Below are 56,106 nucleotides of genomic sequence, written 5' to 3' on the forward strand. Positions count from 1 at the left end.
CACCGCGTCGATGGTCACCTCGCCGTCGATCAGCATGGACACCAGCTCCTGCTGCAGCCGGTCGGACCAGGTGGTGATGCGCGGAGGCGCCGTCATCTCGGCCTGCTGCACCAGGATTCGGTTCAGGACCGGGTCGGCGCGGAGCAGCGGCAGGGCCAGATCGGTGTTCCGGAAGGTGACGCGGTTGGTGGCCGCCCCGAAATCGATTCGGGGCGTACCGAACAGCTCGGTGAGCGCCGTCAGCTCCGCCCGGCACCTGGGCGCCCGCTGCCGCAGTCGCACGTCCACCGGCACCACGTGCTGCCCGGTGGCCGTGCGCATCTTCACGATCATCCCGCACAGACCGGTGTGCATGGCCAGCTCGCTGCCGCGGCCCTCACCCCGGGCCAGGCCGGTGTACACCGTTGTCACACCGTCCGGATCCTCGTCGGCGACCGCCCGGAACTCCCGGTTGGTCGAGCACGCGTCCATGAACCGATCGGTGAGCGCGAGTCCCGCACCCAGGGTGGGCGCGGTCAGCAGCAGGTAGTCGATGATGCCGAGCTGTCCCGGCGTGTACTCGAGTGCGGTGCGGACGGCGATGGCGGGATCACGGGTTTCGTGTTCGACGAGTTCCCACAGCCGCAGATACCGCTCGCTGGGCACCATGGATTCGGGCGAGGTCAACAGCCAGCCCGGCAGGTCCGCGGCGAGGGCCAGGCGATGCCGCGTGTCCTCGCACACTCCGATCGTGCTCAGCACATACCCCGGTAGCAGCACGGTGTCCACCACCTGTGCGTCGGGGTCGAGCCCCGCCCCGCCGCTCATCGGGTCCGCCATCGATACTGGGCGCGGCGCAGCGACCGCGCGCCGATAGAGCAGACGCGGTGAATACCGGTGGGGGGATGAGTACCGGTGGCGTGGGTCGTCATTGGGGATCCCGGGGGTGAGGCGTCATCGACGGCCGTCGGCCCGGAGTCCCCATGGACCGGGCCTCTCGAATCAACCGTGGGTGACGTCGGAGTGCAGGGGTTGCATCGCGTTGCACTCACGGTGCAACACACGCGGATCCAAAATAGACTGTGCGGTGCGGTTTTTGAAACAGGACGGACGACATAGGTGACTTCAGCCCAACCCGGCCCGAATCCGGTTGGGAGTGTGGCCTACCCAAGCCTCACTCGTAGGCCGGGGTCGGTGGGATGGGGCGGCCCGCGCGGACTGCTGCCACGACGCCCTCGGCGTCCGCTCGGCGGTACTCCTCGCCGTAGACCGCTCCCGGGCGGCGCGGTGATTCCATGACCGCGCAGTCCGCGAGGCCGCCCAGGTCGATCGGCAGGTAGCCGAGGCTGTCGACGAAGTCCGCCACCACCGCCTTGGCCGCCGGGTCGTCGCCGCAGATCCATTGCACGACACGGGTTTCCAGCGGGCGATCCGCCACCTGCGCCTGGAATCCGGCGGTCAGCGTGTTGAAGGATTTGGTGTAGCGTGCGCCGGGCAGGCGCGCGGCATTGAAGGCCGCGGCGGTCTGCCCGGCTTCGGGTCCCGGACCGGGTCCGAACTGATTGGTGGTATCCACCACCAGTGCTCCGTCCAATGTCCCGGCCTGCTCCAGGGCCGCGTCGATCACGCCCCACGGCACCGACAGCACCGTCAGCTCGGCCCCGGTCACCGCCTCGCGCGGTGTCCCCGCCACGGCCCGCTCGCCCAGGTCGGCGGCGAAGGCGCGCAGCGTTTCCGGATCGCGCGAAAAGCTCACGACCACTTCATGTCCCGCCCGCACCGCCTGCCGCGCGACATTGCCCCCGATGTGTCCCGCCCCGATGATTCCGATCTTCACCATCCCAGCCTGCCCCGAACGGTCCGCCCCGCGTGAGGACCGTCGGCGCCAATTGCGGAACCGGACAGGACAATTCGCCGGATGCGGTGGCGGCCGGGGCCGGTCGGCGGTCGGGCAGCTACGGTCGGTCCGGGTGGAGATCGGCTGGTCCTGATCGTCCCGTTCAGAAGTAATCGGTGGTCGCTAAGCTGCGGCGATGATCGGCAATACCATTTCGTCTCGGCTGGCGGACCTGGTCCGGGTGGCGGCGCTGCGGGCGGGAGCGTCGGCGTCGCAACTCCTCAGCGCGCTGGAGCTGGGGGCCGATCAGCTCGGCGACGATCTGGTGCGGGTTCCGACCGGCTCGGCGTGGCGGGTCTGGGAGCTGATCTATGCGGCCGCGGGGCCGACCGGAGGTCTGTGTGCGGCGGCCACGGCCACGCGGGGGAGCCTTTCGGTGTGGGATTACCTCTTCTCGAGCGGGCCGACGCTGGCCGAAAGCCTGCGCAGCGTGGTCGAATTGCGCGCCGTCGTCGCGGATCCGCTCGGTGGCGGCGAGGTGCTGGAGAGCGGCGGGTTGCTCATCCTCCGGGATACCGCGACCGTTGAACCCGGTCCGATCCTGGGGCTGGTCGAGGAGTTCACGCTCGCGGTGATGCTGCAGCGGGCCCGCGAGGCGACCGGGCATCCGCTGCTTCCGGTTCGGGTGGCGTTCCGGCACCGCGCGCCACGCAATCACCGGCACCTCGTCGAGGCGTTCGGTACCAACCGGATCTGCTTCGAGGCCCCGCACTCCGAGCTGACCTTCCTCGACGCGGCCGCCCTGCCCACCGGGGGTGACCCGAATCTGGGCCGGATCCATCGCGGCTACGCGGAACTGCTGCTCGCCAGTGCGCGTCCCGCGCCCAGTCCGATCGGCAGGATCCGCACGGTGCTGCGCGAGGCGATGGCGTGCGGCGAACTCGAACTCGAACAGGTCGCCGCCCGGCTCGCCATCAGCCCGCGCACTCTGCAACGTCGTCTGCAGGCGCTGGGCACCAGCTGGCGCGCCGAGGTCGACACGGTCCGCTACGAACACGCGTCGGATCTGTTGCGCGGCACCGATCTCCCCATGTACGCGATCGCGGCCCGGCTCGGCTACACCGACCCGAGGGCCCTGCGGCGGGCGTTCCGCCGTCAGGCGGGGCAATCCCCGGACGAGTTCCGCCGGTGGGCGGCCACCGCTTCGATATCCGGGTAGCCGGCGCCGGTCAGGAGCGGTCGGTGGTGAGGTGGAGGTAGGCGGTGTCGAGGGGGATGTCGACCGCGAACCAGGCCGCGGGCCGGTCGTCGTCGCGGGGACACCAGGCGGTCGCTATGCACAGCCGGGCCACCTCCATGGTGGCGAGACCGGGTAGCCGCCACTGGATTCCGGCCGGATCCAGGTAGCGCACACCGTATTCGGAATCGTCGTCATTGCCGTCGGCGGGCAGTTGGTCCGCCCAGTCGGCGGGCATGAGCCGGCCGTCCGCGGCCTGCATGGCCAGCAGTTCGGAATCCGGACCGCCGATCGACACCGAGAAGTGGTCGTTCTCGGCGGTCACGGCCGCGAGGCATTCACCGGAGTCGGGACCACAGAACGTGTCCGCGGACAGATCGGTCAGTTCGGCCGAGAAGGACAGGGCGGGCACCGCCGAATGCGCCTGCACCTGCCAGATTCCCGCCCACATGGGTACGGCCGCGCCGCCGTCCCAGGCAGGCATCTCGATGCGGCCGAGGAGCAGATCGACCGTGGCGTCCCGGTGCCGCCAGCGGTGCAGGTGCGAGCCGTTCGCCAAGCGCCACACGGTATCCGGACCGGTCGGTACCTGTTCCGAGCCGAGCGCGACGGCGAACACGACGGTGCCGAGCGGCGTATCGATCACGGCGGGGTGCCGGTCGACCTGGTGCAGGCGGTCGGTGGGAAGCATGCGCCCCATCATGCACCCGGCGGGCGGGCGCCCGATCGCCGGTGCGGGCGGGGCCTGCGGATGCTCGACGATGGTGTCGCAGGCCCGCGCGAGGTTGCGTCTGGATCGTGTTGCGTGTCCGCCGAGTGTGGAAGGGTGGGGATATGAACCGATTGGGCAGCGCGACATCGCCTTACTTGCGTCAGCATGCCGGGAATCCGGTGCACTGGCGGGAGTGGGATGCCGAGGCGCTGGCCGAGGCTGCGTCGGAAGACTCAACTCCACCGAGCGGATCCAGATTCGGGATGAAAATGGGTTCTTGATATGGAGGTAGACGGTGAAATCAGTGCCCGAGTAGACGTCCGGTATCGACAGGTCGACGCTGAGGTCGAGAAGGCCGAACTGGCCCCCGCTAGCGCCATCTCCGGTGTGCACCAGGGCATTTTAGATCGCATAGTACGGTGAGCGGTATGTACTGCGAACCTGGTTGGCTCGAAATGTGCACTGGTCAAATAGTTTTGGGTAGGGGGCTCTTCATTCAAGATAGTGCCGACTGATCGGTTTCAACCTACTGAACGGATGCTTTCCTTGCTATGGCCGTCAGTTTCGAGTACGAGACCGGACTCGCCGTTTCGGGTCCGCTCGGTGAGGCGGCGGAGCTGTACGTCCATCCTGGCGGAGCGGGCTTACCGTCGAGTATGTGGGCGGCCGACCGTTCTTGGATCACGTGGTCGGATTGGGACCTCTGTGGCACCAAGGTGGCAGGTCCCACCGAGCTGATGGACGTAGTTCTGACTGCACCCGATCCGGAGGCAGTGCGTCTGTCGTGGTGCTGAGAACCAGAGGCGCTCTCGTGCCGTCGGCTCGCGACCCACCTGCTTGCTCTGCACGGAAGGCCGGGTTCATCGGGCATCCTGCTGCGTGGTGCGCTATGCCGAAGCGCCGCGCCAAATGACGAGATCGATCGCCGCGTACGTACCACTATCGCGTTTGATCTCGCGGATCGCGATCGATGCGATCACGCTGTGCCCGTGGAAGCAGAGGGTGGTCCCGGTCGCGACATTGAGAGGGCTTGCGTATCGGGTGTTCTTCTTGCAGCTATCGTAAGTCGGCTCGTCGTCGGTCGCGACGGCCATCGTGCCGCCAGAGGCATAGGCGTTACTACCGTTGAACATAAAGCCGGACACATATTTTGAAGGTCCTGGACAGGTGCTGGTTCGTTCGATGGGAACGGTGTACCCGTCTGCGACATCGACGCTGCATCGGACGAGCTCGACGCCCTCCGCAACCTGTTGCGTGGTGGCTCCACTCGCGGCCGAAGTGGCTGCCCCACCGTCCATGGGAGTCTGGCCAGAAGGCTGCGCAGCGATGGTTGTAACCGCGCTGCCAACAGCTGTGACGGTAATGGTTTGCGGGGTCGCAACCTGTGAGGCCGACTCCCGTCCGACAACGACGCCCATGCCGGTCAGCGCTACGAGCAGACCTAGGATCGTGGTTATCCAGGCCGGACCAATTTCATGAATCTTTGCCCGGCGCCGCTTCGATGGTAATTGCTGAATATGTTGCGGCTGAACAGGATTAGGCTGTGCCGTGGGGGTTTGCGGCGAGCCGACCCCGGTTCTATTCAGCGAGGACTGAGAAGGCGATACGTAGATGTCGCCGTAGTTGTCACCCGAGACGTTGACCTGCCGAGATTCGTCGTCAGACCGAGGTGTGAACGAGGGCATGGTGGTCAGATACTGATCGGTCCGGAGTTACCGCCGTAGATGTTGAGCTGTCTTGAGCTGTCGAAGGCCTGGGCAATGAAAACATCAACGGCGTGGTCTCTGCGTGCCGCGGAGAGCGCACGGTGCAGCTCGGCGGCAAACGCCGGATCAGCCTCAGCCGCTTTGGAAATCGCGGCTGCGAGCATCGACTGATTCTCTTTGGTCGGCACGGTCACCACGGTGGCAGCTGCCTCACCGAGGCCGGGGTCATGTTCTGCCCTCGAAGCGATGAGTTCGCGGATTCGCTTGACCGTACTCCATGCACTTTCGCCGGCGTTCTTCGCAAAGCCTTCCCCGAACTTGGAAGCAAGCAGCGCCGCAGCGGCTACTCCAAGGCTTATCGGTTCCACAACACACCCCCACGGTCCAGGGCCGTAGATCTGGGCGACTCTGAAATCGCTTGCAACCTGCGGCATCTCGAATCTAATCGAACTCGACTGAATTGAACCGAGCCAGAATAGCGCCCGTTTGTGGACGCCGTCCACAGTGAGCCCTTTTCATCTTGTGTGAATGGCCTTGTCGGGCAGCGGAGTTGGTTGCGGTGTGTCGCCGCTGGATGTGACGAAGCCCCTGGTAGGGCAGTTGTCGACGAAAACGACTGCATACCAAGGGCTTCTGTTGTTGTTCTACCGTGCCGCACTGCCGTTGTCACGCCAGACCCTCACCTGAGTCGCCGGCGTGATCCGCCGCCACCGAACCGGGATCGGGTCGGTATGGCGCAAGCTCGACCCCGGCCGTCAAGCCCTGCTCGTCCTGGCCTACCTGCGCAAGGCCGAAACCTACGCCGACCTCGCCGCGGGCTTCGCGATCTCGACGACGACCGCGTGGCGCTACGCCGAAGAGACCGTGGAGCTGCTGGCCGCCCACGCGCCGAAGCTGAGGTCGGCGCTGCGGAAAGCACGCGAGGGCGGACACGCCTATCTGATCCTCGACGGCACGCTCATCCCGATCGACGCAGGTGGCCGCCGATCGGCCCTACTACTCGGGCAAGCACCGTAAGCACGGGATGAACGTGCAGGTCATCGCCATACCTGACGGCGATATCGTGTGGGTCTCGGGTGCGTTGCCTGGCAGCGTGCACGATGCGAAGGCCGCCTGGATCTGGCAGATCGTGTCCGAGCTCGAACGCGGCGGGCTGATCGTGTTGGCGGACAAGGGGTATCAGGGCACCGAGGGCCTGCTCACCCCGTACAAGGGACGGAACGAGCCGGAATCGCAGAGGCGGGCCAATCGTGCTCACGCGCGGCTGCGTAGCCCCGGCGAACGCGCGAACGCGCAGCTCAAGAGCTGGAAGGTGCTGCAAAAACTGCGCTGCTGCCCGCACAAGGCCGGGCCGTTGGTCAAGACCATCCACGTGCTACAGGACCGCGAACTTCACGCCGCACGAGGATGAAAAAGGCTCAGTGCCCACAGCTCTTGTGGGCAAGATCGGGCGCACGCATCGCGCACGCCGCCAGGGTGGATGCTGGCGCGGGTGAGCTCGGATCGGCGGTTGAGGATTCGACCGGGCACTCAGTCCGACCGCACGGACGCTCGATCATGCTGATGATCGCGCCATGCCACCCCGATGGGTAGTGCCATACACTTTGGCCACCGGCCTGCGGATGCAGTGCGGGTGGGTTCGCGGCCACCAATACTTTCTCTATGGAACCGCGGTCACAGTCGCCCTGCTCGGAGAAGTCATGATCAGCGTTCTCGTTGCAGCAGTTGGTGTTCTAGGAACGGCCATCGGTGCATGCCTAACCGCCATCATCGGGGCAAGTGCCGAGAAACGTCGCCAAGCCGCTCTCGAGCATGAGCAGGTGCGGAAGGAGTTGGCGCAGAAGGAGAATCAGCTTCTCGATCTACGGGTTGAGCACTTCCGTGGCGGCGCGAACACCGCCAAGCCGCCTATCTCGACTTCCTGCAAGCCCTGGCTGCTGCTGACCGAGCAAATCTGCACGAGTATCGCTTCCTCAAAGCCGCGACTCGGCCGGAACCGTTCGCTGAAGAGCGGTTTGCCGAAATCCGAAGGCTGTTCAAGCATGCCGAGCAGGTTGGAGACTCGGTCCTGCTCGAGGGGCCGGAACAGGTTGCCGCGGCGGCACAACAGCTGATCTTGCAGTTCAGCGCGCTCGTGCAGGCGGTTCGCGATCTTGCTGAGGCCCACCCTGGCTCCGCTGGTGACCTGCACGAACGTCAGCAAGCGATCGAAGAAATCGGTGAGCGCTATCTTGCCGATCGACTGAAACTCCTCAGCGTCGCCCGCACTGCGCTCGACGAGATCATCGACATTCGTTGACCAGCTCAAGGTCGGATGGGTGAGATAGCAGCTTTAGCCCATTCGCTGAGGCCGGACCGCTGACCGCGCTGACCGAACTGGCCCGGCGCTGGGCTAGGAATCAGACAAATCATCGTTCGGACGAGCGTGACCTCATTACGGCCAAGGCGAACCAGGCCACAAGAGCGACCATCGTCCGCGCCCAGCCGATGATGCCGGTGGGCTCCACCGTAGTCAGCCTGGGCAGCACGACCCCGACGATAACAAAGACCAGGCAAATTCCACTGGCCAGCAATAGAGCTCGTCGCGAAATCAAACGCTGGTCCTCTCTGCCTGTGGGCACAGCGCATCTCGGATTTCTCGATCCTGCCTGAATAATTTCCGTTTACCGCGCATGCGCCAGCGGCACGGCGCGCCCGGTGGGCCTCGTTCCGAAACGGCTGCGCGACGGTTTGGGAATCCCAGTGTCAGGTCGGAGGTCGAACCAGGCCGTGCTGGTCCAGTTCGGGGTCTCACCGGAGGTGAGTCGGAGGTGAGTCGGAGGTGAGTCGGAGGTGGAGGTCGGGGCCGTCGTGCATCCTGCGGAGTTCGGGTTCTGTGAGCTGGCTGATGGTGCACACGTAGTCGCCGTTGGGCAGATCGATGCCGGAGCCGTACCAGTCCTTTTCTCGGTCGATGCGTTCGTCCTCGAATTGGGCGGCCATTGTGAGGATTTCGTAGTTCACGACGATCAGTTCCCCCTTGGTGACGGTGATGGGACCGGTGGCTTGCCGGGCGACCGGGAACTGCGGTTCTACCGGTGAGGCGGACACGTCGATCCGCCAACTGCCCTCACTGCTTGTACCCAGAGCAGCATTGTTCGCCGCCCCATTTCGGACGCGAAGTGCCCGAACAGGGACTCCAGGGTCCAGTTCTCGCTCACGAATGTCTTGTAGGCATGTAGGTCCATGATGCCGAGGAAACCCGAGTCGTCCGGCATGTTTTCGATTCGTATCGGAAGCTGGGCCATGCACTACTCCTTCCAGAGACGATCAAGGATCACGACTGGTTCGGCGGAAGCGGCGGGTATCCGATCGCGAGCCGGGTTTGTTCGAGCAGTTCTCGCGGTACGTCGAGCGGATCGTCGACGAGGCGGATCAGGACGCCTCGGTGGAATGGTTCAACCTGTGCCGCTTCCGGCAGCAGGGTGGGGTCGACGGCGGGAATGTCGGTGTGGAAGTAGGTTTCCCACCCTAGCGGCTCTGGTGGTTTGGGGATCTCACGGCGTATCGCGCGGTTCCAGTTCAGACGTTCGCCAGGATCGCTGAAGCGCGATTAGTTAGCGACCGCCGCTTTGAACCAGCCCCGGCTTCGGTGAGATTGTTCTTTTCCTCGTGATTTAGAGGTCTTCACTTCCAGTTGGTGGCCAGTCGCTTCTCCGCAGGTAGGGGAGTACAACAGGAGGCAGTCCAACCTCGACGGCAAGTCTGTGGATCGCGGAACGGGCGTAGGGGTGAATCATAAAGATCGTATTATTTCTGAATAGATCATCGATTTCCCCGGGATCGGGAGCGTCGCCGCGGAGCTTGAGGTCCGCTACGTGGGCTACTTTAATAGTCGCGAGTTCCGCGTTCTTCTCGGTTGATTCGCTATCCGGGGTTTTAGCTTCATAGAAGGTCACAGTATGTGTAACGCGAACCAGGAGGCGATTCTCCTGAAGCACGTACTGCGGGTCGCTGACGTTCACTGAGATTTCGATCTCATCGGGCAGGTCAATAACATGCACGCTTGCCAGAAGTCGAACTGCTCGCACGTCACGCATTGCAGTACGAGCGATTAGGGATGTTCGGGGAGAGTCAACGGAGTCAGGCACGGGCAGCTTCATCGTGCTCACGGATGGTCCCTTCGGGCTCCAGGTTGCAAGTACGGATACGCAGTTCAGCCGTTCGCAGGGAGAAGTTCATGAGTTCGATGCGGCCGAGAACCTTCGTCCCAATCATGGAGCCAGTCTGGATTATTCGCCACTCCTGTGCGGCATAATCTGGCACATTCGCGAGACGGGCGTCGATATGAGCGATTACGGATTCGCTCGGCCAGTCTCTTTCGATTGGGAAATCGTAAGCCGCAATCAGCCACTCTGCGATGTCTGACCACAGCCAGATCTTGGATGTACGCGACTCTTCGCCGATGGCGCCAAACGGTACCGGAAATGAGCGATCATTGGATTCATTCGCCCACTTGCGTACTGCTTCGCGAGAAAAGCCCGTCCGATGTGCGATATCGCTGGCGGTGACCAGATCTCGGTGGACCCTTCTTACCCTCGCGGAGGGAAATGTGCAGGTTAACTGCCGTGCAAACCTGACAACATCACTTGTGATATCGGCCGATTCGGGAAAAACCGTGGCGGTCACTGTGCCATCAACAGTGGACCAGAGTGCTGAGGCTAAGGCGGACGTACCGATCGCCTCAAGTGTCGCTTCCTGCGACAAGTCCACACCCTCAACTTGGACCCGGACGGACACAGACATGCAGCTCACGCCCTCCCTGCAGTCGATCTGTCAGGTTGACAATCGTCAACTTCGTCAATCATTGCACGTCTAGCAGCCTGGGCTACAGGTTTAGGGAGTTTCTCACATCCTCAATTCGGCGTGTCAGCTCCCTGCACTGGATGCGTCGTGTCTTGACTACATCGGCCAGGGGCGGGGCGTTGTCCAGCTCTGTCTTGGCCTCGGCTACCTGTGCCGTTGCTGTTTCTGTGGCTTGACGCACCGTCGTGGATGGATCTGCGCCAACTCCTGTCAGTGCGTTGGCGATTGTGGCGCTCTGGGTTTCGATCTCATGGACGAGGCGGCCGAACTCATCCCAGGCCGCTAGCTGCTCGACCAGGCCACCTGCTTCATCGAGCAGGAGCGCGGCGTCCTCGGCTTGTTGCTTGGCCAACATTGCCTCTGCGGCCTCCACCATCGCGTTGGCTTTCCGCAGCAGGTCGTCAACCACTGCAAGCGCGCTGGTTGTAGTGGCACTGTGCACGCACTTGTCAATGTCCTTACGCGCCTGGCGGGCAACGTTCTCCGCGCCTCTGCCAGTGGAGAAGATCTTGAACTCACAGCTACCGGATTCGCACTTAAGCGTGCCGAACGTGTGACCAGAGTGGGGAACGAGTCGCCAGCCGTGTTCCCTCGCGTAGTCAAGCGTCTCGCGCCAGCATTGCGACGGATGTCTCGGCCATACATCCTCCGGCCCCAACTCCACTGCGGCCTCCCTGCGCCGACTCCCGCTCCCAACCTGTAACAGTGTGGCAGAAGTCAATGCTCGGAGAGCGTGATGCAGGAACAAACCACTAGTCTCATTGCGGCGGAGGTGTCTGAAGTCCAGCTGCGCGGTGCGATCTCTTGCGATCGCCTGCTGTCCGATGACCATGCGCTCCGGATGGTGTATCGAGGGTGGTCGGTGTGGGAGGCCGACAGGCTTGCTCGATGTGCAAGGCTGGGGTCATGAACCGATTGGCCGGTGCGACTTCGCCATACCTGCGTCAACATGCGGATAACCCGGTGGCTTGGCGGGAGTGGGATGCCGAGGCATTGGCCGAGGCGGCGGAGCGGGACGTGCCGATCCTCTTGTCCATCGGGTACGCCAGTTGCCACTGGTGTCATGTGATGGCGCACGAGTCGTTCGAGGACGAGGCCACGGCGGCGGTCATGAACGAGAACTTCGTGTGCATCAAGGTGGATCGGGAGGAGCGGCCGGATCTGGACGCGGTGTACATGAATGCCACCGTGGCCATGACGGGGCAGGGTGGGTGGCCGATGACCTGCTTCCTGACGCCGGAAGGGGAGCCGTTCTATTGCGGGACGTATTACCCGAAGACGCCGCGGCACGGGATGCCGTCGTTCACGCAGGTGCTGACGGCGGTGAGCGAGACGTGGCGGAACCGGCGCGACGAGGTGAACGCGGCGGCGGCGCAGGTGGCCGATGCGCTGCGGCAACAGACCGCGGGGTTGCCGGATGCGGAGATCGGGGTCGGGCCGGAGCTGCTCGAGCATGCGGTTGGTGCGGTGTCGAAGGATGTGGACGGGCGGCACGGGGGGTTCGGGGGCGCGCCCAAGTTTCCGCCGTCGGCTTTGCTGGAGGGACTGCTCCGGCATTACGAGCGGACCGGTAATCCGACTGTGCTGCAGGCTGTTTCGTTCACCTGTGAGTCGATGGCGCGCGGCGGCATCTACGACCAGCTGCGTGGTGGCTTCGCGCGGTACTCGGTGGATGCGGCGTGGGTGGTGCCGCACTTCGAGAAGATGCTCTACGACAATGCGCAGCTGCTGCGCGTGTACGCGCATCTGGCTCGGCGGGGGTATGACGAGTCGGCCGGTGAGCGTGTGACCGATGCGTGGGAACCGCTGGCGCTGCGGGTGACTCGCGAGACCGTGCAATTCCTGCTGAACGACCTCGGTACCGAGCAGGGGGCCTTCGCCTCGGCGCTGGACGCGGATACCCACCTGGAACCGGGCGGGCCGGGGGTGGAGGGAGCCACGTACGTGTGGACGCCCGCCGAACTCAACGGTGTGCTCGGTGCGCTCGACGGCGCCTGGGCGGCCGAGGTTTTCAATGTCACCACGGCGGGCACCTTCGAGCACGGCACCTCGGTGCTGACCCGATACAGCGATCCGAAACCGGCCGATTACGAGCGGTTCGAGGCGATCCGGGCGAATCTGTCGACCGCCCGTTCCCACCGCCCGCAGCCGGAGCGGGACGACAAGGTGGTCACCGCCTGGAACGGCATGGCCATTGTCGCGCTCGCGGAAGCCGGTGCGGCACACGGACATCCGGAGTGGATCACGGCCGCCGTCCGGTGCGCCCGCTTCCTGCTCGACACCCACGTGACCGGCGGCCGGGTCTGCCGTGCCTCACTGGGTGGTGTGGCCGGCGCGGCGCCGGGTGTGCTGGAGGATTACGCGTGGCTGGCGCTGGGGTTGCTCGCGCTGCACCAGACTGCTGAGGGTGACTGGCTGGACGCGGCGCAGGATCTGCTGGACGCCGCCATCACCCACTTCGCCGATCCGGTAACCTCCGGCAGCTGGTTCGACACCGCCGACGACGCCGAGACCCTGCTGACCCGGCCGCGTGACCCGCTGGACGGCGCAACCCCCTCCGGCACTTCGGTTCTGGCGGAGGCACTGCTCACCGCAGCCGCCCTCACCGACCCCGTGCGAGCCGACCGCTACCGGCAGTTGGCCGATCACACTGTGACCCGGGGCGCGGTGCTGCTGGCTCGCGCACCCCGCTCGGCCGGCCATTGGCTCGCCGTCGCCGAGGCCGCCCTGCGCGGTCCGATCCAGGTGGCCGTGGTGGACGGACCGGACGGTGAATCCGGCTGGGCCGCAACGCTGGTGGCGGCCGCCCGCGCCGCCGCCCCGGGCGGGTCGGTGATCGTCTCCGGCCCTGTCGGCTCCCAGCCGCTGCTGGCCGACCGGCCCCCGGTGCGTGACACCTCTGCCGCCTACATCTGCCGCGGCTCGGTCTGCGATCTCCCGGTCACCACGGTCGAGGATGTGCGCGCCGGACTGCGGCCCCCGCCCACCGCCTGATCGCCGCTGCCCGGCACGGCCGGCGTTCAGGTCGCGCTGTCGATGCGGTGCCCGGCCATGACCGCGGCGGGCACCGCGACCAACACCGCGATGATGTGGGCGGTGCGAAACAGTCCGAGGATCACCGCATTCGGGGTCCAGTGCGTGAAGAGGTCACCGGGGTGCTCGGCCGTCAGTACTGCCCGCAGCGGTTCTACCGCCAGTGAAGCGAGGCCGAGGGTGCCCAACCCCACCACGAGAACCCGCCGCGCCCACAGGTTTCCGGCCAGCATGCGGGCCGCGAGCGCGAAGACCGTCAGGTAGATCGCCGCCCGCATCAGCAGCCCGAATGCGATGCCCTGCACGTGGACCCCGGGCTCATCGAGGGCGAGCGCGACGCGTCCCAACGCCTCGGCCACGCCCGCGATCAGCGCGACCACGATCGCTCGATAAGCCAGAACCGCCCGGTCCGGCCGCGCCCACGCCGCCGCCGAAGTCCGCTCGAACGCGCCGATCTCATTCATAGCGTTACTGTCCGGTGCCCCGGTCCGCACCGAATCCCCCGTGAGTACGACATGCGCCCAGTCCTCAGGTACGACACCGCGATTCGACGGGCCGAGCCCGGGTGCTGCCGGTGCTTAATCCGTTGCCGCCCGACCCGGGCGGTCATACAGTCCCGGAGATGTTCGGTTCATGTTTTTCACCGGAGTATTGCCAGGTCCCGCCAAGTGCAGGGTCGACCCTTGCGCGGGTTGATGATTAGCGATCCGCGGCCCGGTCGACGGACTCCGAAGATGGGGGTGCGGCCGGTCGGGGGCCGGCCTTCGGGGCGCTGCCGTTGCGGTGGGGCGCTGCGGGGGACACCACGTCGGTCCAGCCCGGAGTGGGTTCCCTGCGGCCGCGGAGGTGGAGAGTGTCGTGCAGGATCCACTGCGTGCGCTCGGCGTCGCAGGCGGCGTCTATGACCGCCTGACTGGCCAGAATGCGGCGCGGCACCAGCTTGGCCTCGGTGGTGAGGCGGGCGGCCTCGTTGACGGCGTCGCCGATGACGGTGAACTCCAACCGGGTGTCGGTGCCGACATCGCCGGCGAACACCAGCCCGCGCGCGATGCCGATGCCCACATCGAGCTCGCCCAGCGCGGCCACCTCGTCGCGGATGCGGCGGGCGGCCCGCAGCGCGGGGGTGGCATTGTCGTCGAGCGCCATGGGCGCGCCGAAAATGCACAGCGCCGCATCGCCTTCGAACTTGTTGACCAGGCCCTGATTGTCCTCGGTCGCCGCCACCACGATCGACAGCAGCCGATTCAGCTTGGCCACGAAATCGTGCGGGGCGAGCTCGGTGGCCATGGCGACCGAGCCGGTCACGTCCACGAACAGCGCGGTCGCCACCCGCATGTCGCCGGTCAGACTGGGGCTGCCCGACAGCGCCCGCTCGGCCACCTCGGTGCCCACGTGCCGGTCGAAGACGGTCCGCAGGCGTTCGCGCTCACTGAGATTGGCGGCCAGCTCGTTCACCGAGTGTTCGAGCCGCCCGATCTCGCTGGTGCTGTTGATCGTCACCCGGGCCTCGAGGTCGCCGTGTGTGATCCGATCCAGCGCGGCGCGCAATGTGTGCATCGGCGTGGCGACCGCGCGCGCCAGCGCGGCCGTCGCCACCACGCCCGCGGACAGCCCGACGATGGCCATGTAGATGCCGGTTCGAATGCGGTCCTGGGCATCGGTGGACGGGTCCGCCAGCACGGTGATCACCATGCCCAACGGCACCGCGCCCGCGACCGCGAAGGTGACCAGCACCCGGGCCAGCACGGTATTGCTCCAGTGCGAGGTCTCGTCCAGCACCTCGGCCACCACCGGAATGGTCGGCCGGATGAGCCGGTCCACGATCAGGTAGGTCAGCGCCGCGGACTCCAGTCCGCCCAGTGTGAACATGGACAGCACCACCGGAAAGCTGCGGTCCTCGGTGGCATGCGCGAAAACGGCGGCCGCCACGAACACGCCCGGCAGCCAGATGGCCAGCGCCCGTCCCGTGATCGCGATCGGGAGGCGAAGCAGCCGTCTCGCCTCGAGCTCGGTCGGCGGCCGGCGCTGGTCCAGCCAGCTGAAGTAGTGGTGACGGTCCCGCACCGCGAGCATGATGCCGACCAGCGCGCCGAGGGCCGGATAGATCGACACCTGAATGAAGGCGGTCATCCAATCCGGTCCGAGCCGGCTCAGGAAACCGCTCAGGAACAGCTCGGTGGTGACCACCGCGAGACCGCCGAGATTGCACGCCATGACGACCGCAGACAGACCACCCGGCGCACGCAGCGCCCACAGGATGAGTCTGCTGGTCACGTCGCAGACTTTAGAGACCTTTCGCCCCAGATTGCACGTTTGTGAGTTATTGCTCGGATCAGCGCAACAGCACGAACCAGACGGCAACGTAGTGGCAGAGCGCCGCGACCACCGTTGCGGCATGGAAGAACTCGTGATGCCCGAAGACCTCCGGCCACGGGTCCGGCCAGCGCGACGCGTACAGGATCCCGCCCACGCTGTAGGCGATACCGCCCGCGAGCAGCAAGATCACCGGCGTCCAGCCGGCATGGTGGATGAGCGTCCCGGCCACCGGGACGATGGCCCACCCGAGCAGCAGATACAGCGGCACCCCCACCCATCGAGGGGCCGTGGGCCACAGCATCTTCAGCGCTACCCCGGCCAGCGCCCCCGCCCACACGATGGCCAGCAGGACAGTGCCCGCGCTGCCGCGTACGCCGAGCAGAGCGAACGGTGTGTAGCTGCCCGCGATGAACAGGAAGATCATCGAGTGATCCGCCCGCTTCATCCACATGCGGGCCCGCGCCGTCTTCCAGTTCACCCGGTGATAGGTCGCACTGATGCCGAAGACCCCGCACACCGTGATCCCGTAGACCAGCGTCGACCAGGCGGCCTTCGCCGTCACCGAGCTCGCCACCGACACCAGGACGATCACGGCGATGGCGGCCACACCCACGGCCCAGGCGTGGATCCACCCGCGCATGCGTGGCTTGATCAGCGCCAGCTCTTCCCGAACGGTTTCGAGGACGTCCGCCACCGGGGCGGAGTGCGGCACAGTGTCGGACATAAGTTCCTCCTCGGTAACCTACGGTAGCGTAGGTTAGTGGATGGGTGCCCGTACAGTGGGTGTCGTCACGAAGGGCCTCCGGTGTTTCGCTCATGTGTCCCGGTCGCTCCGCCATCCGTTCCGGGGGCGTAGGGTTGCGGCCGTGAAGGTTGCGAGTCAGGTGCGTGGACTCCCATATCGCATATACGAGGCACGGCTGGCCAAGCAGCTGGCAGGCAAACAACATCCGCGGCATGTGGCCGTGATGTGTGACGGCAACCGACGGTGGGCCCGGGAGAACGGGTTCAGCGATATCTCGCACGGTCACCGCGTCGGCGCGTTGAAGATCGCCGAGCTCGTCGGCTGGTGCGGCGAGGCCGGCATCGAGATGGTCACCCTGTACCTGCTCTCGACCGAGAACCTGCGGCGCGACTCCGACGAGCTGGAGACCCTCTTCGAGGTCATCACCGACGTCGTCGACGAACTGTCTGCGCCGGAACAGAATTGGAGCGTCCGCATCGTGGGCGCCCTGGACCAGCTGCCCGCCGAGATGGCCCGCCACCTGAGCGAGGCGGCCAAGAGCACCGAGGGCCGCACCGGCGTGCACGTGAATGTCGCGATCGGTTACGGCGGCCGCCAGGAGATCGCCGACGCGGTGCGCTCGCTGGTCCGCCAGGAGATGGACGCGGGCGAGACCGGCGAGGATCTGGTCCAGTCCATCACCGTCGACGCCATCGGCCAGCACCTCTACACCTCCGGCCAGCCCGACCCCGATCTCGTCATCCGCACCTCCGGTGAGCAGCGGCTGTCGGGATTCCTGTTGTGGCAGAGCGCGTATTCGGAGATCTGGTTCACCGAGGCGTACTGGCCGGAATTCCGGCGCGTGGATTTCCTGCGCGCCCTGCGCGATTACGCGGCGCGGCACCGCCGCTTCGGGGTGTAGAACACGGCGAATCAACGGTTCCATTGCAGTGCAATGGCTTCCGTGTTCGCGGGACGGTCGCTACCGTACCGTCGGGGAGTATGAGCGAGCTGCGTGAAGGGCTGAGTGGCCCGGCCGAGAGCCAGGTCGTGGCGGTGCCGTACATCAGCTACGAGGACTTCGGCCGCCGATTCCTGGAATACGCCGCCTCCGCCGAGCGGATAGCCGGGGCGTTCGAGAAGCTCACGGGGGAGGCGTTCGAGTTCGGGCCGATCGGGGCGGGCCCCGGCAAGCTCGCGAAACTCTCGGCCACCGTGCGGCTCGGGCGGCCACGGCTGAATCGCGAAGTGGACGACCTGATTTCGTTCGACCTGGTGATCCCGCTGAAGGTCGACCTGCTCATCGACCTGGCGGTGGATCGGTATCCGTTCCGGGTGGACGGCACCGTTCACCTGCACCTGACCGTCCGCACCGCGGAGCCGCTGCGGGTGCTCATCGAAATCGCCGAGCCGCAGCCCAGCAATGTCCGCATCAATGTCGCCAGCGCGACCCGCCGCGGGGAATTGCTACGCATTCTCGCCAGCGTCGATCACGAGATCCGCCGCTTCGTCGCGCGCTACATCACCACGGAAATCTGCAAACCGCACATCCAGGCAGCCACCGATATCGACGTCGGCGCCAGACTCGATGCCGCCTGGAAGTTATGAGCCAACGTGACGACTGATTTCGTGACGCGAGGGTAACTCGCCGGGTACCGCCAAAATAGGTTCGGCTCCCAACCGCCGGCACGGATACGAAACTGCCGACGGCACCGCGCCGTCCGCTGAAGTCTCGGGGAGGCGGGGGAGCCCGCTGAAGTCTCGGGGAGGCGTGGGAGCCGAGCTCAGAGTTTCCGGAGCCGCAAACGGTTGATGGAGTGGTCGGAGTCCTTGCGCAGCACCAGCGTTGCGCGCGGCCGCGTCGGCAGGATGTTCTCCACCAGATTCGGGCGGTTGGTGTTGTGCCAGATTTCCTTGGCCTGGTTGGTGGCTTCCTGGTCGTTGAAGTTCGCGTAGTGGTGGAAGTGCGAATTCGGATCCTGGAAGGCGGTCTTGCGCAGCGACAGGAAGCGCTGCACGTACCAGTTCTCGATGTCCTCGATGCGGGCGTCGACATAGACCGAGAAGTCGAACAGGTCCGACACCATCAGCCGTGGCCCGGTCTGCAGCACGTTCAGGCCCTCGACGATGAGAATGTCGGGCTGGCGCACGCAGTGGTATTCGCCGGGCACGATGTCGTAGGCGATGTGTGAGTAGACGGGCGCGCACACCTCGTGCGCACCGGATTTCACCTCGGTGACGAAGCGCAGCAGCTTGCGCCGGTCGTAGGACTCCGGGAAGCCCTTGCGATGCATGATGCCGCGCCGGGTGAGTTCGGCTGTCGGGTACAGGAATCCGTCGGTGGTGACCAGATCCACCCGCGGATGGTGGTCCCAGCGCGCCAGCAGCGCCTGCAGCACACGCGCGGTGGTGGACTTGCCGACGGCCACCGAGCCTGCCACACCGATGACGAACGGCACCTGACGATCCGGGTGGGTCTCGCCGAGGAAGGTGGCGGTGGCGGCGAACAGGCGTTGCCGGGCCGCGACCTGGAGGTGGATGAGACGGGCCAGGGGGAGGTAGACCTCGGCCACCTCCTCGAGGTCGATCTGCTCACCCAGACCGCGCAGGCCGATCAGTTCTTCCTCGGTGAGCACCAGGGGAGTCGACTTGCGCAGGGTGCGCCACTGCTTGCGGTCGAATTCCACATAGGGGCTGGGCTCGCTCATCCGCGCCATTATTCGTGTCCCCGCACTCGAGACTCGTGTCCCCGCATTCGGGCCGGTCGGCAACAACAGCTCTCGGGAAGCCGCATCGTCGCCGTGCCCGGCGATCCGGCCAACACTCCACGCATAGCCGAATTGTGCTCGGCTCCAACATCCGGGTGAACACCAGGTATTGCTACTCGTCGGTAACCCGAGTGAGATGGGCAACATCTCAGTCCCTGGGCGTGTCCGGTGAGGTTGCACGACAGGCTGATACGGCCGGCTGAAGGACATAATGGTTCGCGGCCCGTCTCGATTCTGGACCGCGGCTTGATAGACCTCCGCCTTGGAGCGGGGGAGCGAAGCGGACGAGCGGCGGGAGGGAAGAATCGAGACCTCCAGGGCCGCGAACCCGCCCGGAGCGAAGCGGAGGGCAAATTGAACAGAGCGCATCCACTGGTCACTGAATATCTGCGGCTGGGTCTGGCATTCGACCGGCTCGAAGAGGGTTTCGTGGACGCCTATACCGGCGATCCCGCCCTGCGCCGCGAGGTGGAGAACGCGCCCGCGCCGGAGCCGCGCGACATCGCGCACCGGGCCGCCGCGCTGCGCAAGGAGTTGCCCGAGGCGGGCCTCCCCGCGGAACGCGTCGAATTCCTGGAGGCGCACCTGCGGGCGATGGAATGCTCGGGTCGCAAATTCGCCGGCGAGGACATCAACTTCGTCGACGAGGTCCGCGCTTACTTCGACGTCGATATCACCCCCGCCGATACCGAGAACTACCGCGAGGCGCACCGGCGACTGGACGAGGTGCTGCCCGGTGACGGCGAACTGCTCGACCGCATTACCGTGCACCGCCGCCAGGACGAGATTCCGCCCGAACGCCTGAAGGAATGCGTGGCCGCGTTCTCCGGTGCGCTGCGGGAACTCGTCCGCGACCGCTATCCGCTGCCGGACAACGAGCACGTGGAATACGAAGTGGTGGGCGACAAGCCGTGGTCGGGCTTCAACTATTACCTGGGCAACTACCAATCCCGGGTGGCCATCAATTCCGATCTCAAGCAGCACATGTCGCAGTTGCCGCAGCTGATCGCGCACGAGGCCTACCCGGGTCATCACACCGAGCACTGCCGGAAAGAAGCCGGACTGGTGGGTGCGGGGCAGGCCGAGCAGACGCTGTTCCTGGTGAACACCCCGCAGTGCCTGATGGCAGAGGGGCTGGCCGATCTGGCCCTGAAGTCGATCGTCGGCCCGGGCTGGGGCCGCTGGGCGCAGGAGATCTACGCGGACCTGGGGTTGCGCTTCGATGGCGAACGCGCCGAAAGGATTTCGAACGCGTCCGCGAATCTGCTGAGCGTGCGCCAGGATGCCGCGCTGCTGCTGCACGATCGCCGGCGTGACGCCGGCGAGGTGTCGGAATTTCTGCAGCGCTGGAGTCTGGTCACCCCGGAGCGGGCCGCGCAATCGCTGCGATTCCTGTCATCGCCGCTGTGGCGGGCCTATATCTCCACGTATGTGGAGGGGTATCGATTGCTGGGAGGGTGGCTGGACCGGGCAACCGATCCGGAAGACCGGTCCGAGCGTTTCCGCCGTCTCTTGGACGAACCCCTCACACCCGGCGCGATCCGCCGGCTGTGAGGGGTACTCCCCGACGTCGTGACCGCGGTTTACGCGCCCCAGGTGGCGCAGGAGGCGCCGCCGCTCGACATGGTGCACAGGGTCTTCAGGATGGTGAAGAGGAAGTCGGTGGGGCTGCCGGCGATGTTGAACAGCGTCATGGTGATGAATACCTCGAAAGCTGGGATGGGCCAAGGACACTGGCCCAAAGAGGCCAGCGTTGCGTCACCTTACCGAGATTTGTTGCTCCGCCATAGCCTGATTCCGTAGTGATGTCCACCGCAACCCGCAATTAGGTCGTCTCCCCTGCGCCGATGATTCCCCTGCCCCCAATTTCCGGGGCGGGATCGATCTCGGCACGGCAGGCGGCGGATCATTCCGGCGGACCGGCGGATAGGATGGGCGGACCGCGACTGGCGCACTCGAGGTGGAAGCAACCACCGGGAAGCACCGAAGTCCGGCACCGCGCGCCTGGGTGCCTGGCGATCCCCGAACCGTATTCGGGGTACCCGGACAACGGAGGTGCGCGATGAACGACACAGAGAACCCCCGGATCGGCTCGGCGGCAGCGGCCAATAGACTCGGCGGCGTGACCCAGACGAGCGCCTCTGTCAACAGCCAGTCCCTCGCCGAACTCGATCCCGAGGTCGCGTCCGCGATGGGCGGCGAACTCGCTCGCCAGCGCGACACCCTCGAGATGATCGCCTCGGAGAACTTCGTGCCGCGCGCGGTGCTGCAGGCGCAGGGCAGCGTGCTCACCAACAAGTACGCCGAGGGCTACCCGGGTCGCCGCTACTACGGCGGCTGCGAGAACGTCGACATCGTCGAGGATCTGGCCCGCGCCCGCGTCAAGGAGCTGTTCGGCGCGGAATTCGCCAATGTCCAGCCGCATTCGGGCGCGCAGGCCAATGCCGCGGTGCTGATGGCGCTGATGAACCCGGGCGAGAAGCTGCTGGGCCTGGATCTGGCGCACGGCGGTCACCTCACCCACGGCATGCGCCTGAACTTCTCCGGCAAGCTGTACGAGGTGCACGCCTACGGCGTCGCCAAGGAAGATCACCGCGTCGACATGGACGAGGTGCGCAAGATCGCCCGCGACACCCGCCCGAAGGTGATCGTGGCCGGCTGGTCGGCGTACCCCCGGCACCTGGACTTCGCCGCCTTCCGTGAGATCGCGGACGAGGTCGGCGCCTACCTGTGGGTCGACATGGCGCACTTCGCCGGTCTGGTCGCGGCCGGGCTGCACCCGTCGCCGGTACCGCACGCGGACGTGGTGTCCTCGACCGTGCACAAGACCCTGGGCGGCCCCCGCTCCGGCCTGATCCTGGCCAAGCAGGAGTTCGCCAAGAAGCTGAACTCCGCGGTCTTCCCGGGTCAGCAGGGCGGCCCGCTCATGCACGCCATCGCCGCCAAGGCCGTGGCCTTCAAGATCGCCGGCAGCGCGGAGTTCAAGGAGCGCCAGGAGCGCACCATCTCCGGCGCCAAGATCCTCGCCGAGCGCCTGACCGCGCCCGACGCCAAGGCCAAGGGCATCACCGTGCTCACCGGCGGCACCGACGTGCACCTGGTGCTGGTGGACCTGCGCAACTCGCAGCTGGACGGCCAGCAGGGCGAGGATCTGCTGCACGAAATCGGAATCACCGTGAACCGCAACGCCGTTCCGTTCGACCCGCGCCCGCCGATGGTCACCTCCGGTCTGCGCATCGGCACCCCGGCGCTGGCCACCCGCGGCTTCGGCGACGAGCAGTTCACCGAGGTCGCCGACATCATCGCCGCCGCCCTCACCGGCTCCGCAGACCTGGACGCGCTGCGTCAGCGCGTTTCCACGCTGGCGCAGGAATTCCCGCTGTACGACGGCCTGGAGGACTGGCGCCTGCTGGGCTGACGCCCGCCGAGACAACCGAGAGCCCGCTGCGGTCCGATGATCGCGGCGGGCCTTCTGCGTCGCGGCGCGACTCTATGTCGCGGTGAGACTCGTTGCCCGCCAATGCTTCCTAGAACGACCAGAACTTGCGCGGGCCGCCCGTGAGGCTCGGAGCGTCCGCGGTCACGGTGGCGATCAGCTGCTTGGGATGCGGGTTCACCCAGTTCCGTTCGGAGTCGCCGTCCCGCAGGACGACCGTGGGGACGGTCTCGTTGCCGTCGGCCACCGAGCGGACGAAGGCGGCCGCCTCCGGGTCCTGCCAGATGTCGATCTCGCGGTGGACGATGCCGTGGCGATTGAGCACTCGGCGCATGCGGGAGCAGTAGGGGCAACCCGGGCGGCGGTAGACGACCAGTTCCGGGGTGGCGTCGGTGGTCATGATCGGAGTCTAGGTCCGCGCGGCCGCCACCGCCACGCCGGCGGGGGCGTGACGCCGGGGTTGTGAGTGGGTGCCTCGGAATCGAGAATTGCCAAGCGGCGCAGGTGATTCGGCTTCGAGTCCGTCGTGCCTGCCGTGCCGACGGGAGTGCCCGGCACGCACGACGGTTCCTGATTCAGGCGTGTTTGCTCAGGTAGTCCAGATACATCGGGCGCAGCGCCTCGCCGACCTTGCCCTCGCCGGCGTGGAAGTAGTCGTCGAGCAGGGCGGCGGTGTTCCAGATGTCGACCTCGCCCTCGCCTTGATTGCCGGCCGCGACCTCGGCGCCGGGAATCGCTTTGAGCAGTTGCCACAGGAACTTGATGTCGCCGCGCCGGGCTGCCAGCTTCACGGCGCGGTCGTGCAATTCCTTGGTGGGCAGCGTTGCCAGATCCGCAGTTTCGGCCATGACATCGACTGTAATGGAGGGCATGACACAGCAACCCAGGTACCGGGTCAAGCGGGTGTACGACGATCCCGATGCGGCCGACGGCCGCCGGGTGCTGGTGGACCGGCTCTGGCCGCGCGGCATCAGCAAACAGCAAGCGGCCATAGACGAATGGGCCAAGGACGTGACGCCGTCGAACGAGCTGCGGAGGTGGTATCACGCCGCACCAGAGACACGCCGCGCCGAGTTCGAGCGCAGGTATCGGATCGAGCTCTGCGCGGACGCGGCGCAGGAGGGGCTGGCGCGCCTGCGGTCGGAGGCCGCAACCGCCCCGTTGACGCTGGTCACGGCCACCAAAGAGCCGGAGCGCAGCCATGTTCCCGTGCTGCTGGATGAATTGGACGAAACACACAGAGCGGACTCGCGTTAACGCGATCTTCACCAATGCGCCCCGCAGTCCGGAAGCCGGATCGCGATTTCGGCGGTAGCGTCGGGAGTGCGGGCCGCGTAGGTGTGGCTCGTACGGGAGGTCCTGATCGTGACTGAGCAACTCAGTGCGAGGGGGCCGGCACCCGGCCCTCGGGTCGTACGACCCCAAGGCTGACCGGCCCAGCGAGAACGCTCGCGCGGTGTCGCGCGAGTGGCAAAGGAGCCCACCGTGACTGATGCACGCTCCGTCAACGCTCCCAGCAGGGACGCCGGCTCTGACCAGAGCCCGCTGACCACGACACGGGGAGTTCACGCCTCGCAGTCGGCCGATTCCGGACCGGCGAAAACATTCGTAGTCGACACGTCGGTGTTGCTGTCCGACCCCTGGGCGCTGACCCGCTTCGGCGAGCACCATGTGGTGCTGCCGCTGGTGGTGATCAGTGAGCTCGAGGCCAAACGTCATCACCACGAACTCGGCTGGTTCGCTCGCGAGGCACTGCGCATGCTGGACGACATGCGTCTGGCACACGGTCGGCTCGATCAGCGGGTGTCGGTCGGCACCCAGGGCGGGACACTCCAGGTGGAGTTGAACCACACCGACCCAACCGTATTGCCCGTCGGATTCCGCACGGACACCAACGATTCCCGCATCCTGGCCTGCGCGCTCAACCTGGCCGCCGAAGGGCAGCGAGTCGTGCTGGTGTCCAAGGACATTCCGCTGCGCGTCAAGGCCGGCGCGGTCGGCCTGCGGGCCGACGAGTACCACGCGCAGGACGTCGTCACCTCCGGCTGGACCGGCATGGTGGAACTGGAGGTCGCCACCGGCACCGTCGACAAGCTCTACTCCGAAAGCGTCATCGATCTCGACGAGGCTCGGGACATGCCCTGCCACACCGGAATTCGGATGCTCAGCCCGCGCGGCAGCGCGTTGGCGCGGGTGACGCCGGACAAGCGGGTGCAACTGGTGCGGGGTGATCGCGAGGCCTTCGGGCTGCACGGGCGCTCGGCCGAACAGCGCATCGCGCTGGATCTGCTGCTCGACGAGAGCGTCGGCATCGTCTCCCTCGGCGGGCGGGCCGGCACCGGCAAATCCGCGCTGGCGCTGACCGCCGGGCTCGAAGCGGTGCTGGAGCGCCGCTCGCATCGGAAGGTGGTGGTGTTCCGGCCGCTCTACGCGGTGGGCGGACAGGAGCTCGGCTATCTGCCGGGCTCCGAGAGCGAGAAGATGGGGCCGTGGGCGCAGGCCGTCTTCGACACCCTCGATGGGCTGGCCAGCCCGGAGGTGATGGAGGAGGTGCAGGCGCGCGGCATGCTGGAGGTGCTGCCGCTCACCCACATTCGCGGTCGCTCGCTGCACGACTCCTTCGTGATCGTGGACGAGGCGCAGTCGCTGGAACGCAATGTGCTGCTCACGGTGCTGAGCCGGTTGGGCAGCGGGTCGCGGGTGGTGCTCACCCACGACGTCGCACAGCGCGACAACCTGCGCGTGGGCCGGCACGACGGCGTGGCCGCCGTGATCGAAAAGCTCAAGGGGCACCCGTTGTTCGCGCACGTCACCCTGACCCGCAGTGAGCGGTCGCCGATCGCGGCGCTGGTCACCGAGATGCTGGAGGAATTCGGGCCCAATTCCTGACGCCCGGTAGTTAGGACCTGCCCGGTCGGAGAGCGACGCGCCTCCGTCCGGGCAATTCTTTGGCAAGTGTGTGAACTCACATGTTCTGGGGTACGTTTCGCTGTAATTCCAGCTCGGATCCCCATTTGGTGAGTGCTGTCCGATTCGCCGGATCGTAACCGAGTTGTCGGCCAGGATTCGCGGGAGGATGGAAAATGCACCACTTCGTACGACGCACGGCTGGCATCATCGCGGCGCTTGCGGTCGTCACCGCACTCGGCGCGGGCTGCGGCAAGGACGACGACAAGGACTCGGCGTCGTCGACGACCTCGACCACCACCGCGGCCGCGCCGGCCGGCGGCGACACCCACGCCGCCGAAACCAAGATGGCCACCCGCGACGGCGCCGAGATCACCGTCGTCGTCGGCATTCTCGAGAAGTACAACCAGATGGGCGGCACCACCGGCACTCTCGGCATGCCCACCGGCCCTGCCCGGAACGCGCCCGACGGCGGCATGCTGCAGGAATTCGACGGCGGCGCAATCTACTCCAGCCCGACCCAGGGCACCCATGTGGTGTGGGGTGAGATCCGCAAGGCGTGGGACGACCAGGGCGGCGCGAGCGGCAAGCTCGGCTACCCGGCCAGCGACGAATACGACATCACCGGCGGCAAGCAGAGCGATTTCAGCGGTGGCTCCATCGCCTGGGTGGACAACGAGACCACGGTCACCGAGAAGTAGCCCGGCCGGTCCGGGCCGCCCGGTGACGGCGTCCCGGACCCGGCTGCGGCCATAGCGGATTCGAATACCGCCCGAAGGACCCCCACGTTTGCCCCGATGCCGCTAGGTTGTTCGCGTGCAGAACGTTTTCTCCGATCGGGAACTGCTGGAATCGCTCGCGGCGGAGGTGGAGACCAACCTCGGGCGGCACATCGCCGCCGCCCCCGAGTGGCAGCCCCACGACTATGTGCCGTGGGACGACGGCCGCAATTTCCAGTTCCTCGGCGGAACCGATTGGGAACCGGCGCAATCCGACCTCAGCGAGGTCGCCAAGACCGCGCTCACGGTGGGCGTGCTGATCGCCGACAACCTGCCCGCCTACCACCGCGAGGTCGGCAAGTACCTGCGCAGCGGACCGTGGTGGCGCTGGGTCGGCCGCTGGACCGCGGAGGAGAACCGGCACGAGATCCTCATCCGCAACTACCTGATGGTCACCCGCGCTGTCGACCCGGTCGCGCTGGAGCGGATGCGCATGGCGCACATGACCACCGGTTTCCGCCGCCCCGCCATGCACCTGCCCGATGTGCTCGCCGCCTGGGCGCTGGAAGAGACCGCGGCCGCCGTCCGGTACCGCACCACTGCGCGCCTGGCCGACAATGTCATGGTCGCGACCATCGCCGACCGGCTGGCCGCCGACGACGAACTGCAGGCCGTCTTCTTCGCCAACCTGGTCGGCGCGGCCCTCGACCTGGCCCCCGACCAGACCGTGCGCGCCATCGCCGACCGCATCGCCGACTTCCACGTCCCGGTGGCGCAGCTCGCGGACGGCCGCACCAGCGACGAGGTCCTCGCCGAGGCCGGCATCTACGACCGCGCGAACGAAGCCGAGCTGGTCTTCGCGCCCCTGCTCGAGCAGTGGAAGATCTTCACCCGCACCGACTTCGGTGAGGAAGGCGAGAAGGCGCGCGCCGAACTGGCCCACCTGCGCCCCTGAGCGTGTCCCTGTCCCGCAGAACCTGATCCCGTGCCCAGTGCGCGGTTCGATGCCGACGCCCGCCGCGAAAACGTGGCGGGCGTCGTGCTTTCCGCCGGGGGAGCCGGCTCAGCGGGGAAGGAGTGCGCGCACGACGCCGGTGACCGTTCCGCGCAGGAAGTTCTCCCAGCTGAAGTGGTCGTGCCACAGCGTGATGCGGCCGTCACGGAGCTCGAAGGTGCCGCAGACCCAGAACGAGATCTCGACCGGGCCCATGCGCAGATGGTCGGTGCGTTCGGTGAGCACCGTGCCGTCCTCGGTGGCGGCGATGTGATGCATGTCGGCGCGGAAGCCGTAGCGGGGGCTGTTGAGCAGATTCAAGACCCAGCGCACGCGATCCACGCCGCGGATGTCGGGGAGCGAGGTGTTCTTCCAGACGATGCCGGGATCGACCAACTCCAGGGCTTCGCCGACTATCTTCATTTCCATTGCCGCGAAGAACTCGCGCACCGTGGTGACCGGATCCTGTTTCAGCTCGGGTAGCTCTGGCATGAGCCGAGCGTAGGCGGAAATCGGGCAGTGGCACAGATATCCGCGGCAACTATCGCTGTGTCCGTTCGCGGCGGCTACACCCGGGTCGCGATGAGCGCGGCCAGGCCGTCCAGGATGCGGTCGATGCCGAAGGCGAGGGCATTGTCGCGACCGGTCTCGGCCGCGCTGCCGGACATGGTCTCGGCGAAGGCGGCCGCGGCGTGCGGAAAGCGCTGTGCCTGCGCCGACAGCACCACGCCGAGCTCCCGGGCCAGTTCGCCCTCCAGATCCTCACCCACTGTCGCGGTCTGCTGGGCGATGCCGCGGGCGTGGCCCAGCAGCAGCACGACGGTGTCGAAACACTCGGCCCCGGTCAGACCGGTGCCGTCCAGCGCGCCGACAGCCGAATCGAGCCAGGCCAGCTCATTGGGGCCCATCGGGCGGACGCCGGTGGACGGTTCGTTCGCCCAGGGGTGTGCGACGGCGCGGGTGTAGAAGGTCTCGGTCCACGGGCGTAGATAGGTGCGCCAGGGTTCCGGATCGGAATCCGAAGGGGCAGTGGTGTTTTCCGGTGGCACGCCGAGGACGGTGTCCAGCATGAGCGCGATGAGCTCGGTCTTGCCGGGGAGGTAGCGGTACAGCGCCATCTTGGCGCAGCCGAGGCGTTCTGCCAGCCGGGCCATGGACAGGTTGGCCAGTCCTTCGGCATCGGCGAGGTCGATGGCCTCGGCGACGATGCGCTCCAGAGTGAGGGACGGCTTGGGCCCGCGCCGAGGGCGGTCGGGGGAGCCCCAGAGCAGTTCGAAGGTGGTCGGTGCCGGCATGGTCGCCATCCTTCCGGATTCCGGGCTTGACGTAAAACTGCGTCCATCGTACGCTATGGCCATCAACAGCGTCCGTTGGACGCAGTTACTGAAGGAGTCACCGCCATGCGCAACACCACCGTCCTCATCTCCGGAGTCAGCGTCGCCGGTCCCGCCCTCGCCTACTGGCTGCACCGCTACGGCTTCCGGGTGACCGTGGTCGAGAAATCGCCCGCACTGCGCGTCGGCGGCCAGGCCATCGACTTCACCGGCGAAACCCATATGACCGTGCTCGAGCGCATGGGTGTGCTCGACGACATCAAGCGGCGGCAGACCGGCAAGACCGACTGGGTGCTGGTCGACGAGAACGGCGTCGAGCAGGCCGTGATGGCCGGGGAGTTCCTCGGTGGTGATATCGAGATCCTGCGCGGCGACCTCGCCCAGATCCTCTACAGCCGGACCGCGGGGGAGTGCGAATACCTCTTCGGCGACACCATCACCGCGCTGCGGGAGACCGGCGACGGCGTTTACGTCGAATTCGAGAACGCGCCCGCGCGAGTCTTCGATCTGGTCTTCGGTTGCGACGGCATCCATTCACGGGTGCGGAAGCTGGCCTTCGGGCCGGAGGCGGACTTCGTCACGCACGACGGCTACTACTACGCCATCGCGGGAGCTTCGGTCTGGGAGGACATGCCGGAAGGGAATCGGTCCCGCGCCAGGTCCCTCGGCTGCAATACCCCCGGCCGGCTCGCCATGACGGGCGGTAACAAGGCCGCGCAGATGTACCTGTTCGCCTCGCCCGAAATCGATTACTCGCGTGACGATTTCGATGCGCAACGCCGCATCGTCGCCGAGCATTTCGCCGGAATGGGCTGGGAGGTGCCGCGCATGCTGGCCGAACTCCCGCGCCTGGACGGCTTCTACCTGGACGCCATCGCCAAGGTATCGATGCAGCATTTCACGTCGGGGCGGGTGGCGCTGGTCGGCGATTCCGCGCATGGTCACACCCTGAATGGATTCGGCACCGGTTCGGCGATTGTCGGGGCCTATGTGCTGGCCGGTGAATTGGCCGCGGCCGACGGCGAGCACACGGTGGCATTCGCTCGCTACGAGGAGATCATGAAGCGTCTGCTGCGCAAGTCCGACGATGCGAACCCGGGCCGATTCCTGGCGCCCCGGACCGCACGGGGCCTGCGCCTTCGCAATTGGTTCATGCGTTCGCGCGGCTTCAAGATGATGGCGAAGTACGCCGAGAACGCCAAGAACGACATCGATCTGAAGAACTACCCGGACCTGGTCGGGGCCGCTTGAACCTCTGGCGCGGGTGTGGCAACCACCGCCACACCCGCCGAGCCGGATGCCGAGTGTGACGCCTTATTCGTTCTTTCCATCCACCTGCGCCATGGAGAGCACATCCAGTCGGCGATCCAGCTCCTCGACCGAGAGCTTGTCGCCGATCAAACCGCGATCGATGACCGTCTGCCGGATCGTCTTGTGCTCCTTCAGCGCCTGTTTGGCAACCGCCGCGGCCTCCTCGTAACCGATGGCGGAATTCAACGGGGTCACGATCGACGGCGAGGATTCCGCCAGCCGCCGCAGCCGGTCCACATCGGCGACCAGGCCGCTGACGCACCTGTCGGCGAACAGGCGGGAGACGTTGGCCAGCAGGCGAATCGACTCCAGCACATTGCGGGCCATCATCGGAATGTAGACGTTCAATTCGAACGCGCCGTTGCCGCCGCCCCAGGCGATCGCGGCATCATTGCCGATGACCTGCGCGGCCACCTGCGTAACCGCTTCCGGCAGTACCGGATTCACCTTGCCCGGCATGATCGAGGAACCCGGCTGCAGGTCCGGCAGCTGCAGCTCGGCCAGGCCGGTGAGCGGGCCCGAACCCATCCATCGAATATCGTTGGCGATCTTGGTCAGGCTGATCGCGACCGTGCGCAGCGCACCGGACAACTCCACCAGGCCGTCGCGGGCGGCCTGCGCCTCGAAGTGATCGAGGGCTTCCGACAGGTGATCCAGATCGGTCACCCGGGACAGCTCCGCAACGACCTTCGCGCCGAAACCGGCCGGCGCGTTCAATCCGGTGCCGACCGCGGTGCCGCCGATGGCCAGCTCGCCCACCCGGGGCAGAGTGGCCAGCAGGCGCTCGATGCCCGCGCTCACCTGCCGGGTGTAGCCGCCGAACTCCTGGCCCAGGGTGACCGGGACCGCGTCCATCAGGTGGGTACGGCCCGACTTGACCACGTACTTCCACTCCTGGGACTTGTCCAGCAGCGCCAGCCGCAGATGATCCAGGGCCGGGACCAGATCCTTGATCACCGCCTCGGTGGCCGCGAGATGCGTTGCGGTGGGGAAGGTGTCATTGGACGACTGCGACATGTTCACGTCGTCGTTGGGGTGCACGGTGACGCCGTCGCGGGCGGCGATGCTCGCGATCACCTCGTTGGCGTTCATGTTCGAGCTGGTGCCCGAACCGGTTTGGAAGACGTCGATCGGGAATTGGTCGTCGTGGCGGCCGTCGGCGATCTCCGCCGCCGCCGCGATGATGGCGTCGGCCTTGGCCTTGTCCAGCAGACCCAGATCGCGATTCACGGCCGCGCAGGCAGCCTTCAGCAGACCGAGTGCGCGAATCTGCGCGCGCTCCAGGCCGCGTCCGCTGATCGGGAAGTTCTCCACCGCCCGCTGGGTCTGCGCCCGCCACAGCGCGTCGACGGGGACGCGGACCTCGCCCATGGTGTCGTGTTCGATGCGGTACTGCGTCTCCTCGCTCATGAACCCGACCCTATGCCCGCCGCGCACCCCGTGGGGGTGCCACGCCTGAGGGAATCCGCACAGCGCCTGCGGGAATAGGACATCGCCGCCGGCCCCGGAGACAGCGCCGCCCCGGTGAACGGATCCACCGGGGCGGCAAGCTGTTTCGCTCGGATCAGGGGAGCGGCGGGGTGGCGTGCTCGTCGCCGACGAAGTCCACCGACGCGTACTCGCGCAGCTTGGTCAGCCGGTGATAGGCGTCGACCATGCGGATGGTGCCGGACTTGGCGCGCATGACGATGGACTGGGTGTACGCGCCGCCGCCGTAGTAGCGGACGCCCTTGAGCAGGTCGCCGTCGGTGACGCCGGTGGCGCTGAAGAAGACGTCCTCACCGGAGACCAGGTCCGTGGTGTTCAGGATGCGGTCCAGATCGTGGCCGGCGTCGATGGCCTTCTGGCGCTCGGCGTCGTCCTTGGGGGCCAGCTTGGCCTGCAGCGCGCCGCCCAGGCAGCGCATGGCGGCCGCGGCGATGATGCCCTCGGGGGTACCGCCGATGCCGATCAGCATGTCGACGCCGGACTCCGGACGGGCACAGGCGATGGCGCCGGCCACGTCGCCGTCGGAGATGAGGCGGATACGGGCGCCCGCGTCGCGCACGGCCTTCATGTGCTCGGCGTGGCGGGGGCGGTCCAGGATGCACACGGTCAGGTCGGAGACCGAGGAGTTCTTGGCCTTGGCGACCCGGCGTAGGTTCTCCGCGATCGGGGCAGATAGGTCGATCACATCGGCGGCGTCGGGGCCGACGGCGATCTTCTCCATGTAGAACACGGCCGAGGGATCGAACATGGCGCCGCGCTCGGCGACCGCCAGCACGGAGATCGCGCCCGGGGAACCCTTCGACATCAGGGTGGTGCCGTCGATCGGGTCGACCGCGAAATCCAGTTCCGCGCCGGTGCCGTCGCCGACCAGCTCGCCGTTGTACAGCATGGGCGCTTCGTCCTTCTCGCCCTCACCGATCACCACGATGCCGCGCATGGAGACCGTCGCGACCAGCTGCCGCATGGCGTCCACGGCCGCGCCGTCGCCGCCCTCCTTGTCACCACGGCCGACCCAGCGGCCCGCGGCCATGGCGCCGGCCTCGGTGACCCGGACCAACTCGAGCGCTAGGTTGCGGTCCGGTGCCTCGCGGCGGCTGGATGCGGTCATGACGAGAGCCTCCTTGGTTGTCTAAAGCTGCGTAAATTGTCGCATTGCGGTCTGCGGCCCTCCGCACGTCCTTACGTATCCCGAGACCGTGAGCTCGGTCGCACCTGCGCCCCGTGGATACTGAGTGCGTGTCGTACCAAAAGCCGCGCAGTCAGAACGACTACAGGGACCTGATCTGGTCGCTCGCTCCGCTGGTGCTGATCTGCCTGGTCATCGCCGGGATCGCGAGCCAGTGCTCGTTCTCCACCGGCGGTCCGACCCAGGGCAACATTCCGAACTTCGATGCGAAGGCCGCGCTCACCGACGACGCGCGCCACATGTCCTTCCCGATCCGCCTGCCGGCCCTGCCGGACACGGATCCGGGCAAATGGACTCCGAACTCGGGCAGCCACGACACCATCGCCGGGACGGGTGGCGGTGACACCAGCACCGTCGGATTCATCACCCCTCAGGGCACATACATGCAGCTGACGCAGTCGAACGCGACCGTCGACGCCCTCGCCAAGAAGTACGCACCCACCGCGACCGTCACCGGCACCCAGCGATACGGCGACCACATGTGGAACGTCTACGCCGAGGCTGGCTCCGAGCCCGCGTGGATCGGTGACTTCGGCGACGTTCGTGTGCTCATCAAGGGCGCCGGCAATGCCGCCGCCTTCGGCACCCTCGCCACCGCCATCGGCCAGGCGCAGCCGCTGCCGCGCAGCTGATTCCGTAAATCGCTCGACCGGGGCGCGAGCATCCGCTGCGATGGGGACATGAACGTTCTCGACGAATTGCGCTCGCGGGAGCCGGTCTTCCACCGCCCCGAGCACGGCGTGGACTTCGCGGCCATGGTCGCCGACGAGTTCTGGGAGATCGGCGCGTCCGGGCGGCGCTACGACCGCGACCTCGTGCTCGAGGTACTGGCCGAGCGGCAGCGGACACTGTCGGAGGACGTCTGGGAGACCAGCGAATTCCGGTGCCAGGAGCTGGCTCCCGACCTGTTTCTGCTGACCTACCTACTGCGCCAGCCGGACCGGGTCAGCCGCCGCTCGACCGTCTGGCGGCGCGTCGGCCCGGACTGGCAGATCGTTTTTCACCAGGGCACGGTCGTCGCCTAGCGGTCACTCCTGCTGAGTGCGGTGCGCGAGGGCGTCCTCGACGCGTTTGCGGGCGCCGGCGAGATGCTGCTCACAGCGGGAGGCAAGGGCCTCGCCGCGTTCCCACAGGGCCAGCGAGTCGTCGAGATCCATGCCGCCCTGTTCGAGCATCTTGACGACATTGACCAGTTCGTCGCGGGCGCGCTCGTAGCCGAAGGTCGCGATTTCGGCGCGTTCGTCGTCGGTCATACAGTGTCCTCTCTGGCGTGGGCGGGGCCCTCCATGGTTATGCTTCGCTGCCGTTTCCGGGCCTGACCGCTCACGCCGGGTCCTCTCTGGCGTGGGCGGGGCCCTCCATGGTTATGCTTCGCTGCCGTTTCCGGGCCTGACCGCTCACGCCGGGTCCTTCCGAGTCGGGCGGGGAGCCAGGGATTGGGCGCCGAGGGCTGCGGCGGAGATGGCGCCGTCGGCCACCCGGATGCGGAGCTGGGTGCCGGGCGGGGAGTCCTCGATGGCGCGGACCACCTCGCGGTCCTTGCCGTTCACCCGCTGCACCACGGCGTAACCGCGGGCCAGGGTGGCGGCCGGGCCCACCGCGGAGAGTTTTTCGCGCAGGTGCCGGGTGGTGGTGAACTCACCGTTCAGCAGGTGGTCCACGGCCCGCTGGGCGCCGGCGCGCAGCCGCTCCACCTCGTCGTGGCGCTGATCGAGCAGACGTAGCGGGTCGGCCAGCACCGGGCGGGAACGCAATTGGGTCAGGGCGCGGGCCTCGCGGTCCACCCAGCCGCGCAGGGCCGCGTTCGCACGGGACCGAAGTTCCTGCAGCAGCGCGGTTTCGGCGGCAGCGTCGGGAACGATGCGCTTGGCGGCGTCGGTGGGGGTGGCGGCCCGCAGGTCGGCGACATAGTCCGAGATCGGATTGTCCGGCTCGTGGCCGATGGCGCTCACGATCGGTGTTTTGGCGGAAACGATGGCGCGGCACAGGGTTTCATCGGAGAACGGCAGCAGATCCTCGACGCTGCCGCCGCCGCGCGCCAGCACGATCACATCCACCTCGGGATTCGCGTCGAGCGCGGCGATGGCCTCCAGGATCTGCGGCACCGCGGTCGGGCCCTGCACGGCGGTATTGCGGATCTCGAAACGCACCGCCGGCCAGCGCTGCGTGGCCACCGTCACCACATCGTGCTCGGCGGCGCTGGCGCGGCCGGTGATCAGGCCGATCCGATTGGGCAGGAACGGGATCGGGCGCTTGAGCCGCGGATCGAACAGACCCTCCGCCGACAGCAGCGCCTTCAAGCGCTCGATGCGGGCCAGCAGCTCGCCGATGCCCACCGGCCGAATCTCGGTGACCCGCAACGACACCGTGCCTCGCCCGGTGAAGAACGACAGCTTGCCGTACACGACGACCCGGCTGCCCTCCTGCAGCGGCACCGCCGAATTACGCAGCAGCTCCGGATCACAGGTCACCGACAGTGACATGTCCGCCGCCGTATCCCGCAGCACCAGAAAAGCCGTCCGTGTCCCCGGCCGCACATTCATCTGGGTGATCTGCCCCTCCACCCAGACCGCCCCCAGCCGGTCGATCCACTGCGCCACCTTCACCGCGACGGTCCGCACCGGCATCGGGTTCTCGGCGGACGAGCTCGGCGGCCGCGGCGTCGTATCGGTGCTCACCGCACAATTCTGTCAGTGCCCACCGACGCCCGGCACGCACCGCCCGCCGACACGGGATTCGCGCGCTTTCCTGGCGCGAATCCCCGGTGAAAAGAAACGCCGACCACCCGGGTGGTAGCCCGAGCGGCCGGCGCTGGTCGAGGACCGCCGATGTGATGGTGGCGGAGTTCCGGGGCCGATGCCCGACGTTGTGCCGGGGTCCGGAGCGGAGCCCGCAGTCTCGAGGGGTCTCAGGGGCGAAACCCCTGAGAGCTTTCGAGAGTCGGGTTCACTTCGCCTGCACGGTCGCGATGCGGTTGGTCAGCATGGTGACGAACGGGGCGCGGTCAAGCGTCTCCTGCTCGTAGGCGAGGAGAGCCGCGAGGTCATCGACGGTCAGCTGGCGCAGGCGGGCGCGAAGCTGGGCAATGGTCATGGCGGAATAGTCGAAGCGGGCCGCCACTTCGGGCTCGGCGACGGCGCTGGTGTTGTGGCCGTTGGTGGCCGCCTTGGAAGCCGTTGCGGGTGAGTCGGTCTCGGTGACCTCCGGTTCGGCTGCCTCCTGCGCGGCCGATTCGGCGGGCACCGGTTCGGTCTCGACCGCGACCGGTTCGGTCTCGACCGGTTCGGGGGCCGCGACCGGCTCCACCACGGCCGGGGCGGGCTCCGCGACGACCGGGTCCGGCTCGGTGAAGAGGTCGAAACGGCTCTGCCGTCCCGATTCGCCGGCGAAACTCGGAGTTTGCTCGTCTGCCTCGTCCTCATCGAAGGTGGCCCAGGCGGGCTGTTCTTCGGGCTGGTTGAGCAAACGGTCGAAAACGGCGTCGCCCTTGAGGGCGAGGCTGGTCACGAACTGCTGGAGGTGCATGGTGGTCTGCAGCACCTGGCTGATCGCGGTGATCGGGAAATTGATCGCGGTCGTCGGTAGCCGACGAGTTTCCTCGAGAGCATAGACGGCGGCCCCGGCGGCGACCCGGGCCAGGAACGGAGGTCGGAACATGCCCCTAGCCTGCCCGAAACGCCGTGTGATGCAAAGGCGAAAAGCCGTGTCTATTTGCCCTCCGCTTCGCTCCGGGCGGGTTCGCGGCCACAGCGCAGGTCTCTAAGGAGCCGCGGTCTCGATTCTTCCCTCCTCCGCTCCTCCAAGGCGCAGGTCTATGGAGCCGTTCGCTTCCCCGCTCCAAGGCGGAGGTCTAACAAGCCACAGTCCAGAATCGAGACGGCCGCGAACCCATAGGTGTTCGCCAGTATTGTTGGTGCCATGTCTTCGGGTATCCCTTTGAACGTCGGTATCGTCAGGTCCGCTGCGGGTGATGCCGACGCGCCGAAGCGAGTACTGCTCGCCGAACCGCGCGGCTACTGCGCCGGTGTGGACCGAGCGGTCGAAACGGTGGAGAAGGCGCTCGAAAAGCACGGCGCGCCCATCTATGTCCGCAAGGAAATCGTGCACAACCGGCACGTGGTGGAAACGCTGCGCGAGCGCGGTGTGATCTTCGTCGACCAGACCGAGGAGGTGCCGGAGGGCGCGCTCGTGGTGTTCTCCGCCCACGGCGTCTCCCCGGCCGTCCACGAGTCCGCCGCCCGGCGCAACCTGCACACCATCGACGCCACCTGCCCGCTGGTCACCAAGGTGCACCAGGAGGCCAAGCGCTTCGCCCGCGACGACTTCGACATCCTGCTCATCGGCCACGAGGGTCACGAGGAGGTCGAGGGCACCGCCGGTGAGGCGCCCGATCACGTGCAGCTGGTGGACGGCCCCGACGCCGTCGACTCGGTCACCGTGCGCGACGAGAACAAGGTGATCTGGCTCTCCCAGACCACGCTGTCGGTGGACGAGACCATGGAGACGGTCAACCGCCTGCGCCAGAAGTTCCCCAAGCTGCAGGATCCGCCGAGCGACGACATCTGCTACGCCACCTCCAACCGCCAGACCGCGGTGAAGGCCATGGCTCCCGAATGCGATCTGGTGATCGTGGTCGGCTCCCGGAACTCGTCCAACTCGGTCCGGCTGGTGGAGGTCGCGCTGAGTGCCGGCGCCCGCGCCGCGCACCTGGTGGACTATGCCCGCGAGGTGGATACCGCCTGGCTGGAGGGCATTCACACGGTCGGCGTCACCTCCGGCGCCTCGGTGCCGGAGATTCTCGTGGAGGGCGTGCTGGAATTGCTGGCCGAACACGGTTTCGGTGCGGTGGTTCCGGTCACGACCGCCAATGAGACGCTGGTCTTCTCGCTGCCGCGCGAACTTCGCACCGCGCGCGCGTAGTAATCGTTCCGGAACGCATTCGCGCCCTCCACATTCGTTGTGGAGGGCGCGAATTGCTATCCGGATGATCTTATTTCGCTCCGGAATTTCCGATTGCCGGAAATCTACGGTGCGAGTCGCTCGAATGTCGCCGGGGATTCAGTGTTCGATGCGACCCGAATCACGTTCGCGGTAGCGCACATTCGGGCGCGGATGCGGCGGCAGTTCACCCGGCTGCGCGCGACGGCGGCGGCCCCCCTCGGTGGCGGGGGCCGGATTGCGTTCGGGGGCGGCGTGGCGTTCGGCGCCGCGACCCGCGGCCTGCTCGGGGCTCTGCGCGCGGCGGCGGCGGCCCTCGCCCTGGGCGGCCTCCGGTGCCGGCGGGGTGGCGCGAGGCTCCCCGTTCCGGGGGCGATCGGCCGGGGCCGCGCGGCGATCGCCGGTGCGGGACGGCTGTTCGGCGTACTGGGCCCGGCGGCGGCCCTCGGCGGTGGCGGCGCCGGACTGGTCCGGGCGCGCGGCGCGACGGCGGCCCTCGGTGGCGGGCGGGGTGCGCTCGGCGGCGACCTGATCCGGATCCTGGGCGCGACGACGGCGGCCTTCGCCGGCCTGCCGGCCGGTGCCTACCCGCGGCGGCCCCGCCGCGACCCGGGCACCCGCGCGGCGGGGCGCCCGGGCCGTCTCGGAGTCGGGGGTGTCGCCTTCCTCGGCGGTGTCCGCGCCGGTCCGGGAGCGGCGTCTGGCGGGGTCCTTGGAGCCGGCGGAGCGGGTGCGCTGGGCACGGGTGCTGCCGGGGCGGGTGGCCCGGGTCCTGCGTGGTTCGCCGGTCGCACCGGCCTTGGTCTCGAGGTGGTGCAGCACGATGCGGACCGCGCCGACGATCAGCACGATCACGGTGGCCAGCGCCATGGTGGGGAACCGATTCACCAGCGGGATGGCCAGATTCAGCAGGATGTCCTTCAGCTTGAGACTGCCGCCGGACCCGAATAGGAACTGGTAGGCCAGCGGCACCGCGACGAACAGCAGCAGCGGCGGCAGCACGAGCGTCGTGAACAGTCCGCGGTAGCGGACCGCGAGCACGGCCACCACACATCCGGCGATGTACAGCGCGGTGAAGGAGCCGGTGAGTTCGTCGCCCTGTGGTCGAGTACCCGCGCTCTGAGCGTCGATCAGGAGACCGATGAACGTGCACGTCACAGCTATCAGCACCGCGGCACCGGCCGGGACGCCGGGAACCGACGGCAGGATCGAACGGTGCGACGGGGGCACCTCGGTTCGCTCGCGTTGGGTAACTGCCACGTCAAGCACACTAGGGCATATCGGTGTTTCGCGAGGCAGGCGACATCACGCGGGTATGCGGAATCGGATGAACCCGGTGATAGCCAGTGGGCTCCAGCACGTAGACCAAGCGGTTGCTCAGGCATCACCCCCGCTGTTCGATCTCATCGGCGAACCCACCGCGTACTCGTCCGCGAACCCCACGGCCCGCGGCCAGCTCTCCACCCGCCGGACCTCGGGGACCGGCGCGTCGGCGATCTCCAGGTCGTGCAGCTTCCGGGCGGTCACCATGACCCGCGACTCCACCGACGCCACGGTGTGGTTGTAGGCGTCGACCGCCTTGCCCAGCTGCGCGCCCAGCCGGTCCAGGTGGCGGCCGGTGGTGCCGAGCCGGGTGTAGAGCTCACGGCCCAGCTGCTGGATCACCGCCATATCCGCCGACAGCGCCTCCTGCCGCCAGCCCAGTGCGACCGTGCGCAGTAGGGCCATGAGTGTGGTCGGCGTCGCCAGGACCACATTGCGACCGAAGGCGTACTCGAGCAACCCGGAGTCGGTGGTGAGGGCGGCGTCCAGGAACGGATCGCCGGGCACGAACAGGACCACGAACTCGGGAGAGGGATCGAAGGCCGCCCAGTACTCCTTGGCCGCCAGCTGATCCACGTGGTTGCGCAGATGCCGGGCGTGGCGGGCCAGGTGGCCCTCGCGCTCGCGCGGGTCCTCGGTGCCGGCGGCGTCCAGGAAGGCGGTGCAGGGCACCTTGGCGTCCACCACGATCTGACGGCCGGCGGACAGGCGCACCACCAGATCCGGGCGCACCACGGTGTCGCCGCGCCGGGTGACCTGGGTGTCGAAATCACAGTGCCGGGCCATGCCGGCCAGCTCGACCACGCGCTCGAGCTGGATCTCGCCCCAGCGGCCGCGCACCTGGGGCGCACGCAGCGCGGCCACCAATTGACCGGTCTGCGTGGACAACTGATGTGACATCCGCTGCATGCCCGCGACCTGTTCGCGCAGGCCGGAGTACGCGTTGATGCGGTTGTGCTCGACCTCGCGAAGGTGGCGGTCGAGGCTGCCGACCGCCTCCCGCAGCGGATCGACCAGCGCGCCGATGGCATGGGACTGCCGTCGGGCCGCGTCGTCGCTGGCCGCGCCGAGTGATTGCCGCAACAGCTGCTCGTTGTCCCGCATGGCCGCCAGCCGCGCCTCGGCCACCGCCGCCCGCTGTCCCGCGCGCGCGGCATGCCCGAGCCAGCCCAGGGCCAGCCCCGATACGAACACCAGCAGCAGCGCGAACAGCATCGGTGCGGTCATGGCCAGAGATAGTGCCGGAGACCACCGACAAAGCTGTGCCGCCTCGCTGTTGCCGCCTCTCCGTATCTTCAGCGGACGGCTGAGAGCCGTGGCCAGTTTCGTATCCGTGCCGGCGGTCGGGTGCCTTACCGATTCTGGGCGTACCCGGGGAGTTACCCCGACCGTTGCGAAATCAGTTGTCGCCCTGGCATACGCAAAGCACTGCGGCGCGTGCAGGGTCGTGGGGTGGCGTGTGTGTAGGGCTGTGGGCCGCTGTGTGTGCAGAGCTGGCCCGTGCCGTGTACAGCTATGCAACGGCGTGTTCGTTACGACTCGCCAGGGTGCGGCGCAATCTGTCGGGGCAATCGCCTAGCGTCTTGCGGCATGCGGATCCTGCACACCTCCGACTGGCATATCGGGCGCACCTTTCATGGCGTCGATCTGCTGGCCGATCAGGAGTGCTCACTGCGGGCCGTCGCGGAATTGGTGGCGGCCGCGGGAGTGGATGTGGTCGTGCTGCCCGGGGATGTGTACGACCGTTCCATTCCCAGTGCGGATGCGATTGCGGTGTGCAATCGGGGATTCGAGGCGATTCGGGCGGCGGGGGCAACCATTGTCGCCACCTCCGGTAATCACGACTCGCCGACTCGGCTAGGTGCGCTCGGCAGTTTCGCGGCGGCGGGCGGATTGCATTTGCGCTGCCGGATCGCGGATGTGGCGCGGCCGATCGTGCTGTCCGACGAATTCGGCGACATTGCCTTTTACGGCATTCCCTACCTGGAGCCGGAGATCACCCGGGCGGAATTGGGCGTGCCGCAGGCGCGCTCGCACGCCGAGATCCTGGACGCGGCCATGAGCCTGGTGCGCGCCGATCTCGCCGGGCGGGCGGGGGCGCGGTCGGTGGTGCTGGCGCATGCCTTCGTGGTGGGCGGCGAGGCCACCGGGTCGGAGCGGTCCATTTCGGTCGGGGGCGTGGAGACGGTGCCGCTGTCGGCCTTTGCCGGGATCGACTATGTGGCGCTCGGTCACCTGCACTCGCCGCAGACGCTGTCGGAGTCCGTCCGGTATTCGGGTTCGCCGCTGCCGTATTCGTTCGGCGAGCGCTCGCACCGCAAGGCGGTCTGGATCGTGGATATCGATGCCGCCGGCCTGTCCGCCGTGCAACGCCACGAACTCCCGGTGGTGCGCGGCCTCTCGCAACTTACCGGGCCCCTGGAATCCCTGCTGGAAGCGCCGGAGCACGCCGAAGCCGAATCACACTATGTCTCGGCCACCCTCACCGACGAGGCGCGCCCGGTGGACGCGCTGCGCCGCCTCCGCGAGCGTTTCCCGCACGCCGTCCATGTGGAATGGCAACGCTCCGAGGGCAACCCGGAACTCCGCTACCGCGAACGCGTGCACGGCCGCCGCGACACCGAGATAGCCCAGAGCTTTCTCGCCGACGTCCGCGGCACCCCCACCCCCGGCGAAATGACCTGGCTCGAACGCGCTCTCGCCGCCGCCACGCGCGAAACCGATGCCCCCCTACGGCTTTCCGCTCCGGCCGCAGCCGTCGGGGCCGGGGCGGGCGCGTTGTTCGCCGTGCTCGATGATGCCGATGCGCCGGGTGCGGACGCCGGACGTGGATCGGTGGGCTCGGACGGTGCCGATTCGGTCGGAGGCGGCGGGGCCGAGGTTGCGGCGCGGGTGGTGAGTGCGGCCGGGTTCGATGGGTCGGTGCGCGGGGTGGATGCGGCGGAGGCCGATGCGGCGCTCGGGTTGTTCGATCTGGGTGACTTCGGGCTGGAGTCGGGCGAATCGGGCGAAGTGGCCGGCGGAATGACCGCATGAGCGTTGGGGCGCTGAGTGTTTCGGCGTGTCCCGTGGTGGGCGGTGGGTGCCGGGTAGTTGGATGGGGAGCGGCGTTGCGGGAAGGGGGTGCCACGTGCGGCTGCATCGGTTGGAGCTGACCGCGTTCGGGCCGTTCGCCGAGACGGCCGTGGTGGACTTCGACGAGCTCGGTGCGGACGGGTTGTTCCTGCTGCACGGGCAGACCGGGGCGGGGAAGACCACGGTGCTGGACGCCATCGCATTCGCGCTGTACGGGAGCGTGCCGGGAGCGCGTGGCGATATCAAGCGGCTGCATTCGGACCACGCCGACGAGCAGACGCCGCCCCGGGTGCTGCTGGAGGCCACGGTCGGTGGCCGGCGGCTGCGTCTGAACCGGTCGGCGGAATTCCAGCGCCGGAGCAAGCGTGCCAAGTCGGGCTGGGTGAAGGAGAACGCGGCCGCCACGCTGGAGTGGCTGGACGGGCGGGGCCAGAATCTGTCCCGCATTCCCGATATCGGCGACGAGGTGCTGCGCCTGCTGGGCATGAGCGCCGACCAGTTCTTCCAGGTCGTGCTGCTGCCGCAGGGTGACTTCGCGCGATTCCTGCGCGCCGACAACGAGGATCGCGAGAAGCTGCTCGAAAAGCTCTTCGACACCGAGCGTTTCGGCACGGCCGAGCAGTGGCTGGTCGACAAGCGCCGCGCGAGCTCCGCCGATCTGGATGCCCGCAAGCACAGCATCGACCGTCTGATCGCCCAGGTCGGCACGGCTGCGGGTCTGCCCGCTACCGAGACGGCCGGGCTCCTCGAGTCGGTCGGCTGGTCGCAGTCCCTGCTGGTCGCCGCCCGCACCCTGATGACCGAGACGGCCGCCGATCTGCGGCAGCGCCAGCAGGATTCGGCCGGTGTCCGCGCTGCCGCCGAGGCGCGGCGCCGCCGCCACGAGCTCTTCCGCCGCCGTACCGCGGCCCGCACCCAGCTGGCCGACTTCGCCGCCACCGCCGACCACCGCGCCGCGCGCCAGTCCGAACTCGACCGGGCCCGCCGCGCCGAACCCGTCGCCACCGCCCTGGCCGAGGCCCGCGCCGCCGCCGTCACCCTGCGCCGCCGCACCGACGACGCCACCCGCGCCGCCGAACAACTCGCCGATCGCCTCCTCGAACCGGCCAGCGCGGAACTCTCCGGAACAACCTGGGCCGCAGACGATCTCGCGGCCGTGGAACTCACCGGCACGGACCTTGCCGCCGACCTCGATGACATCGCCGCCGACCCGGGTCACGCTGGAGATCTCACCGTCACCGGCTCGTTCGACGCCGGGGACTCCGGCCCTGATGACCGGATACACACCGGCAACGGCGTCGAGTCGCTCGTCGGCTCCGGCGACCGTTGGGCCGACGGTGATCCGGGGCGAGCCCGTGGCGCGGGCGGTATCGCAGCGGATGCCGACTCGGCCCTGGAACGCCGGCCGGGTGCGGACACCGGACCGGCGATGCTCGAGGGCCGTGCCTCGGGCCTCGAGGCGGCCGTACAGCGGTGGAGCGCACAGGTGGGAGCGCTCGATGAGGTTCGGGCGGATGCGGATTCGGCGACCCGGCTGACGCGCGAGCTGGCCGGGTTGCGGACCGAGCAGGCCGATCTGGATGCCCGGGCCGGCAAGCTGGCTCAGCGGTTGCGGGAACTGCCGGAAGCCGTTGCGGCGGTGGAGGTCCGGTTGCGGGGTGCCGCGGATGCGGCGGCCGCGCTGCCCGGACTGGAGGCCGAGTGCCAGCGGTTGCGTACCTCGGCCGCCGCCGCGGTGGAGCTGGAGCGGCGACGCCGTGAATTGGTCGGGGCGGGAACCGCTTTCGAGCGCGCGCGGACCGGGCACGCCGAGGCGTGGCAGCGTACGCAGGCACTGCGGGAGCAGCGCATGGCCGGGATGGCGGCGGAGCTGGCGGAGGGCCTGGCCGCCGGCGAGCCGTGCGCGGTGTGCGGGTCTCTCGCGCATCCGGATCCGGCGCGGCCCGCCGAGCACGTGGTGTCCAAGGCCGACGAGGACGCGGCGCTGGCCGCGGAGCGGAAGGCCGAGGCCGAGCGGGAGCGGGCCGGGCAGCTGGTCGCCGAGCTGGAGCGGGCGGTCGAGGTGCTGGTCGAGCGGGGCGGTGATGTGGACAAGGCGGAACTGGCCGCCGCACTGGACGATTCGACCAGGCGGTACACCGGGGCAAAGGACATCGCGGGGCTCGTGGACGGGCTGGCCGCCGAATTGAGCACGCTGCGCGCGGATCAGACTCGTCTGCTGGACGAGGCGCGGGAATGCGAAAGCCGGTCCAGTGCAAGAACGGAGCGGATCGTCGCCACCGACCGGCGGCTGGCCGAACTCACCGAGCGGCTGCGCGCGGCCGCCGGCGCCGACGGCACCGTCGACCGCCGCCGGGCCCGCCTGGCGGCGCTGGTCGAGGAGGCCGCCGCGGTGCGGTCCGCGCGCGTCGAGGTGGCCACCGCCCGCGAGCAGGTCGCGGCGGCCGCCGTCCGGGTCGAAAAGCTCTCCTACGACGCGGGTCTGGTGGATTCCGCGCCGCCGGTGATGGGGGAGTCCGGGCCGGACTACGGCGTGCTGGGCGAGTACGCCCGCGCGGTCGACGCCGCCTCCCGGACCGCCGCGCAACAGACGGCCATCGAGGACGAACTGGTGGCCGCCGACCGGGCTCGCGCGCACGCCGAGGCCGTGCTCGCAGAACCTGAGATCCAGTCCGTCGGGGAGGTCGAACCCGGTGATCCCGGCGAGATGGAAACCGCAGTGGCGCAGGCGGAATCGGAGCTGAACCGGGCCGTCGCCGCGAATGCCGAAGCGGACCGGCGACTGGGCCAGCTGGAGGGCCTGTGCGCACAGCTGTGGGCGGCCGTCGATCGCATCGCTCCGCTCCAGCGTTCCCACGACGAGCTGGCCCGCCTGGCCGAGGTGGTGTCCGGCCGCGGCGAGAACAACCGCCGCATGTCCCTGCGCTCGTACGTGCTGGCCGCCCGCCTGGAAGAGGTGGCGCTGGCCGGTTCGGTGCGGCTCCGCCGGATGTCCGGCGGCCGTTACGAATTCGTCCACACCGATGCCGCGGGCCCGCGTGGCCGCCGCGGCGGCCTGGGCCTCGATATACGCGACGATTACACCGGCGCGATCCGTCCGGCCAAAACCCTCTCCGGCGGCGAGACCTTCATGGCCTCTCTGGCCCTGGCCCTCGGCCTGGCCGATGTCGTCTCGGCCGAATCCGGCGGCCTGGTCATGGACACCCTCTTCATCGACGAGGGCTTCGGCAGCCTCGACGCCGACACCCTCGACGCCGTGATGGGCGTCCTGGACGAGCTCCGGTCCGGCGGCCGGGTGGTCGGGGTGGTGAGCCATGTGGACGAAATGCGCCAGCGCATCCCCAGCCGCCTGCACGTCATTCGCGGCCGCACCGGCTCCCGCCTCGAAACCTCGGTCGGCGCATGAGCTTTCGGGAGGGCGAAAGCCCGCCCAGCGACGACGCCCGGCACCCCCGACCCGTCAGGGCTCGAGGTCGACCACTCCTTTGCCGCTCGAGATGTCGAACGGCACCGATACCTGATCGTGCGCGATCAACCAGGTGTCGTCGATCTTCCGCATGCCGTACGTGACCCGGACCCACATTCCGCTGGTTGTGGCCCCGTTTTTCAGCGTTCCGCTGAGGCGAGCGAAGCCATGCCCGAATGCCACATCGTGGCCTATGGTGAACGTCAGGTCGCGAACCTCATAGGTCACACTCTCGAAGAACAGGAAGACTTTCGCCCAGTTCTCGAGTTTCGCCGCAATCCCGACATGCTGGAGCGGCGGCTCGACATCGAAGGACACGGCGTCGGGCGTGTACAGCTGTTTCAGAGCGTCGAGGTTCTTGGCCCGCAGTCCTTCGCCCACCTTGTCGATGTTCCGGCGAATCTCGACTTCATCCACTTCGATGCGGTCGGCGCGTGACTGAAAGTCGTTGGGTGTGGTCATGATCGACTCCTCAGGAATTGACGAGAGTGGTTTCGGCGGCGGCTCGCAGCGGGGCGAGCGCACCACTCCAGGCGATGAGCTGATCCAGCGTCTTGGTCAGGGCGGCGGCATGATGGTCTCGGGGTGTGAAGGTGGTGTGGTCCTCGAAATCGGTGAGCATCGAGATCGCGACCTGATAGCCGACATCGGCCATGCCCAGCGTGCTGCAGACCACCCGTAGCTGCACCACGGCGCGGGCGCCGCCGCCCGCGCCGTAGGAGACGAATCCGACTGCCTTGTCGGTCCATTCCGCGAAGAGGTGGTCGAGGGCGTTCTTCAGCACCCCGGGGGCGCCGCTGTTGTACTCCGGGGTCACGATCACGAAGCCGTCGAATTGGGCGATCCGTTCGGCCCAGTCGCGGGTGTGTGCGTGCATCGACGGGCCGAACATCGGCGGCACGGGCTCGTCGAGATGCGGGAGCGGGTGGTCGCGCAGGTCGATCAGTTCGAACTCGGCGTCGCCGCGTTGCGATGCCGAGTCCAGAACCCACCGGGCGACCTGCGGACCCTTGCGGTTGGGTCGGGTACTGCCGAGGATGATGCCGATTCTGATCATTTCCGGAACTCCTGCCTTGCTGAAACCGTCTCGGATCTACCGACGACACAGCCGTCCGGAATGTCAGGCCGCCTCACAAATCGGGTCGCTGATTCGTCGATTTCGGTGGGGTACGCACAGACAGAAGGAGCCGAACATGACCGACCCGCACCTGCCCGGGGTGATCGATGAACGCCGTCAGCTGATCAATCTCGCCTACCGGCTGCTCGGTTCCCTGTCCGAGGCCGAGGACGTGGTGCAGGAGACCTATGCCCGCTGGTACGCGCTGTCCGAGCGGCAGCGGCGGGAGGTGGCGGTGCCCGGCGCGTGGTTGACGACGGTCGCCAGCCGGATCTGCCTCGATCTGCTCGGCTCGGCACGCGCCAGGCGGGAACGCTATGTGGGCGAATGGATTCCGGAGCCGGTCCCCGACCGATCCGAATGGTTCGTTGGTCTCGCCTCCGTCGACCCCGCCGACCGCGTCACCCTCGACGAGTCGATCAGCATGGCCTTCCTCGTCGTGCTGGATTCCATGACACCGGCCGAACGGGTGTCGTTCATCCTGCACGACGTCTTCCGCTATTCCTTCGCCGAGGTCGCCGACATCGTCGGGCGCACCCCCGCAGCCTGCCGTCAGCTCGCCTCCAGCGCCCGCCGCCGCATCGATACCTCGCGGAGCCCGTCGAGCGCTGTGTGTACCGAGGTGGTCCGGGATTTCAAACGGGCTTGGGAGACGAAGGATATCGAGGCCCTGATCGGCTTGCTCGACCCGCGGGCGATCGCCACGGCCGACGGGGGCGGCCTAGCACTGTCCTTCCACGACCCGATCAACGGCGGCGAGCAGGTCGCCCACGCCTGGATGGAAATCGCCACCCACGGCCCCGCGGTAACGCTGCTGGAGCGGACGGTGAACGGCCAGCCCGGCCTGGTCGCGCAGCTCGATGGCACCATCGTCTCGGTCTACGCGTTCGATATCGCAGACGGCCGGATCACTCGCATCTGGGTGATCCGGAACCCGGAGAAACTGAGGCCCTGGACAGCCGGCTGAACTGAACAGCGCATCCGCACGCTGTTCCGGCCGATTCGGTTATCGGCCCGCGAAACGCACTTCGGCGCGGGCGCGGGCCTTGGCCGCCTCGACTTCGCGGTTCTTCGGCGGGGCGGTGGTGGTCAGGTTTTCCAGCAGGCGGGCCGTGACCGCGGCGATCTCCTCCACCGCCAGGTCGAAGGCGTCCTGGTTGGTGTGGGAGGGTTTGGTGCTTCCGCTGATCTTGCGGACGTACTGCAGGGCGGCCGCGTATACCTCGTCCGGGGTGGCCGGCGGCTCGAAGTTGTGCAGGGTGTGGATATTGCGGCACATGGGCGCCACAGTACGCCCGGGCACCGACGCGGCCCGGGCACGCTCGGGTGTGGACCCCGTGGGCGAGAGCCCTCAGGCCGACTCGTGGTCGAGAAGCCAGCGCTTGATCGGCAGGCCGTAGCGGAAGCCGCCGAGGCTGCCGTCGGTGCGGAGCACCCGGTGGCAGGGCACGAAGAGCGCGGCGGCATTGCGGGCGCAGGCATTGGCCGCCGCCCGGGTGGCGGCGGGCCGCCCGGAGGCGGCCGCGAAGGCGGTGTAGGTGACAGGGGCTCCGGCCGGCACCTTGCGCAGGATCTCCCAGGCGTGGGTGAGGAACGGCCCGGAGACCTGGCGGACGGCGATGCCGTCGATGGTCGTGAGGTCACCGGCGTGGTAGTCGGTGACGGCTCGGGTGACCGCGCCGAGGGTGTCGCGTCCGCGCAGCGCGGCGGGCCGGATGCCGGGGTGGATGAGCGCCCGAAGTTCCTCCGGATCGGCGGTCCAGCCGGAGGCGAGGACCACGCCGTCGGCGTCCACGATGGCGGTGAATGGACCGGCGGGTGTCGCGACGGTGGCGTAATCGGCTGTGACGGTATGGGTTTCGGAGCTCACTGCGGGGTCCTCCGGTTGGCTTCGGCCGGGTGGGCGAGGGCGTGTTTCCACAGGTGCATGGTGAGGTAGGAACGCCACGGCGACCAGCGGGCGGTATCGGCAAGGTCGATGCCGAGCAGTCCCGCGCCGCGGCGCACGATCAGGTCGGAGTGTAGGAGCACGTCCGGATCGGCGAGCAGGCGCATCGTGACGTAGTCCGCGGTCCAGGGGCCGACCCCGTCCAGGGCCAGCAGGTCGCGGCGCAGTTCACCGGCGGTGCGGCCGGAGTGCAGCACCAGGTCGCCGGTGGCCAGCGCCTTGGCCGCGCCGACGATGGCCTCGATGCGCCGGCTCGGCCCGGTCAGTACCTCCGAGCCGCGTTCGGCGATGGCCTCGGCGGTGGGGAACAGATGGGGGATCGGCCCGGCGATGGTCTCGCCCAGGCCCTGTACCAGTCGCGCAGTGTGGGTGTTGGCCGCGGCCACCGAGATCTGCTGCCCGATCATGGTGCGCAGCAAAAGCTCCGGGCCGTCCAGGCAGCCGGGGACCCGGATGCCTGCGGGTAGTACGGCGCCTGGAAAGCCCGGGCGCGGTGGGCTTCCCGCTATTCCGGTGGCCATGGCCTCGTCGATCCCGATGGGATCGGCGTCGAGATCCAGAAGGTGCCGGATGCGGGCCACGGTCGGCGCGAGGTCGCGCATGTCCTGCAGCGACAGCGACGCCCGCACGTGACCGGGCTGGATGGACAGCCGAATGGTGGTGTGGCCGTGCGGTGTTCGCAGGCTGCGGCTGTAGACGCCGTTCTCCCACAGCTCCAGCCCCGGGACGGTGTGGGCGGACAGGAACCATTCCAGCCACGACTTGTCCAGCGGTTCGCGATAGGGGAGTCGCAGCGTGAGCAGCCCGTTGGTGGCCGGGAGGGTGTCGCCGTTGCGGCGCCGGGATTCCTCGCGCAGCGTGGTCGGGCTGACCGCGAACACCTCGCGCACGGTGTCGTTGAACTGCCGGATGCTGGCGAATCCGGCCGCGAACGCGATGTCCGACATGGGCAGCCGGGTGGTCTGGATCAGCAGCCGGGCGGTGTGCGCGCGGTGGGCGCGTGCCAGTGCCAGTGGGCCGGCGCCGAGCTCGCTGGTGAGTACCCGGGTGAGCTGGCGCTGGGAGTAGCCGAGGGCATCGGCGAGGGCGGGCACGCCGCCGCGTTCGATGACCCCGTCGCCGATCAGGCGCATGGCGCGTGAGGCCAGGTCCGCGCGGGTGTTCCACAGTGGTGAGCCGGGCGCGGCGTCGGGCAGGCACCGGCGGCAGGCTCGGAAGCCGTGCTGCTGTGCGGCGGCCGCGGTGGGCAGGAAGGTGACGTTGGTGCGCTTGGGGGTGATGGCCGGACAGGAAGGGCGGCAATAGATTCCGGTGGTGCGCACCGCGGTCACGAACTGCCCGTCGAACCGGGCGTCCCGGGTTGCCACGGCGCGGTAGCAACGCTCGAAATCCAAGTCGTTCGCACTCACGCATACCACCATGTCAGTCCCGGCCGACCTCTGCTAGCGGGTATCGGACATGGATGTTGGCGGAAAACCGCCACTCGTGTCAACAGCAGCGATTTGCCGGGTTCTTGGCGGCGGCCGCATGGCGATCGCGCCAATACTGGCGCTCGCTGGGAATCTCGCATCCCGGGTGGTGCAGCCGCAGGTGATCGACGTAACGGGCGTAGTCGTTGCCGCCGAGGATCGAGTTGAACCACCAGGCAACGGCTTTCACGGACCGGACGAGGGCGAGCCCCGCCCGCCGCAGCGGACCTGCGGCGGGCGGGGCTTCGGGGGTACTCATCGGCGCGCTAATGACTGCTCACCGTCGCCGCGCCCGGCGCGCGGATCTTGCCCTCGGCGATCAGGGTGTCCCATTCCTGCTGGACCTCCTTCTCCGCGTTGGTGGCGAGGAAACCGCTGGGGCCGAAGATCGTCGACGGCACCTCCGGCGATTCGGTGGTCTCACCGCCGCCCTCGCGGATGGCTCGCAGGCAGACCCAGACGCCGACCAGCGCCACGATCAGCACCATCACCGCGAACACGATGGAGAGCGTGCCCTGGATGAAGGTATTGCGGATGATCTTGTCCATATCGTGGATCTGCTGATTCAGCGCGGCGACGTCCTTGACGCCCTTCGGCAGCTGCCCCGAATCGCGTGCGGCGATGTAGGCGTTCTGCTTGTCGACGGTGTTGTAGTGCAGCGTCCAGTAGCCGATCTTCGGGTCACCGGAGAAGATCTTCTGGAACGAGGCCGTCATGGTGACGATGAGGTCCCAGACCAGCGGAAGCGCCGGAATCCAGGCCCATTTCACGAGACCCTTCTTGACCACGATCACCAGCACCACCGTCAGCGCGATCGCGGCCAGCAGCTGGTTGGAGATGCCGAACAGCGGGTACAGGGTGTTGATGCCGCCCAGCGGGTCGGTGACACCCATCAGCAGCACCGAACCCCACGCCGCCACGACCACGCCGGAGCAGACGAACACGCCCGGCCACCACGACGGATCCCGGAACTTCTTGGCCACCCCGCCCAGGTTGCCCAGTGAATCCGAGAGCATGAACCGCGCGACACGGGTGCCGGCGTCGATGGTGGTGAGGATGAACAGTGCCTCGAACATGATGGCGAAGTGGTACCAGAACGCCTTGAGCGAGGTACCGCCGATGAACTTGTGCATCACCTCGGTCATGCCGATGGCGAGGGTGGGCGCGCCACCGGTGCGCGAGAAGACCCGGGACTCACCGACGCCCTGCGCCATGTCGTTCAGGTACTTCGCGTCGATCGGGCTGCCGCCCACACCGAGCTTGTTCACGCTGTCGGCCGCGGCCTGCGCCGAGGTGAGGCCGGGGCTGTTGATGGCGAAGTACAGGTGCTGATCCAGGATCGACGCCGCGATGATCGCCATGACCGCCACGAACGACTCCATCAGCATGCCGCCGTAGCCGATCATGCGCGCCTGCGACTGCTTCTCCAGCAGCTTCGGTGTGGTGCCCGAGGACACCAGCGAGTGGAAGCCGGACAGCGCGCCACAGGCGATGGTGATGAACAGGAACGGGAACAGGCTGCCCGCGAAGGACGGACCGTTGCTGTTGGACGCGAACTGGGAGACCGCGGGGGCCTGCAGTACCGGCATGGTGACCAGCACGCCGATGGCCAGCAGACCGATGGTGCCGATCTTCATAAAGGTGGACAGGTAGTCGCGCGGAGCCAGCAGCAGCCACACCGGCAGCACCGAGGCGATGAAGCCGTAGATGATCAGCATCCAGGCGATGGTGGTGCCCGACAGCGTGAACAGGTCGCGGCCCCAACCGGATTGGGACACCGGGTTGCCGAGCAGAATCGCCGCCAGCAGCAGCACGAAGCCGAACAGCGACACCTCGCCGACCTTGCCGGGCCGGAAGAAGCGCAGGTACAGGCCCATGAACAGGGCGATCGGGATGGTCATCGAAATGGAGAACACACCCCACGGGCTGCCGCCCTCGAGTGCGCCGGTGGCCGGATTCTTGGTCGCGGCAAGGGCATTCACCACAACGATGCCCAGCACCGCGAGCAGGATCATCATGATCACCAGCACCGCGATGATGGCCGCGACGCCGCCGACCACGCCGAGCTCGTCGCGCGCCATCTGGCCCAGCGACCGGCCGCGGCGCTTCACCGAGGCCCACAGCACCAGGTAGTCCTGCACCGCACCGGCCAGCACCACGCCGACGATGATCCAGATGGTGCCGGGCAGGTAGCCCATCTGCGCGGCCAGCACCGGGCCGACCAGCGGGCCGGCGCCGGCAATGGCGGCGAAGTGGTGGCCGAACAGGACCCGGCGGTCCATCGGCATGTAGTCCTTGCCGTTCTCCATCTCCTCGGCGGGAGTGGCGACGTCATCGCGCGGCTTGGTGATCCGGTATTCGATGAGCCGGGCGTAGAACTGGTACGCGAGTATGTAAGTGCAGAGGGCGGCGATGACGATCCACACCGCGTTCACGTTCTCGCCGCGCATGAAAGCGAGGATGGCCCAGGCGATTGCGCCGATCACGGCGATGACGAGGAAGATGCCCTTCTTCGCGGGCGTCATGGGCGTCCGGTCCACGACACCTACCGGAGGCAGGTCGGGATCCGTCCGGAGGTATTCGATGGTCGCCATGCGACAACTCTCCCTGCGGTACTGCGGCTTCTAACTTGAATGGTCACAACGTAGCCCAACCGACATGCGGGTGAACCGGCTTCGACCGGCTGTTCACCTGCTGTCGTATCGCCGGGTACGGGTGGCCCGGCGGACGCTGCGGCCGACCCGCGGGGGTGGTGCGGGCCGGCCGGATTCCCGCGATTTCGCGTGTTTGCCGCGTGTCGCAGGTTGCTCCCCGTATGCTGCCATGCTGGTTCGAGATCTGCGTCACTGTGGTCCTTTAGTTCGTTTAGTTCACGGAGATATATCTTTGGCGAGCGAATGGGCGGCCCGGCCCGGCGGAATGGATCGGCGTAGCCTGCTGCGCTCGGCCGCGCTGGCGGCGCTGCTGGCCGCAGGCGGCTGCGCGGGCGGGGGCGACGACGCGGTCACCTTCTTCTTCCAGGCGCGGCCCGAGGAAGCCCGGGCGCGGCTGCGCATCATCGACGAATTCCACCGGCGGCGACCGGATATCAGGATCCGCACCATCATGTCCGGGCCCGATCCCCTGCAGCATATGCTCACTTACTGCGCGGGCGGCAAATGTCCGGACGTGCTGATGGCATGGGAGCTGCTCTACGCCGGGCTCGCCGATCGGGGTGTGCTGGTGGATCTGCGCGAATTCCTGGACCGGGAGCCGGATTACGCCGCCCGGCTGCGGGCGGACGGGTTCGCGACACTGCGCGACACCTTCGTCTGGGACGGCGGGCAGTACGCGCTGCCGGAGCAGTGGTCGGGGGTGTTCCTCTATTACAACCGGAAGCTGTTCGCCGAGGCCGGGATTCGCCCGCCCACCCACTGGTCCGAGGCCTGGACCTTCGCGGAGTTCCTGGCGGCCGCGCGGGCGCTCACCCACCGCGACTCCGACGGGCGCACCGGGCAGTGGGGATTCGTGGACGCCTGGGTGCCCTATTTCTCGGCGGCCTGCTTCGGCATGAACAACGGCGCCGAATGGTTCAGTCCGCCGGTTCGGCCCACCAGCGTCAATCTCGGGGATCCGCGGTTCGCGGCCGGGTTCCAGTTCTATGCCGACCTGGCCGTGCGGTACCGGGTCGCGCCCAGTGTCGGTGACCGGCAGTCGATTTCGGCGCAGGATCTGTTCCGCAGCGGGCGGGCCGCCATGCTCATGGGCGGCCACTGGTTGTACTCGGAGTTCACCGGGCACGACGACCTCGACTTCGATGTCACGGTGCTGCCGGTCGGGCCGGACGGGGGCCCGGGCGCGATCACCGATATCGGAAGCACCGGACTGGCCATCGCGGCGAGCAGTCCGCGGCGCGAACAGGCCTGGGAATTCGTGAAGTTCGCGACCGGGCCCGAGGGACAGGCCATCATCGCGGAGTCGGGTCTGTTCGTACCGGTCCTGCGATCGGCCATGCAGTCACCGGGCTTCGCCGCGGCCCATCCGACGCTGCGCAATCTCGAGGTCTTCACCGAGGGGCCGGAGAATTCGCGTCCGCTGGCCGTGACGCCCGTGTGGGGCAAGGTGGAAGCGCTGCTCGAGCGCGGCTGCAATCGAGTGCTGCGGGGTGCGGCGACAGCGGATTCGCTGGGCGGGCAGACCAGCGCCGATATCGATCAGCTACTGCGGGCGGCGGTATGAGGGGTGGGCGGGTGTTGCAGCGGCGGCGGGCGCGCGCCGGAAGGCTTTTCGTGGCACCGAATCTGGCCGCCATCCTGGTGTTCCTGCTGTTCCCGCTGGGATTTTCGCTGTATCTGAGCTTCCACTCCTGGGATCTGTTCAGCCCGCCGCGTTTCGTGGGTGTGGCGAACTATCGGCGGCTGTTCTCCGAGGACCCGCTTTTCTATATCGCCCTGCGGAATACGGCCGTGTTCACGATCCTGACCCTGGTGCCGACGGTGGCGGTCAGCCTCGCGATCGCGGGGCTGCTGAATCGAAAACTACGCGGTGTCGGGGTGTTCCGGACCGTGGCGTTCCTGCCGCTGGTGGCATCGACCGTCGCCATGGCGGTGGTGTTCCGCTTCATCTTCGCCAGCGATGACGGGCTCGCCAATATCCTCCTGGGCTGGATCGGCCTCGGCCCGGTGCCCTGGCTGACCGATCCGCAGTGGGCCATGATCTCGCTGAGCCTGGTGACGGTGTGGAAATCGGTGCCCTTCGCCACCGTCATCCTGCTCGCGGCCATGCAGGGCGTCCCCGAAAATCTGTACGAGGCAGCGAAAATCGACGGCGCGAATGCCTGGCGCCGTTTCCGCTCGATCACCATCCCGCTGATCCGCGGCGCGCTCTCCTTCGTCCTTGTCATCACCGTCATCAACTCGGTCCAGGCCTTCGACCAGGCCTATGCCCTCACCGGCAGCAATGGCGGCCCCGAGACCGGCACCTACGTCCTGGGGATCATGCTGTTCCAGAACGCCTTCCGCTTCTACGAGGTCGGCTACGCGTCGGCCCTCGCCTGGGTGATCTTCGCAATCCTGCTGGCCTTCACCCTGATCCAGCAGTGGCTGGCCCGCCGATCCGAGGTGGAGTTGTGAGTCGCGGCGGAGTGGCGCGGCGCTTGGTCGCCGGGGTGCTGACCTACCTGGCGCTGATCGTGGTGGCGTGGTGCGCGCTGACCCCGATCCTGTGGTCCGTCTCGGCCTCCCTGAAGTCCGACGGTGAGCTGACCGACTCGGCACCGCTGCCGTCGCACCCCCAATGGTCCAACTACCGTGAGGCTTTCGACGCCATACCGCTCGGCCGCATGCTCTTCAACACCGTCGTCTACGCCGGCTGCGTGACCGCCGGCCAGGTCTTCTTCTGCTCTCTGGCCGGATACGCCTTCGCCCGCCTGCGTTTCCGCGGCCGCGAGGTTCTGTTCGTGGGCTACCTGGCCACCCTGATGGTCCCGCTCACCGTCACCGTCATCCCGCAGTTCCTGCTCATGCGGGCCTTCGGCTGGATCGACACCCCCTGGTCGATGATCGTTCCCGGTCTCTTCGGGAGCGCGTTCGGCACGTACCTGATGCGCCAGTTCTTCCGCACCCTCCCCATCGAATTGGAGGAAGCGGCCATTCTCGACGGCTGTACTCCGTGGCAGACCTATTGGCGAGTCCTGTTGCCCCACACCAAACCGGCGGTCATGGTCCTGGCGGTGCTCACCTGGATCACCGTCTGGAACGACTTCCTCTGGCCCCTGATCATGATTCAACGCAACGACTACGCGACCGCCACCCTGGGTCTCGTCCGGCTCCAGGGGCAGTACTCGACCAACTGGCCGCTGCTCATGGCCGCGGCCACGGTCATTCTGCTGCCACTGCTGCTGCTCTATGCGCTCGCTCAGCGCGCCTTTATCCGCGGCATAGCTCTCTCCGGCCTGGGTGGTCGCTGATACGCAGGCCGGTTGACGGTCGAGCATGCGCTCGGTACATGCTCGACCTACCGGTCAGCCGACCCGTGCCGCTTCGCGGCTGAGGATGCGTTCGCGTTGCTCTTCGAACCGGATGACGTCGCGACCGAGTTTCTCGAGGTACACGTCGAGTTCTTCGCGACTGCGTTCGCCGCGCGCGGTGAAATCGGTGCGCTTGAAGATGTTCCAGATGCGCAGGACCGGCAGCAGGACCTCGTCCAGATGCTGGCGCAGATCGTAGATTCCATGCTTGACCATCAAGACGCCGTTGCG

Annotated in this window: 53 protein-coding genes and 3 pseudogenes (2 of these 56 running past the window's edge); 23 read left to right on the forward strand and 33 right to left on the reverse strand. The window is 67.6% G+C overall.

Annotated elements, in window-relative coordinates; translation table 11 throughout:
* Positions 1 to 807: the 5' portion of an AraC family transcriptional regulator ligand-binding domain-containing protein gene (locus ACIRRA_RS33705; protein WP_402776661.1), read on the reverse strand. The gene continues 210 nt to the left of window position 1, outside the view; only the first 807 of its 1,017 coding nucleotides appear in the window; its start codon is at positions 805 to 807; the stop codon falls past the left edge of the window.
* A 346-nt stretch (positions 808 to 1,153) separates the two neighbouring features.
* Positions 1,154 to 1,819 (reverse strand): NADPH-dependent F420 reductase, encoded by a 666-nt coding sequence (locus tag ACIRRA_RS33710; RefSeq protein WP_402776662.1) that lies wholly within the window; start codon positions 1,817 to 1,819, stop codon positions 1,154 to 1,156.
* Positions 1,820 to 2,012: 193 nt separating this feature from the next.
* On the opposite strand from ACIRRA_RS33710, the gene ACIRRA_RS33715 reads away from it, so the two are divergent.
* Positions 2,013 to 3,035 carry a helix-turn-helix domain-containing protein gene (locus tag ACIRRA_RS33715; protein WP_402776664.1) on the forward strand — a complete coding sequence of 341 codons (1,023 nt, stop codon included), beginning with the start codon at positions 2,013 to 2,015 and terminating at the stop codon, positions 3,033 to 3,035.
* A gap of 10 nt (positions 3,036 to 3,045) precedes the next feature.
* Here the strand turns inward: ACIRRA_RS33715 and ACIRRA_RS33720 are convergent, their stop codons facing one another.
* Positions 3,046 to 3,744, reverse strand: coding sequence for a hypothetical protein (locus tag ACIRRA_RS33720; RefSeq protein WP_402776666.1), 699 nt, complete (start codon positions 3,742 to 3,744; stop codon positions 3,046 to 3,048).
* A gap of 143 nt (positions 3,745 to 3,887) precedes the next feature.
* Between ACIRRA_RS33720 and ACIRRA_RS33725 the strand changes: the two are divergent.
* Positions 3,888 to 3,998, forward strand: a pseudogene (locus ACIRRA_RS33725) (DUF255 domain-containing protein); the annotation flags it as partial.
* Between the two features lie 654 nt (positions 3,999 to 4,652).
* On the opposite strand, the gene ACIRRA_RS33730 reads toward ACIRRA_RS33725, so the two are convergent.
* Positions 4,653 to 5,450 carry a hypothetical protein gene (locus ACIRRA_RS33730; RefSeq protein WP_402776668.1) on the reverse strand — a complete coding sequence of 266 codons (798 nt, stop codon included), beginning with the start codon at positions 5,448 to 5,450 and terminating at the stop codon, positions 4,653 to 4,655.
* Between the two features lie 5 nt (positions 5,451 to 5,455).
* Complete coding sequence (locus ACIRRA_RS33735; protein WP_402776670.1) at positions 5,456 to 5,974, reverse strand: hypothetical protein; 519 nt, start codon at positions 5,972 to 5,974, stop codon at positions 5,456 to 5,458.
* Positions 5,975 to 6,167: 193 nt separating this feature from the next.
* Here ACIRRA_RS33735 and ACIRRA_RS33740 point away from each other — a divergent pair.
* Positions 6,168 to 6,882 (forward strand): annotated as a pseudogene (locus ACIRRA_RS33740) (transposase family protein).
* A gap of 438 nt (positions 6,883 to 7,320) precedes the next feature.
* Here ACIRRA_RS33740 and ACIRRA_RS33745 read toward each other — a convergent pair.
* Positions 7,321 to 7,779 (reverse strand): hypothetical protein, encoded by a 459-nt coding sequence (locus tag ACIRRA_RS33745; protein WP_402776672.1) that lies wholly within the window; start codon positions 7,777 to 7,779, stop codon positions 7,321 to 7,323.
* A gap of 482 nt (positions 7,780 to 8,261) precedes the next feature.
* Complete coding sequence (locus tag ACIRRA_RS33750) at positions 8,262 to 8,561, reverse strand: hypothetical protein (protein WP_402776674.1); 300 nt, start codon at positions 8,559 to 8,561, stop codon at positions 8,262 to 8,264.
* 274 nt (positions 8,562 to 8,835) lie between these two features.
* Here ACIRRA_RS33750 and ACIRRA_RS33755 point away from each other — a divergent pair, with 274 nt between their 5' ends.
* Positions 8,836 to 8,985 carry a hypothetical protein gene (locus tag ACIRRA_RS33755; RefSeq protein ID WP_402776676.1) on the forward strand — a complete coding sequence of 50 codons (150 nt, stop codon included), beginning with the start codon at positions 8,836 to 8,838 and terminating at the stop codon, positions 8,983 to 8,985.
* Positions 8,986 to 9,127: 142 nt separating this feature from the next.
* Here ACIRRA_RS33755 and ACIRRA_RS33760 read toward each other — a convergent pair whose 3' ends face one another.
* The 3 genes from ACIRRA_RS33760 to ACIRRA_RS33770 all read right to left on the reverse strand — a co-directional run bounded on the left by ACIRRA_RS33760 (position 9,128) and on the right by ACIRRA_RS33770 (position 10,980).
* Positions 9,128 to 9,541 carry a hypothetical protein gene (locus tag ACIRRA_RS33760; RefSeq protein ID WP_402776678.1) on the reverse strand — a complete coding sequence of 138 codons (414 nt, stop codon included), beginning with the start codon at positions 9,539 to 9,541 and terminating at the stop codon, positions 9,128 to 9,130.
* Positions 9,542 to 9,593: 52 nt separating this feature from the next.
* Entirely contained in the window at positions 9,594 to 10,223 is a 630-nt protein-coding gene (locus ACIRRA_RS33765; RefSeq protein WP_402776680.1) for a helix-turn-helix transcriptional regulator, read from the reverse strand.
* Positions 10,224 to 10,338: 115 nt separating this feature from the next.
* Positions 10,339 to 10,980 carry a hypothetical protein gene (locus tag ACIRRA_RS33770; RefSeq protein WP_402776682.1) on the reverse strand — a complete coding sequence of 214 codons (642 nt, stop codon included), beginning with the start codon at positions 10,978 to 10,980 and terminating at the stop codon, positions 10,339 to 10,341.
* A 242-nt stretch (positions 10,981 to 11,222) separates the two neighbouring features.
* Between ACIRRA_RS33770 and ACIRRA_RS33775 the strand changes: the two genes are divergently transcribed.
* Positions 11,223 to 13,310 (forward strand): thioredoxin domain-containing protein, encoded by a 2,088-nt coding sequence (locus ACIRRA_RS33775; protein WP_402776684.1) that lies wholly within the window; start codon positions 11,223 to 11,225, stop codon positions 13,308 to 13,310.
* Between the two features lie 26 nt (positions 13,311 to 13,336).
* On the opposite strand, the gene ACIRRA_RS33780 is transcribed toward ACIRRA_RS33775, so the two are convergent.
* The 3 genes from ACIRRA_RS33780 to ACIRRA_RS33790 form a co-directional block, all read right to left on the reverse strand.
* Entirely contained in the window at positions 13,337 to 13,813 is a 477-nt protein-coding gene (locus ACIRRA_RS33780) for a hypothetical protein (RefSeq protein WP_402776686.1), read from the reverse strand.
* 235 nt (positions 13,814 to 14,048) lie between these two features.
* Entirely contained in the window at positions 14,049 to 15,623 is a 1,575-nt protein-coding gene (locus ACIRRA_RS33785) for an adenylate/guanylate cyclase domain-containing protein (RefSeq protein WP_402776688.1), read from the reverse strand.
* Between the two features lie 58 nt (positions 15,624 to 15,681).
* A complete protein-coding gene (locus ACIRRA_RS33790) occupies positions 15,682 to 16,389 on the reverse strand; it encodes a hemolysin III family protein (RefSeq protein WP_402776690.1) in 708 nt (235 codons plus the stop codon).
* A gap of 142 nt (positions 16,390 to 16,531) precedes the next feature.
* Between ACIRRA_RS33790 and ACIRRA_RS33795 the strand changes: the two genes are divergently transcribed.
* Positions 16,532 to 17,311, forward strand: a complete 780-nt coding sequence (locus tag ACIRRA_RS33795; protein WP_402776692.1) for an isoprenyl transferase — start codon at positions 16,532 to 16,534, stop codon at positions 17,309 to 17,311.
* Positions 17,312 to 17,391: 80 nt separating this feature from the next.
* Positions 17,392 to 17,997: a hypothetical protein gene (locus tag ACIRRA_RS33800; RefSeq protein ID WP_402776694.1), complete on the forward strand. Its 606-nt coding sequence runs from the start codon at positions 17,392 to 17,394 to the stop codon at positions 17,995 to 17,997.
* A 176-nt stretch (positions 17,998 to 18,173) separates the two neighbouring features.
* Here the strand turns inward: ACIRRA_RS33800 and coaA are convergent, their stop codons facing one another.
* On the reverse strand, positions 18,174 to 19,106 hold the full coding sequence (coaA, locus tag ACIRRA_RS33805; RefSeq protein WP_354833430.1) for a type I pantothenate kinase: 933 nt from the start codon (positions 19,104 to 19,106) through the stop codon (positions 18,174 to 18,176).
* Positions 19,107 to 19,511: 405 nt separating this feature from the next.
* Between coaA and ACIRRA_RS33810 the strand changes: the two genes are divergently transcribed.
* Complete coding sequence (locus ACIRRA_RS33810; RefSeq protein ID WP_402776696.1) at positions 19,512 to 20,711, forward strand: DUF885 domain-containing protein; 1,200 nt, start codon at positions 19,512 to 19,514, stop codon at positions 20,709 to 20,711.
* Between the two features lie 568 nt (positions 20,712 to 21,279).
* Positions 21,280 to 22,575, forward strand: coding sequence for a serine hydroxymethyltransferase (gene glyA, locus ACIRRA_RS33815; RefSeq protein ID WP_402776698.1), 1,296 nt, complete (start codon positions 21,280 to 21,282; stop codon positions 22,573 to 22,575).
* 109 nt (positions 22,576 to 22,684) lie between these two features.
* Here the strand turns inward: glyA and ACIRRA_RS33820 are convergent, their stop codons facing one another.
* Together ACIRRA_RS33820 and ACIRRA_RS33825 are read right to left on the reverse strand one after the other, a co-directional pair.
* Positions 22,685 to 22,993 carry a glutaredoxin domain-containing protein gene (locus ACIRRA_RS33820; protein WP_402776700.1) on the reverse strand — a complete coding sequence of 103 codons (309 nt, stop codon included), beginning with the start codon at positions 22,991 to 22,993 and terminating at the stop codon, positions 22,685 to 22,687.
* Between the two features lie 175 nt (positions 22,994 to 23,168).
* Positions 23,169 to 23,441 (reverse strand): hypothetical protein, encoded by a 273-nt coding sequence (locus ACIRRA_RS33825; protein ID WP_356995726.1) that lies wholly within the window; start codon positions 23,439 to 23,441, stop codon positions 23,169 to 23,171.
* Positions 23,442 to 23,463: 22 nt separating this feature from the next.
* On the opposite strand from ACIRRA_RS33825, the gene ACIRRA_RS33830 reads away from it, so the two are divergent.
* From ACIRRA_RS33830 to ACIRRA_RS33845, 4 genes are all read left to right on the forward strand, one after another.
* Positions 23,464 to 23,850: a DUF488 domain-containing protein gene (locus tag ACIRRA_RS33830; protein ID WP_402776702.1), complete on the forward strand. Its 387-nt coding sequence runs from the start codon at positions 23,464 to 23,466 to the stop codon at positions 23,848 to 23,850.
* 288 nt (positions 23,851 to 24,138) lie between these two features.
* Positions 24,139 to 25,482, forward strand: coding sequence for a PhoH family protein (locus tag ACIRRA_RS33835; RefSeq protein WP_402776781.1), 1,344 nt, complete (start codon positions 24,139 to 24,141; stop codon positions 25,480 to 25,482).
* A 194-nt stretch (positions 25,483 to 25,676) separates the two neighbouring features.
* On the forward strand, positions 25,677 to 26,201 hold the full coding sequence (locus ACIRRA_RS33840; protein WP_402776704.1) for an LGFP repeat-containing protein: 525 nt from the start codon (positions 25,677 to 25,679) through the stop codon (positions 26,199 to 26,201).
* Positions 26,202 to 26,316: 115 nt separating this feature from the next.
* Positions 26,317 to 27,174 carry an acyl-ACP desaturase gene (locus ACIRRA_RS33845; RefSeq protein WP_402776706.1) on the forward strand — a complete coding sequence of 286 codons (858 nt, stop codon included), beginning with the start codon at positions 26,317 to 26,319 and terminating at the stop codon, positions 27,172 to 27,174.
* Positions 27,175 to 27,282: 108 nt separating this feature from the next.
* Here ACIRRA_RS33845 and ACIRRA_RS33850 read toward each other — a convergent pair whose 3' ends face one another.
* A complete protein-coding gene (locus tag ACIRRA_RS33850) occupies positions 27,283 to 27,705 on the reverse strand; it encodes a limonene-1,2-epoxide hydrolase family protein (RefSeq protein ID WP_402776708.1) in 423 nt (140 codons plus the stop codon).
* Between the two features lie 74 nt (positions 27,706 to 27,779).
* Positions 27,780 to 28,508, reverse strand: coding sequence for a TetR/AcrR family transcriptional regulator (locus ACIRRA_RS33855; protein WP_402776710.1), 729 nt, complete (start codon positions 28,506 to 28,508; stop codon positions 27,780 to 27,782).
* 105 nt (positions 28,509 to 28,613) lie between these two features.
* Between ACIRRA_RS33855 and ACIRRA_RS33860 the strand changes: the two genes are divergently transcribed.
* Positions 28,614 to 29,798, forward strand: a complete 1,185-nt coding sequence (locus tag ACIRRA_RS33860; RefSeq protein WP_402776711.1) for an FAD-dependent monooxygenase — start codon at positions 28,614 to 28,616, stop codon at positions 29,796 to 29,798.
* A 63-nt stretch (positions 29,799 to 29,861) separates the two neighbouring features.
* On the opposite strand, the gene ACIRRA_RS33865 is transcribed toward ACIRRA_RS33860, so the two are convergent.
* On the reverse strand, positions 29,862 to 31,268 hold the full coding sequence (locus tag ACIRRA_RS33865; protein WP_402776713.1) for a class II fumarate hydratase: 1,407 nt from the start codon (positions 31,266 to 31,268) through the stop codon (positions 29,862 to 29,864).
* Between the two features lie 154 nt (positions 31,269 to 31,422).
* Positions 31,423 to 32,454, reverse strand: coding sequence for a class II fructose-bisphosphatase (glpX, locus tag ACIRRA_RS33870; RefSeq protein WP_354833453.1), 1,032 nt, complete (start codon positions 32,452 to 32,454; stop codon positions 31,423 to 31,425).
* A gap of 128 nt (positions 32,455 to 32,582) precedes the next feature.
* Here glpX and ACIRRA_RS33875 point away from each other — a divergent pair, with 128 nt between their 5' ends.
* Positions 32,583 to 33,164, forward strand: coding sequence for a DUF4245 domain-containing protein (locus ACIRRA_RS33875; RefSeq protein WP_402776716.1), 582 nt, complete (start codon positions 32,583 to 32,585; stop codon positions 33,162 to 33,164).
* A 48-nt stretch (positions 33,165 to 33,212) separates the two neighbouring features.
* The gene (locus ACIRRA_RS33880; protein WP_402776718.1) at positions 33,213 to 33,557 is read left to right on the forward strand and encodes a DUF4440 domain-containing protein; all 345 of its coding nucleotides are present in this window, start codon (positions 33,213 to 33,215) and stop codon (positions 33,555 to 33,557) included.
* A gap of 3 nt (positions 33,558 to 33,560) precedes the next feature.
* Here ACIRRA_RS33880 and ACIRRA_RS33885 read toward each other — a convergent pair whose 3' ends face one another.
* The 3 genes from ACIRRA_RS33885 to ACIRRA_RS33895 form a co-directional block, all read right to left on the reverse strand.
* Positions 33,561 to 33,785 carry an exodeoxyribonuclease VII small subunit gene (locus ACIRRA_RS33885; RefSeq protein ID WP_040861248.1) on the reverse strand — a complete coding sequence of 75 codons (225 nt, stop codon included), beginning with the start codon at positions 33,783 to 33,785 and terminating at the stop codon, positions 33,561 to 33,563.
* A 144-nt stretch (positions 33,786 to 33,929) separates the two neighbouring features.
* Complete coding sequence (xseA, locus tag ACIRRA_RS33890; RefSeq protein ID WP_402776783.1) at positions 33,930 to 35,159, reverse strand: exodeoxyribonuclease VII large subunit; 1,230 nt, start codon at positions 35,157 to 35,159, stop codon at positions 33,930 to 33,932.
* Positions 35,160 to 35,478: 319 nt separating this feature from the next.
* Positions 35,479 to 36,189, reverse strand: a complete 711-nt coding sequence (locus tag ACIRRA_RS33895) for a lipid droplet-associated protein (RefSeq protein WP_402776720.1) — start codon at positions 36,187 to 36,189, stop codon at positions 35,479 to 35,481.
* Between the two features lie 261 nt (positions 36,190 to 36,450).
* Here ACIRRA_RS33895 and ACIRRA_RS33900 point away from each other — a divergent pair, with 261 nt between their 5' ends.
* Positions 36,451 to 37,452, forward strand: a complete 1,002-nt coding sequence (locus ACIRRA_RS33900) for a 4-hydroxy-3-methylbut-2-enyl diphosphate reductase (protein ID WP_402776722.1) — start codon at positions 36,451 to 36,453, stop codon at positions 37,450 to 37,452.
* A 138-nt stretch (positions 37,453 to 37,590) separates the two neighbouring features.
* Here the strand turns inward: ACIRRA_RS33900 and ACIRRA_RS33905 are convergent, their stop codons facing one another.
* Together ACIRRA_RS33905 and ACIRRA_RS33910 are read right to left on the reverse strand one after the other, a co-directional pair.
* Positions 37,591 to 38,730 (reverse strand): DUF6542 domain-containing protein, encoded by a 1,140-nt coding sequence (locus ACIRRA_RS33905; protein WP_402776724.1) that lies wholly within the window; start codon positions 38,728 to 38,730, stop codon positions 37,591 to 37,593.
* Between the two features lie 117 nt (positions 38,731 to 38,847).
* Positions 38,848 to 40,020, reverse strand: a complete 1,173-nt coding sequence (locus tag ACIRRA_RS33910; protein ID WP_402776726.1) for a DNA recombination protein RmuC — start codon at positions 40,018 to 40,020, stop codon at positions 38,848 to 38,850.
* A gap of 363 nt (positions 40,021 to 40,383) precedes the next feature.
* On the opposite strand from ACIRRA_RS33910, the pseudogene ACIRRA_RS33915 reads away from it, so the two are divergent.
* Together ACIRRA_RS33915 and ACIRRA_RS33920 are read left to right on the forward strand one after the other, a co-directional pair.
* Positions 40,384 to 41,520: pseudogene (locus ACIRRA_RS33915) on the forward strand (exonuclease SbcCD subunit D); the annotation flags it as partial.
* A 403-nt stretch (positions 41,521 to 41,923) separates the two neighbouring features.
* Positions 41,924 to 45,274, forward strand: a complete 3,351-nt coding sequence (locus tag ACIRRA_RS33920) for an AAA family ATPase (RefSeq protein ID WP_402776728.1) — start codon at positions 41,924 to 41,926, stop codon at positions 45,272 to 45,274.
* Between the two features lie 54 nt (positions 45,275 to 45,328).
* Here the strand turns inward: ACIRRA_RS33920 and ACIRRA_RS33925 are convergent, their stop codons facing one another.
* Complete coding sequence (locus tag ACIRRA_RS33925) at positions 45,329 to 45,859, reverse strand: YybH family protein (RefSeq protein WP_402776730.1); 531 nt, start codon at positions 45,857 to 45,859, stop codon at positions 45,329 to 45,331.
* Positions 45,807 to 46,391, reverse strand: coding sequence for an NADPH-dependent FMN reductase (locus ACIRRA_RS33930; RefSeq protein WP_402776732.1), 585 nt, complete (start codon positions 46,389 to 46,391; stop codon positions 45,807 to 45,809). Before ACIRRA_RS33930 ends, ACIRRA_RS33925 begins: the two co-directional genes overlap by 53 nt.
* 136 nt (positions 46,392 to 46,527) lie before the next feature.
* Here ACIRRA_RS33930 and sigJ point away from each other — a divergent pair, with 136 nt between their 5' ends.
* Positions 46,528 to 47,418, forward strand: coding sequence for an RNA polymerase sigma factor SigJ (sigJ, locus tag ACIRRA_RS33935; RefSeq protein WP_402776734.1), 891 nt, complete (start codon positions 46,528 to 46,530; stop codon positions 47,416 to 47,418).
* A 39-nt stretch (positions 47,419 to 47,457) separates the two neighbouring features.
* Here the strand turns inward: sigJ and ACIRRA_RS33940 are convergent, their stop codons facing one another.
* From ACIRRA_RS33940 to ACIRRA_RS33960, 5 genes are all read right to left on the reverse strand, one after another.
* On the reverse strand, positions 47,458 to 47,730 hold the full coding sequence (locus ACIRRA_RS33940) for a DUF2277 domain-containing protein (RefSeq protein ID WP_402776735.1): 273 nt from the start codon (positions 47,728 to 47,730) through the stop codon (positions 47,458 to 47,460).
* A 72-nt stretch (positions 47,731 to 47,802) separates the two neighbouring features.
* Positions 47,803 to 48,321 carry a methylated-DNA--[protein]-cysteine S-methyltransferase gene (locus ACIRRA_RS33945; protein WP_402776736.1) on the reverse strand — a complete coding sequence of 173 codons (519 nt, stop codon included), beginning with the start codon at positions 48,319 to 48,321 and terminating at the stop codon, positions 47,803 to 47,805.
* Positions 48,318 to 49,820, reverse strand: a complete 1,503-nt coding sequence (locus tag ACIRRA_RS33950) for an Ada metal-binding domain-containing protein (RefSeq protein ID WP_402776738.1) — start codon at positions 49,818 to 49,820, stop codon at positions 48,318 to 48,320. Before ACIRRA_RS33950 ends, ACIRRA_RS33945 begins: the two co-directional genes overlap by 4 nt.
* Positions 49,821 to 49,887: 67 nt before the next feature.
* Positions 49,888 to 50,127, reverse strand: coding sequence for a YbdD/YjiX family protein (locus tag ACIRRA_RS33955; RefSeq protein WP_402776740.1), 240 nt, complete (start codon positions 50,125 to 50,127; stop codon positions 49,888 to 49,890).
* 7 nt (positions 50,128 to 50,134) lie between these two features.
* Entirely contained in the window at positions 50,135 to 52,462 is a 2,328-nt protein-coding gene (locus tag ACIRRA_RS33960) for a carbon starvation CstA family protein (RefSeq protein WP_402776742.1), read from the reverse strand.
* Between the two features lie 325 nt (positions 52,463 to 52,787).
* On the opposite strand from ACIRRA_RS33960, the gene ACIRRA_RS33965 reads away from it, so the two are divergent.
* The 3 genes from ACIRRA_RS33965 to ACIRRA_RS33975 are packed head-to-tail and all read left to right on the forward strand — an operon-like array spanning position 52,788 to position 55,815.
* The gene (locus tag ACIRRA_RS33965; RefSeq protein WP_402776785.1) at positions 52,788 to 54,086 is read left to right on the forward strand and encodes an ABC transporter substrate-binding protein; all 1,299 of its coding nucleotides are present in this window, start codon (positions 52,788 to 52,790) and stop codon (positions 54,084 to 54,086) included.
* Positions 54,083 to 54,979 carry a carbohydrate ABC transporter permease gene (locus ACIRRA_RS33970; RefSeq protein WP_402776744.1) on the forward strand — a complete coding sequence of 299 codons (897 nt, stop codon included), beginning with the start codon at positions 54,083 to 54,085 and terminating at the stop codon, positions 54,977 to 54,979. Before ACIRRA_RS33965 ends, ACIRRA_RS33970 begins: the two co-directional genes overlap by 4 nt.
* Positions 54,976 to 55,815, forward strand: coding sequence for a carbohydrate ABC transporter permease (locus ACIRRA_RS33975; RefSeq protein ID WP_356995751.1), 840 nt, complete (start codon positions 54,976 to 54,978; stop codon positions 55,813 to 55,815). Before ACIRRA_RS33970 ends, ACIRRA_RS33975 begins: the two co-directional genes overlap by 4 nt.
* Before the next feature lie 54 nt (positions 55,816 to 55,869).
* Here the strand turns inward: ACIRRA_RS33975 and ACIRRA_RS33980 are convergent, their stop codons facing one another.
* On the reverse strand, positions 55,870 to 56,106 hold the end of the coding sequence (locus ACIRRA_RS33980; protein ID WP_402776787.1) for an acyl-ACP desaturase. Its footprint extends 705 nt past the window's final position; 237 of the gene's 942 nt are visible here — the last part of the coding sequence; its start codon lies off the right edge, out of view; its stop codon occupies positions 55,870 to 55,872.

It is taken from the genome of Nocardia sp. NPDC101769 (assembly GCF_044766925.1).
Lineage (GTDB): Bacteria > Actinomycetota > Actinomycetes > Mycobacteriales > Mycobacteriaceae > Nocardia.

Coding starts and splice junctions, on each gene's coding strand:
- ACIRRA_RS33860 (WP_402776711.1), top strand. CDS start 28,614: ATGCGCAACACCACCGTCCTCATCTCCGGAGTCAGCGTCGCCGGTCCC.
- coaA (WP_354833430.1), bottom strand. CDS start 19,106: ATGGCGCGGATGAGCGAGCCCAGCCCCTATGTGGAATTCGACCGCAAG.
- ACIRRA_RS33855 (WP_402776710.1), bottom strand. CDS start 28,508: ATGCCGGCACCGACCACCTTCGAACTGCTCTGGGGCTCCCCCGACCGC.
- ACIRRA_RS33960 (WP_402776742.1), bottom strand. CDS start 52,462: ATGGCGACCATCGAATACCTCCGGACGGATCCCGACCTGCCTCCGGTA.
- ACIRRA_RS33950 (WP_402776738.1), bottom strand. CDS start 49,820: ATGGTGGTATGCGTGAGTGCGAACGACTTGGATTTCGAGCGTTGCTAC.
- ACIRRA_RS33965 (WP_402776785.1), top strand. CDS start 52,788: ATGGATCGGCGTAGCCTGCTGCGCTCGGCCGCGCTGGCGGCGCTGCTG.
- ACIRRA_RS33910 (WP_402776726.1), bottom strand. CDS start 40,020: ATGACCGCACCGATGCTGTTCGCGCTGCTGCTGGTGTTCGTATCGGGG.
- ACIRRA_RS33780 (WP_402776686.1), bottom strand. CDS start 13,813: ATGAATGAGATCGGCGCGTTCGAGCGGACTTCGGCGGCGGCGTGGGCG.
- ACIRRA_RS33955 (WP_402776740.1), bottom strand. CDS start 50,127: ATGAGTACCCCCGAAGCCCCGCCCGCCGCAGGTCCGCTGCGGCGGGCG.
- ACIRRA_RS33970 (WP_402776744.1), top strand. CDS start 54,083: ATGAGGGGTGGGCGGGTGTTGCAGCGGCGGCGGGCGCGCGCCGGAAGG.
- ACIRRA_RS33880 (WP_402776718.1), top strand. CDS start 33,213: ATGAACGTTCTCGACGAATTGCGCTCGCGGGAGCCGGTCTTCCACCGC.
- ACIRRA_RS33840 (WP_402776704.1), top strand. CDS start 25,677: ATGCACCACTTCGTACGACGCACGGCTGGCATCATCGCGGCGCTTGCG.
- xseA (WP_402776783.1), bottom strand. CDS start 35,159: ATGCCGGTGCGGACCGTCGCGGTGAAGGTGGCGCAGTGGATCGACCGG.
- ACIRRA_RS33895 (WP_402776720.1), bottom strand. CDS start 36,189: ATGTTCCGACCTCCGTTCCTGGCCCGGGTCGCCGCCGGGGCCGCCGTC.
- ACIRRA_RS33800 (WP_402776694.1), top strand. CDS start 17,392: ATGAGCGAGCTGCGTGAAGGGCTGAGTGGCCCGGCCGAGAGCCAGGTC.
- ACIRRA_RS33715 (WP_402776664.1), top strand. CDS start 2,013: ATGATCGGCAATACCATTTCGTCTCGGCTGGCGGACCTGGTCCGGGTG.
- ACIRRA_RS33940 (WP_402776735.1), bottom strand. CDS start 47,730: ATGTGCCGCAATATCCACACCCTGCACAACTTCGAGCCGCCGGCCACC.
- ACIRRA_RS33790 (WP_402776690.1), bottom strand. CDS start 16,389: ATGTCCGACACTGTGCCGCACTCCGCCCCGGTGGCGGACGTCCTCGAA.
- ACIRRA_RS33900 (WP_402776722.1), top strand. CDS start 36,451: ATGTCTTCGGGTATCCCTTTGAACGTCGGTATCGTCAGGTCCGCTGCG.
- ACIRRA_RS33865 (WP_402776713.1), bottom strand. CDS start 31,268: ATGAGCGAGGAGACGCAGTACCGCATCGAACACGACACCATGGGCGAG.
- ACIRRA_RS33930 (WP_402776732.1), bottom strand. CDS start 46,391: ATGATCAGAATCGGCATCATCCTCGGCAGTACCCGACCCAACCGCAAG.
- ACIRRA_RS33820 (WP_402776700.1), bottom strand. CDS start 22,993: ATGACCACCGACGCCACCCCGGAACTGGTCGTCTACCGCCGCCCGGGT.
- glpX (WP_354833453.1), bottom strand. CDS start 32,454: ATGACCGCATCCAGCCGCCGCGAGGCACCGGACCGCAACCTAGCGCTC.
- ACIRRA_RS33720 (WP_402776666.1), bottom strand. CDS start 3,744: ATGCTTCCCACCGACCGCCTGCACCAGGTCGACCGGCACCCCGCCGTG.
- ACIRRA_RS33885 (WP_040861248.1), bottom strand. CDS start 33,785: ATGACCGACGACGAACGCGCCGAAATCGCGACCTTCGGCTACGAGCGC.
- ACIRRA_RS33850 (WP_402776708.1), bottom strand. CDS start 27,705: ATGCCAGAGCTACCCGAGCTGAAACAGGATCCGGTCACCACGGTGCGC.
- ACIRRA_RS33775 (WP_402776684.1), top strand. CDS start 11,223: ATGAACCGATTGGCCGGTGCGACTTCGCCATACCTGCGTCAACATGCG.
- sigJ (WP_402776734.1), top strand. CDS start 46,528: ATGACCGACCCGCACCTGCCCGGGGTGATCGATGAACGCCGTCAGCTG.
- ACIRRA_RS33825 (WP_356995726.1), bottom strand. CDS start 23,441: ATGGCCGAAACTGCGGATCTGGCAACGCTGCCCACCAAGGAATTGCAC.
- ACIRRA_RS33830 (WP_402776702.1), top strand. CDS start 23,464: ATGACACAGCAACCCAGGTACCGGGTCAAGCGGGTGTACGACGATCCC.
- ACIRRA_RS33710 (WP_402776662.1), bottom strand. CDS start 1,819: ATGGTGAAGATCGGAATCATCGGGGCGGGACACATCGGGGGCAATGTC.
- ACIRRA_RS33730 (WP_402776668.1), bottom strand. CDS start 5,450: ATGCCCTCGTTCACACCTCGGTCTGACGACGAATCTCGGCAGGTCAAC.